General features: G+C 61.8%; 59 protein-coding genes and 1 pseudogene (2 of these 60 cut by a window edge). 38 read left to right on the top strand and 22 right to left on the bottom strand.

Annotation, left to right across the window (positions count from 1 at the left end; all coding sequences use genetic code 11):
• Nucleotides 1-2,866: the 3' portion of a CheR family methyltransferase gene (locus LB552_RS15970; RefSeq protein WP_224608088.1), read on the top strand. The gene continues 305 nt to the left of window position 1, outside the view; the window shows 2,866 of its 3,171 coding nt (coding positions 306-3,171); its start codon lies beyond the left edge, outside the window; the stop codon is at nt 2,864-2,866.
• A 7-nt stretch (nt 2,867-2,873) separates the two neighbouring features.
• Here LB552_RS15970 and LB552_RS15965 read toward each other — a convergent pair whose 3' ends face one another.
• Nucleotides 2,874-3,359, bottom strand: coding sequence for a response regulator (locus LB552_RS15965; RefSeq protein WP_224532377.1), 486 nt, complete (start codon nt 3,357-3,359; stop codon nt 2,874-2,876).
• A gap of 679 nt (nt 3,360-4,038) precedes the next feature.
• Here LB552_RS15965 and LB552_RS15960 point away from each other — a divergent pair.
• Nucleotides 4,039-4,365 (top strand): DUF736 domain-containing protein, encoded by a 327-nt coding sequence (locus LB552_RS15960; RefSeq protein WP_224608085.1) that lies wholly within the window; start codon nt 4,039-4,041, stop codon nt 4,363-4,365.
• A 129-nt stretch (nt 4,366-4,494) separates the two neighbouring features.
• Entirely contained in the window at nt 4,495-4,845 is a 351-nt protein-coding gene (locus tag LB552_RS15955; RefSeq protein WP_224608083.1) for a DUF2285 domain-containing protein, read from the top strand.
• 186 nt (nt 4,846-5,031) lie between these two features.
• On the opposite strand, the gene LB552_RS15950 is transcribed toward LB552_RS15955, so the two are convergent.
• The 4 genes from LB552_RS15950 to LB552_RS15935 form a co-directional block, all read right to left on the bottom strand.
• Complete coding sequence (locus LB552_RS15950) at nt 5,032-5,337, bottom strand: hypothetical protein (protein ID WP_224532376.1); 306 nt, start codon at nt 5,335-5,337, stop codon at nt 5,032-5,034.
• A 359-nt stretch (nt 5,338-5,696) separates the two neighbouring features.
• Complete coding sequence (locus tag LB552_RS15945; RefSeq protein ID WP_224608080.1) at nt 5,697-6,161, bottom strand: hypothetical protein; 465 nt, start codon at nt 6,159-6,161, stop codon at nt 5,697-5,699.
• A gap of 179 nt (nt 6,162-6,340) precedes the next feature.
• Nucleotides 6,341-6,829, bottom strand: a complete 489-nt coding sequence (locus LB552_RS15940) for a hypothetical protein (RefSeq protein ID WP_224532374.1) — start codon at nt 6,827-6,829, stop codon at nt 6,341-6,343.
• Between the two features lie 61 nt (nt 6,830-6,890).
• A complete protein-coding gene (locus LB552_RS15935; RefSeq protein WP_318011914.1) occupies nt 6,891-7,733 on the bottom strand; it encodes a PRC-barrel domain-containing protein in 843 nt (280 codons plus the stop codon).
• 590 nt (nt 7,734-8,323) lie between these two features.
• On the opposite strand from LB552_RS15935, the gene LB552_RS15930 reads away from it, so the two are divergent.
• The 9 genes and pseudogenes from LB552_RS15930 to LB552_RS15890 all read left to right on the top strand — a co-directional run bounded on the left by LB552_RS15930 (nt 8,324) and on the right by LB552_RS15890 (nt 14,614).
• Nucleotides 8,324-8,509 carry a hypothetical protein gene (locus tag LB552_RS15930; RefSeq protein WP_224608077.1) on the top strand — a complete coding sequence of 62 codons (186 nt, stop codon included), beginning with the start codon at nt 8,324-8,326 and terminating at the stop codon, nt 8,507-8,509.
• Nucleotides 8,510-8,511: 2 nt separating this feature from the next.
• Nucleotides 8,512-8,838 carry a DUF736 domain-containing protein gene (locus LB552_RS15925; RefSeq protein WP_224560579.1) on the top strand — a complete coding sequence of 109 codons (327 nt, stop codon included), beginning with the start codon at nt 8,512-8,514 and terminating at the stop codon, nt 8,836-8,838.
• 271 nt (nt 8,839-9,109) lie between these two features.
• Nucleotides 9,110-9,391, top strand: a complete 282-nt coding sequence (locus LB552_RS15920; protein ID WP_041002472.1) for a helix-turn-helix transcriptional regulator — start codon at nt 9,110-9,112, stop codon at nt 9,389-9,391.
• Between the two features lie 17 nt (nt 9,392-9,408).
• A pseudogene (locus tag LB552_RS15915) lies at nt 9,409-10,462 on the top strand (replication initiator protein A).
• Nucleotides 10,459-10,950 (top strand): DUF2840 domain-containing protein, encoded by a 492-nt coding sequence (locus LB552_RS15910; RefSeq protein WP_224608073.1) that lies wholly within the window; start codon nt 10,459-10,461, stop codon nt 10,948-10,950. The pseudogene LB552_RS15915 and the gene LB552_RS15910 overlap by 4 nt, the downstream one beginning before the upstream one ends.
• Nucleotides 10,947-11,492, top strand: coding sequence for a S26 family signal peptidase (locus LB552_RS15905; RefSeq protein WP_224608070.1), 546 nt, complete (start codon nt 10,947-10,949; stop codon nt 11,490-11,492). Before LB552_RS15910 ends, LB552_RS15905 begins: the two co-directional genes overlap by 4 nt.
• 36 nt (nt 11,493-11,528) lie before the next feature.
• Entirely contained in the window at nt 11,529-11,858 is a 330-nt protein-coding gene (locus tag LB552_RS15900; protein ID WP_224608067.1) for a DUF736 domain-containing protein, read from the top strand.
• Complete coding sequence (locus LB552_RS15895; protein ID WP_224608064.1) at nt 11,855-12,631, top strand: lytic transglycosylase domain-containing protein; 777 nt, start codon at nt 11,855-11,857, stop codon at nt 12,629-12,631. Before LB552_RS15900 ends, LB552_RS15895 begins: the two co-directional genes overlap by 4 nt.
• Before the next feature lie 243 nt (nt 12,632-12,874).
• Nucleotides 12,875-14,614 carry a relaxase/mobilization nuclease domain-containing protein gene (locus tag LB552_RS15890; protein ID WP_224608061.1) on the top strand — a complete coding sequence of 580 codons (1,740 nt, stop codon included), beginning with the start codon at nt 12,875-12,877 and terminating at the stop codon, nt 14,612-14,614.
• A 396-nt stretch (nt 14,615-15,010) separates the two neighbouring features.
• Here LB552_RS15890 and LB552_RS15880 read toward each other — a convergent pair whose 3' ends face one another.
• Nucleotides 15,011-16,321, bottom strand: coding sequence for a type II toxin-antitoxin system HipA family toxin (locus LB552_RS15880; RefSeq protein WP_224608058.1), 1,311 nt, complete (start codon nt 16,319-16,321; stop codon nt 15,011-15,013).
• A complete protein-coding gene (locus tag LB552_RS15875) occupies nt 16,321-16,575 on the bottom strand; it encodes a helix-turn-helix domain-containing protein (RefSeq protein ID WP_224608055.1) in 255 nt (84 codons plus the stop codon). Before LB552_RS15875 ends, LB552_RS15880 begins: the two co-directional genes overlap by 1 nt.
• A 296-nt stretch (nt 16,576-16,871) precedes the next feature.
• Here LB552_RS15875 and LB552_RS15870 point away from each other — a divergent pair, with 296 nt between their 5' ends.
• Complete coding sequence (locus tag LB552_RS15870; protein WP_224608052.1) at nt 16,872-18,857, top strand: conjugal transfer protein TraG; 1,986 nt, start codon at nt 16,872-16,874, stop codon at nt 18,855-18,857.
• Between the two features lie 5 nt (nt 18,858-18,862).
• Nucleotides 18,863-19,300, top strand: a complete 438-nt coding sequence (locus LB552_RS15865; RefSeq protein ID WP_224608049.1) for a CopG family transcriptional regulator — start codon at nt 18,863-18,865, stop codon at nt 19,298-19,300.
• A 94-nt stretch (nt 19,301-19,394) separates the two neighbouring features.
• Here LB552_RS15865 and ehuB read toward each other — a convergent pair whose 3' ends face one another.
• Nucleotides 19,395-20,267: an ectoine/hydroxyectoine ABC transporter substrate-binding protein EhuB gene (ehuB, locus tag LB552_RS15860; protein ID WP_224608046.1), complete on the bottom strand. Its 873-nt coding sequence runs from the start codon at nt 20,265-20,267 to the stop codon at nt 19,395-19,397.
• 327 nt (nt 20,268-20,594) lie between these two features.
• Between ehuB and ligD the strand changes: the two genes are divergently transcribed.
• Together ligD and LB552_RS15850 are read left to right on the top strand one after the other, a co-directional pair.
• Nucleotides 20,595-22,370 (top strand): DNA ligase D, encoded by a 1,776-nt coding sequence (ligD, locus tag LB552_RS15855; protein WP_224608043.1) that lies wholly within the window; start codon nt 20,595-20,597, stop codon nt 22,368-22,370.
• A 215-nt stretch (nt 22,371-22,585) separates the two neighbouring features.
• A complete protein-coding gene (locus LB552_RS15850; protein WP_224547917.1) occupies nt 22,586-22,849 on the top strand; it encodes a hypothetical protein in 264 nt (87 codons plus the stop codon).
• 187 nt (nt 22,850-23,036) lie between these two features.
• Here the strand turns inward: LB552_RS15850 and LB552_RS15845 are convergent, their stop codons facing one another.
• From LB552_RS15845 to LB552_RS15835, 3 genes are all read right to left on the bottom strand, one after another.
• Entirely contained in the window at nt 23,037-23,321 is a 285-nt protein-coding gene (locus LB552_RS15845) for a PilZ domain-containing protein (RefSeq protein ID WP_224547915.1), read from the bottom strand.
• A gap of 181 nt (nt 23,322-23,502) precedes the next feature.
• Nucleotides 23,503-24,162, bottom strand: coding sequence for a hypothetical protein (locus LB552_RS15840; RefSeq protein ID WP_224547894.1), 660 nt, complete (start codon nt 24,160-24,162; stop codon nt 23,503-23,505).
• 446 nt (nt 24,163-24,608) lie between these two features.
• On the bottom strand, nt 24,609-25,868 hold the full coding sequence (locus LB552_RS15835; RefSeq protein ID WP_224608040.1) for a GGDEF domain-containing protein: 1,260 nt from the start codon (nt 25,866-25,868) through the stop codon (nt 24,609-24,611).
• 2,406 nt (nt 25,869-28,274) lie between these two features.
• Between LB552_RS15835 and LB552_RS15830 the strand changes: the two genes are divergently transcribed.
• Both LB552_RS15830 and LB552_RS15825 read left to right on the top strand, forming a co-directional pair.
• Complete coding sequence (locus LB552_RS15830; RefSeq protein ID WP_224608037.1) at nt 28,275-29,012, top strand: Crp/Fnr family transcriptional regulator; 738 nt, start codon at nt 28,275-28,277, stop codon at nt 29,010-29,012.
• A 15-nt stretch (nt 29,013-29,027) separates the two neighbouring features.
• Nucleotides 29,028-29,267: a DUF6894 family protein gene (locus LB552_RS15825; protein WP_224608034.1), complete on the top strand. Its 240-nt coding sequence runs from the start codon at nt 29,028-29,030 to the stop codon at nt 29,265-29,267.
• Between the two features lie 637 nt (nt 29,268-29,904).
• On the opposite strand, the gene LB552_RS15820 is transcribed toward LB552_RS15825, so the two are convergent.
• A complete protein-coding gene (locus LB552_RS15820) occupies nt 29,905-30,372 on the bottom strand; it encodes an Lrp/AsnC family transcriptional regulator (RefSeq protein WP_140721070.1) in 468 nt (155 codons plus the stop codon).
• Between the two features lie 126 nt (nt 30,373-30,498).
• Between LB552_RS15820 and LB552_RS15815 the strand changes: the two genes are divergently transcribed.
• The 3 genes from LB552_RS15815 to LB552_RS15805 all read left to right on the top strand — a co-directional run bounded on the left by LB552_RS15815 (nt 30,499) and on the right by LB552_RS15805 (nt 35,010).
• Entirely contained in the window at nt 30,499-32,880 is a 2,382-nt protein-coding gene (locus LB552_RS15815) for a transketolase (protein ID WP_224608031.1), read from the top strand.
• Nucleotides 32,881-33,007: 127 nt separating this feature from the next.
• Nucleotides 33,008-33,943, top strand: coding sequence for a kinase (locus LB552_RS15810; RefSeq protein WP_224608028.1), 936 nt, complete (start codon nt 33,008-33,010; stop codon nt 33,941-33,943).
• Entirely contained in the window at nt 33,937-35,010 is a 1,074-nt protein-coding gene (locus LB552_RS15805; protein ID WP_224608025.1) for a PLP-dependent cysteine synthase family protein, read from the top strand. Before LB552_RS15810 ends, LB552_RS15805 begins: the two co-directional genes overlap by 7 nt.
• Here LB552_RS15805 and LB552_RS15800 read toward each other — a convergent pair.
• Entirely contained in the window at nt 34,985-36,115 is a 1,131-nt protein-coding gene (locus LB552_RS15800; RefSeq protein WP_318012046.1) for a threonine synthase, read from the bottom strand. The two genes, LB552_RS15805 and LB552_RS15800, sit on opposite strands and share 26 nt — an antisense overlap.
• A gap of 118 nt (nt 36,116-36,233) precedes the next feature.
• On the opposite strand from LB552_RS15800, the gene LB552_RS29785 reads away from it, so the two are divergent.
• From LB552_RS29785 to LB552_RS15785, 3 genes are all read left to right on the top strand, one after another.
• Complete coding sequence (locus tag LB552_RS29785; RefSeq protein ID WP_318012045.1) at nt 36,234-36,737, top strand: helix-turn-helix transcriptional regulator; 504 nt, start codon at nt 36,234-36,236, stop codon at nt 36,735-36,737.
• 191 nt (nt 36,738-36,928) lie between these two features.
• Nucleotides 36,929-37,633: a LuxR family transcriptional regulator gene (locus LB552_RS15790; RefSeq protein WP_224608017.1), complete on the top strand. Its 705-nt coding sequence runs from the start codon at nt 36,929-36,931 to the stop codon at nt 37,631-37,633.
• A gap of 67 nt (nt 37,634-37,700) precedes the next feature.
• On the top strand, nt 37,701-38,315 hold the full coding sequence (locus LB552_RS15785; RefSeq protein WP_140721055.1) for an acyl-homoserine-lactone synthase: 615 nt from the start codon (nt 37,701-37,703) through the stop codon (nt 38,313-38,315).
• Between the two features lie 454 nt (nt 38,316-38,769).
• Here LB552_RS15785 and LB552_RS15780 read toward each other — a convergent pair whose 3' ends face one another.
• From LB552_RS15780 to LB552_RS15770, 3 genes are read right to left on the bottom strand one after another with little or no spacing between them, the layout of a single operon-like run.
• Nucleotides 38,770-39,141 (bottom strand): SDR family oxidoreductase, encoded by a 372-nt coding sequence (locus LB552_RS15780; protein WP_224608015.1) that lies wholly within the window; start codon nt 39,139-39,141, stop codon nt 38,770-38,772.
• A 56-nt stretch (nt 39,142-39,197) separates the two neighbouring features.
• Entirely contained in the window at nt 39,198-39,623 is a 426-nt protein-coding gene (locus tag LB552_RS15775) for a type II toxin-antitoxin system VapC family toxin (protein WP_224608012.1), read from the bottom strand.
• Entirely contained in the window at nt 39,623-39,865 is a 243-nt protein-coding gene (locus LB552_RS15770) for a type II toxin-antitoxin system Phd/YefM family antitoxin (RefSeq protein ID WP_224608009.1), read from the bottom strand. Before LB552_RS15770 ends, LB552_RS15775 begins: the two co-directional genes overlap by 1 nt.
• Before the next feature lie 247 nt (nt 39,866-40,112).
• Here LB552_RS15770 and LB552_RS15765 point away from each other — a divergent pair, with 247 nt between their 5' ends.
• Nucleotides 40,113-40,448: a hypothetical protein gene (locus tag LB552_RS15765; protein ID WP_224608007.1), complete on the top strand. Its 336-nt coding sequence runs from the start codon at nt 40,113-40,115 to the stop codon at nt 40,446-40,448.
• Nucleotides 40,449-40,552: 104 nt separating this feature from the next.
• Here the strand turns inward: LB552_RS15765 and LB552_RS15760 are convergent, their stop codons facing one another.
• The 3 genes from LB552_RS15760 to LB552_RS15750 form a co-directional block, all read right to left on the bottom strand.
• Nucleotides 40,553-40,969, bottom strand: coding sequence for a curlin (locus tag LB552_RS15760; RefSeq protein ID WP_224608004.1), 417 nt, complete (start codon nt 40,967-40,969; stop codon nt 40,553-40,555).
• Between the two features lie 236 nt (nt 40,970-41,205).
• Entirely contained in the window at nt 41,206-41,607 is a 402-nt protein-coding gene (csgH, locus tag LB552_RS15755; protein ID WP_224608001.1) for a curli-like amyloid fiber formation chaperone CsgH, read from the bottom strand.
• Nucleotides 41,608-41,642: 35 nt separating this feature from the next.
• Nucleotides 41,643-42,080: a curlin gene (locus LB552_RS15750; protein WP_224607998.1), complete on the bottom strand. Its 438-nt coding sequence runs from the start codon at nt 42,078-42,080 to the stop codon at nt 41,643-41,645.
• Nucleotides 42,081-42,330: 250 nt separating this feature from the next.
• Here LB552_RS15750 and LB552_RS29645 point away from each other — a divergent pair, with 250 nt between their 5' ends.
• The 3 genes from LB552_RS29645 (at nt 42,331) to LB552_RS15740 (ending at nt 44,470) form a co-directional block, all read left to right on the top strand.
• Nucleotides 42,331-42,990 carry a GGDEF domain-containing protein gene (locus LB552_RS29645; protein ID WP_263481645.1) on the top strand — a complete coding sequence of 220 codons (660 nt, stop codon included), beginning with the start codon at nt 42,331-42,333 and terminating at the stop codon, nt 42,988-42,990.
• The gene (locus LB552_RS29875; RefSeq protein WP_411966134.1) at nt 42,900-43,265 is read left to right on the top strand and encodes a GGDEF domain-containing protein; all 366 of its coding nucleotides are present in this window, start codon (nt 42,900-42,902) and stop codon (nt 43,263-43,265) included. The genes LB552_RS29645 and LB552_RS29875 overlap by 91 nt, the downstream gene beginning before the upstream one ends.
• A gap of 506 nt (nt 43,266-43,771) precedes the next feature.
• On the top strand, nt 43,772-44,470 hold the full coding sequence (locus tag LB552_RS15740) for a winged-helix domain-containing protein (RefSeq protein ID WP_224607995.1): 699 nt from the start codon (nt 43,772-43,774) through the stop codon (nt 44,468-44,470).
• Nucleotides 44,471-44,556: 86 nt separating this feature from the next.
• Here LB552_RS15740 and LB552_RS15735 read toward each other — a convergent pair whose 3' ends face one another.
• From LB552_RS15735 to LB552_RS15725, 3 genes are read right to left on the bottom strand one after another with little or no spacing between them, the layout of a single operon-like run.
• On the bottom strand, nt 44,557-45,333 hold the full coding sequence (locus LB552_RS15735; RefSeq protein WP_224607992.1) for an amino acid ABC transporter ATP-binding protein: 777 nt from the start codon (nt 45,331-45,333) through the stop codon (nt 44,557-44,559).
• Nucleotides 45,333-45,992 (bottom strand): ectoine/hydroxyectoine ABC transporter permease subunit EhuD, encoded by a 660-nt coding sequence (gene ehuD, locus LB552_RS15730; RefSeq protein ID WP_224607990.1) that lies wholly within the window; start codon nt 45,990-45,992, stop codon nt 45,333-45,335. The genes LB552_RS15735 and ehuD overlap by 1 nt, the downstream gene beginning before the upstream one ends.
• On the bottom strand, nt 45,982-46,641 hold the full coding sequence (locus LB552_RS15725; RefSeq protein ID WP_224607987.1) for an amino acid ABC transporter permease: 660 nt from the start codon (nt 46,639-46,641) through the stop codon (nt 45,982-45,984). The genes ehuD and LB552_RS15725 overlap by 11 nt, the downstream gene beginning before the upstream one ends.
• A gap of 419 nt (nt 46,642-47,060) precedes the next feature.
• Here LB552_RS15725 and trbB point away from each other — a divergent pair, with 419 nt between their 5' ends.
• The 10 genes in view from trbB to LB552_RS15675 are tightly spaced (at most 56 nt apart) and all read left to right on the top strand, a layout consistent with a single transcriptional unit that may run on beyond the window.
• Complete coding sequence (gene trbB / locus LB552_RS15720) at nt 47,061-48,044, top strand: P-type conjugative transfer ATPase TrbB (protein ID WP_224607984.1); 984 nt, start codon at nt 47,061-47,063, stop codon at nt 48,042-48,044.
• Complete coding sequence (locus LB552_RS15715; RefSeq protein ID WP_224607981.1) at nt 48,041-48,373, top strand: TrbC/VirB2 family protein; 333 nt, start codon at nt 48,041-48,043, stop codon at nt 48,371-48,373. Before trbB ends, LB552_RS15715 begins: the two co-directional genes overlap by 4 nt.
• The gene (locus LB552_RS15710) at nt 48,373-48,654 is read left to right on the top strand and encodes a VirB3 family type IV secretion system protein (protein WP_224607976.1); all 282 of its coding nucleotides are present in this window, start codon (nt 48,373-48,375) and stop codon (nt 48,652-48,654) included. Before LB552_RS15715 ends, LB552_RS15710 begins: the two co-directional genes overlap by 1 nt.
• 10 nt (nt 48,655-48,664) lie before the next feature.
• On the top strand, nt 48,665-51,115 hold the full coding sequence (gene trbE / locus LB552_RS15705; protein ID WP_224607973.1) for a conjugal transfer protein TrbE: 2,451 nt from the start codon (nt 48,665-48,667) through the stop codon (nt 51,113-51,115).
• Nucleotides 51,112-51,870 (top strand): P-type conjugative transfer protein TrbJ, encoded by a 759-nt coding sequence (gene trbJ, locus LB552_RS15700; protein ID WP_224607969.1) that lies wholly within the window; start codon nt 51,112-51,114, stop codon nt 51,868-51,870. Before trbE ends, trbJ begins: the two co-directional genes overlap by 4 nt.
• A gap of 11 nt (nt 51,871-51,881) precedes the next feature.
• Nucleotides 51,882-52,208: a putative entry exclusion protein TrbK-alt gene (gene trbK-alt / locus LB552_RS15695; protein ID WP_224607967.1), complete on the top strand. Its 327-nt coding sequence runs from the start codon at nt 51,882-51,884 to the stop codon at nt 52,206-52,208.
• A gap of 2 nt (nt 52,209-52,210) precedes the next feature.
• A complete protein-coding gene (trbL, locus tag LB552_RS15690; protein WP_224607964.1) occupies nt 52,211-53,581 on the top strand; it encodes a P-type conjugative transfer protein TrbL in 1,371 nt (456 codons plus the stop codon).
• 3 nt (nt 53,582-53,584) lie between these two features.
• The gene (trbF, locus tag LB552_RS15685) at nt 53,585-54,274 is read left to right on the top strand and encodes a conjugal transfer protein TrbF (protein ID WP_224607961.1); all 690 of its coding nucleotides are present in this window, start codon (nt 53,585-53,587) and stop codon (nt 54,272-54,274) included.
• A gap of 56 nt (nt 54,275-54,330) precedes the next feature.
• The gene (gene trbG / locus LB552_RS15680) at nt 54,331-55,332 is read left to right on the top strand and encodes a P-type conjugative transfer protein TrbG (RefSeq protein WP_411966114.1); all 1,002 of its coding nucleotides are present in this window, start codon (nt 54,331-54,333) and stop codon (nt 55,330-55,332) included.
• On the top strand, nt 55,329-55,651 hold the start of the coding sequence (locus LB552_RS15675; protein ID WP_224607955.1) for a TrbI/VirB10 family protein. Its footprint extends 814 nt past the window's final position; 323 of the gene's 1,137 nt are visible here — the first part of the coding sequence; its start codon is at nt 55,329-55,331; its stop codon lies beyond the right edge, outside the window. The genes trbG and LB552_RS15675 overlap by 4 nt, the downstream gene beginning before the upstream one ends.

The following is a 55,651-nucleotide window of genomic DNA, read 5'->3' as shown; positions in this document are numbered from 1 at the left end:
GCAAGTGATGACGATCCGAGAGGGCGTGCTGCGGCCAGCGCAGGACGGCGACCCGCTCGCGCGGCGCACCAGCATCGACGCCTTCCTTGTCTCGCTCGCTGAGGACCAGGGGGAGCATAGCGGCTGCGCGCTTCTGTCAGGGGCGGGCACAGACGGGACTCTCGGCCTCAAGGCGGTGAAGGAGGCGGGCGGGCTGACGCTGACCCAGACACTTCAGACGGCCGAATACGACAGCATGCTGCTGAGCGCCACGCGCACTGGCCTCGTCGATCGCGAGGCCGACGTCGCCGACATGCCCGGGCTCTTCGCCGACTTCCTCGTACGGCGCAAGCCCATCACGCGCGATGTCGAGGTCGAAGATGGCGAAAGGCGCGAGATCTGTGATGTGCTTCGCCGCGCCACCGGTCATGATTTCACCGACTACAAGTCGAGCACGATCGACCGGCGCATCCGCCGGCGAATGCAGATGCAGGGCATCGACACGCTGTCCGCTTACGTCGACCTGATGCGCAACGACCGCCGGGAGCCCGAGCGCCTGTTCCGCGATCTGCTGATCGGGGTCACCCAGTTTTTCCGCGATACCGACTTGTTCGCGGCGCTGGCCGCGAAGGTACTCGGCCCGATCATGGAGAAAAAGACCGAGGACGACGAGGTGCGCGTCTGGGTTGCGGGTTGCGCCACAGGCGAGGAGGCCTACAGCTTGGCGATCCTGTTTCAGGAGGCCCGGGCGCGGATGGAGAGCCCGCCGGAGGTGAAAATCTTCGGCAGCGATATCGACGAGGCCGCCCTGCATTTCGCCCGTATCGGCCGCTATCCGCACAGCATCGCCGCCGATGTCAACGAGGAGCGGCTGGAGCGGTTCTTCGAGAAGGAGGATGGCCACTACACCATCCGTCCGCTATTGCGCGAGATGTGCCTGTTCGCCCAGCACAACCTGCTGCGCGATCCACCGTTCTCGCGCATCGACCTGCTCTCATGCCGGAATGTGCTGATCTACATGAACCCGGGATTGCAGGAGCGGCTGATGCCGGTGTTCCATTACGCGCTCCGGCCCGGTGGCTTCCTGTTCCTCGGCCCTGCCGAGAACGCGGGGCATGACAAGCTCTTCGGTGAATTCGACCGGAAGCACCGTATCTTCCGCCGGATGGGCGAGACCGCGCGGCTGCCCGAATTTCCTATCGCCGGCGGTGACGGCAAGAATCGTCAGGAGATGCAACGGCAGGATGCGGCCACGAAACCTGCCGTAACCGATCCGGCATTCCGCACTGCGCAAAAACTGCTTGAGCGCTATACGCCAGCCTATGTTATCGTCGATGGCGATTTCGAGATCCTCGATGCTTCGACGGGCACCGGCGGTTTCCTCGAGCTGCCGCGCGGCCGGCCGAAGGCGAACCTGGCCGCGATGGCGCGCACCGAACTGGCCGTGGACATCAAGGCGGCCGTCGCGAAGGTGCTGACCTCGGGCGAGCGGTTCGTGCGCGACGATCTAATCGTGGGCCATGACGACGAGCGCCGTTACCTCACGCTGATCGTGGAGCCGCTGACCGGGGCCGACGCGAGCGAACGCCGTTGTCTCGTCGTCTTTCAGGCGGGAGCCGCCGCGATGGCGCAGACCACCGAGCGGGCAAGGCAGCGAGGAGGCGACGAGGAACTCGTGCGTGCACTGGAGCTGGAGCTTCAGACGACGAAGGAACGGCTGCAGAGCACGCTGGAGGAGTTGGAAACCTCGAACGAGGAACTTCGCGCCTCTAACGAAGAACTCTCGTCGGTAAACGAAGAACTGCAGTCCTCGAACGAGGAACTGGAAACCTCAAAGGAGGAACTGCAATCGATCAATGAGGAGCTTCGCACGGTCAACAATGAACTTTCGACGCGGGTCGAGGAGCAGAGCCGCGCCAACAGCGACCTGAAAAACCTTTTCTCCAACACCCGTATAGCGATGCTCTTTCTCGATGCGGAGTTTCGCATCCGCAACTTCACCCCGCCCGCCAAGCCGCTCTTCCGGCTGCGCGACCACGACATGGGGCGGCCGCTGGACGAACTCGCCGGCCGCGTCGAGCTCGGATCCCTGAAGGAGCAGGTGGCGGAAGTCATCCGCAGTGGGGAGCAGATTGAGAAGGAGGTCGAGGCGCAAAACGGCGAGCCCCAGACGCTCATCATGCGCATGCTGCCCTATCGCGACGAGAACGACGTGATTCAGGGTGCTGTTCTCACATTCATCGACATCACCGCGCGCAAGCGGTCTGAAGAGCGGCTCTCGGACATGGTGTCCGAGCTGAACCATCGGGTGAAGAACAATCTGGCCAGTGTGCAGTCCATGATCCGTCAGGCGGCCCAACACACAGAGACGAAGGATGAGATATACAAGGTGCTCACAGGCCAGCTACACGCGATGGCCGCGTCGCACGACATCCTCTCGCGCGGCGACTGGAAGGGCGCCAGGCTGCATGACCTTGTCGGCGCCGTCCTGTCCCCCTTCGTGGGCGAGGGGCTCGACGGGCTGAGCCTCCAAGGACCCGAGGTCCACCTGAAGCCTCAGGTCGTGGTCGGGCTCGGGGTGATCCTGCATGAGCTCGCCACGAACGCGTCGAAGTACGGCGCGTGGTCCACCGGGGCGGGACGCGTTTCGCTGAACTGGACTCGGGTCACGACCGACGGCGACGAGCTGAGGATCGAATGGGCGGAAAGTGGCGGGCCGCCCGTTGCGCCGCCGAAGAGCAATGGTTTCGGCCTCAACTTCGTCTCGCGGTCTACCCAGCACGAACTTCGTGGCACCTGCCAGCATGAGTTTCCCTCCGCTGGCTACCGCTGCGTTATAGTCGCGCCTGCGAAGGCCATGTTGATGGATCGCGATAAAAATCGCTGAGGCCCTCTCATCGCCGCGCGAGACCGAGCGCGTCGAGCGCAGCAAAGAGAGCGGCCTCCGTCAGCGGTTTGTGCAGAACCTGGCACTCTTTGAAGCGCTCGGGCACTTCCACCCTGGAATAACCGGTCGCGAGGATGAAAGGAACGCCATGCTCGTGAAGCAGATCGGCGACCGGCCAGACGCGCTCATCGCCGAGGTTCACGTCGAGGACCGCGCCGTCAAGGTTGTTCTGCCGCACTGCCAACAGCCCTGCCTCGACGTTGGAGACCGGCCCGACAGGCACGCAGCCGCACTCGCCGACCATGTACTCGAGATCCATTGCGATGAAGAGGTCGTCCTCGATCACGAGGATTCGTGGTTTTCGATTTTCAAGTGAACGCACGTCCCATTGCCCCCAAAGAAAACTAACCACTTCGCCCCAAGAAAGTTCCGACATCGTTTGGCCGGCCGTCGCTTCCAGGAACTGCAGTCGAAGGCCAACTTGGGTCTGCACATGGCTTTCGAAGTAAATGATTGAGCATGTTCGGTGGCTTCACCTGGAGAACGTTGGAGCCGTCCGTCTCCTCCGCCGGAGAAGCCGCAAGCCATGAGCCAGGCAATAAGCCGGTCCGCTTTCTCAAGGCCACCAGCAAGGCGAGACCGTCTGGCGTCGGCCCCATATGACATGTCCGCTATACAGGGGCGCTCAATAGCAAAAGCCGGTATTTGGAGCGCGTGTCTGGACCAGCTTCGATAGCATCCAGCAACGGCATTACCGGTCATCACGCGAAGCCGAGGCCGATCCCATCCGCGAGCGCCAGATGGATCCAGGCTCTGATGCTGCACATGTCGGGCCCCGGTAACATCTGCACGGCGAAACGGTCCCACATCATCCTTTCGGCGCAGATGATCCAATCGTCCCCGTCTCTCCATTTCACGGCGGGCACCAACGACCTCTCGAACGGACTGATCTGGCCGAAGGACGGCTGAAGTCTCGACAGCCTATGCCGCAATGGCGCGTCGCGCGTTTCTTCCTCTGGGCGAAGCCATTCCTCGCGCAACCAAGAAACGCGCGCCTGCGCCGTCCTGCGCTTTGCTGCGGTCGCAAGCGATGCGGCAGCGGTCGCCTCCGGCCTCATGATCGCCATCGAGGCCGCATGGTGCGGGCTCGGAAACGAGAACGGAGACTGAAAATGGCTACCATCGGCAGCTTCAAGAAGACCAATGCGAACGAGTTCACCGGCGAGATCGTCACCCTCAGCGTCCAGGCCAAGGGCGTGCGCATCGTCCCCGACACCCGGGCCAGCGGCGAGAACGCTCCAAGCCACCGTGTCGTGGTCGGCAAGGCCGAGATCGGCGCCGCCTGGTCCAAGCGCTCCAACGAGGGCCGCGATTATCTCGGGCTCAAGCTCGACGACCCGAGCTTCACCGCTCCCATCTACGCCAACCTCTTCGCCGACGAGGAAGGCGAGGGCCACAGCCTCATCTGGTCCCGCCCCAACCGCCGCAACGGCGAGTAACAGGTAGCCAGCCCGTTCGGCTTCGGCCGGACGGCTTCGGCGCCTGATACCGGGTTTCAGCGGTGAAGCCGCGATCAACTGCTCTTTCGCAACAGAATTCCATTATCGGGCAGTACTTCAATTCCAGCCTTGTCGAGCGCATTCACAATTGCTCACAGGCAGCACCTTCCCGACGCCCGCTTGACCGCGGCGCAGCGCCGGCGCCTTGGCCACATGCTGCGATGCCTCGATGGCCGGGAAGAGCATGCATCCCATTTTGAAGTCGCGATCGCCTTGTTCGGTCGGCGACTGCTCAGCACCGCCGACTGGCACGACTCGGCTTTTCGGTATCAGACGCTTCGCTTAGTGCGCGACGGCTTGAAGATGGTCGAGCGCGGCTATCGCCAATTGCTTCGTGCGCGACGCCTCATTCGTGAGACCGCTCCGGCGCCGCCTGGTCCACGCGTTGCCTGCAGGCCCAGGCATACGATTCTGAAGTGAACGGGAGCTTTGCGCCTTCATCTCGGCCATTGAGATAAACTTAGCTTCTGCCCAAACGCGGACATCCCGGGTGACATGCTGGAGGTTCGTCATGCGCCTGAAGCACCCGATGCGAAGTGGATCCCCATCCGCATTGCTAGGGTTCGGCGTCCTGTCAGTCCCCACGCCTGGTTCGCCGCCGACCAACTATTGAGCGCCGGGCGTCCATTCGGGCAGCGGCGCCAGGCTGCGGTTGAACTGCTTCCACCACATGGTCTCATCGATCTCACAGCAGGCGCGAAGCATGGCGTGCGCCTTCTCGAAAGCCTGGGTGGCGAGTTCATCGAATGTCATCCGCGCATCATATGGCACCGATACCACCAGTTCCTGGCCGGTCTGTGTGCCGCCTTCATCAACCTGAAGATAAAGCCAGACGACGAAATGCGCGCCCTGGCCGCTTGCGTCCGCATTGCCGATCTTGATGCGGTCGATTCCTGCTGCGGTGACTTTCATGCAAGGGCCCCTTCATTCGAATTCATGATGAAGCCGAGAAGTCCGCTGCGATCATGAAGGTTCCGAAGCCGTTGTCATTATGGTGAAGAGCCGGTTAGGCCCCCTTGAGCTTTCTTATGAACTTCACATAGGTTGGTGAAAATCAGGAATTGCTGAAAAATCAGGCCGACTGATCGCACCTAGTGCCGAACCTCGGTGGACACCGTTGGTCGGTTTACCTTTGAGGAGAGTGATCGCGGCCACCGGATGCAAAAAGAATACGGGCGACACTCGCCCGTATTCTCATAATTAGCGATGTTGGCCCCAAATGCATCTGCTGGACTTTTCGCACGCTGCCTTTTCAGCTTTCCGAGGAGACGTTACTCCCTCGCATGGGTCAAAATGCGAAATACCGGCCAATGAGCAATCGCTTCACGTAGTCTGCTGAAAAGCTTCCCTTCCATGCCGATGGCAGACCGAACTTGAACGGCAGCCCATCCGGCTTTCATGGTCCCGCCGACATGGCAATGGCAGACGATAGCGTGCAACTGCCAATCCGTAAGCTCGAAAAAGCGTTTCGCTTCGCCATAGGTATCGTTCTTCAATCCTTGCGCGCGCAATATCGGATCAGCGAAAGCGACGCTGAGCGCGGAGTCCAGGGACCGCGCCTTGTCACGCACGTCCAAGGTCATGTATTCCGTCCCAGGGAAAGCGGCGAGGCGCCGCTCGGGATTTCGCTCGAGCAGAATGGCCCAATGTTCCAAACGCTGCCCTCGCGTCATAGCCGGAAAGGATACTTCGACTTCCGCGACCTCATGTAGTTCTTCCAGTGTCTGATGTTTCATGGCCGTCTCCTGTTGGCGAGGCGCTCTGCCTGCAGAATGCACAGGTCGGAATGGGCCTCAGTCGTCCCTATGCAGGCGAACCAGCAGTGCGTCGGGAAGTTCCAATGGCGAGAAAATTTGACAGTGTGCCTGCTTCAATCTCCGCTGTCTGTGTGCCTTGGACCATCCCGCGCAACGAGCTACTGCGATGCTTCGACCAGCCGTCGGAGCAATGGGTAATCCTTCAGGTCCTTGTAAGGCGTGAGATCTAACTCCCCTGGCACGCACTGAAGCTGTTCTTCATCGATCGCTTTCTCGTGCCCCTTGATGACGCTTTGGTAGTGCCGCCAGGTCAGGCCAGCCCCTCTCACCGCATCTCTTTCGATGCGCGAGGCAATTTGGTGGGCGTGCAGATAATGAAGCCGCAACTCGTCCAAGAGAGCTTTTTCAACAATTTCGTGGCACACCAGAAATGGTTCGAGCCGCACGTCCTTGCCTCTCCACCTGATGGTGCGCGGCAGATGTCGGTCGATGTAAATCGTCCTTGCATCCGTGCTGTACCCAGCAATGTAGGGAATATCGAACTCGTGGCTGACCTTAACTCGTCGATGAAGTGCAGACACGACATCGGACAGGACCAGGTCGCTGATATCTTCAGAGCTATGACGGACCTCGTCGGCTAGTTTCAAGTCCGCTCCTGCGTTTTCCAGTCGAAGCGCCCGCCACGGGCGAGCGCTGCGCGATGATTTTTTACTTGTTGACGATGATGCGCTGCTTGTCCCGGTTTTGGGCGTAAGTGGCCTTGTCGTAGGCAGTCTGCGCCTCCAACTGGTCCTTGGTGAAGTTCGTGTAGAGGTAACGGTTGCCGTTCTTGTCGGTCATGAACTTGAGGTTCTCCATAGCGACCGCGACCTTCTTTTCGCCAATGCCCAGAAAGCCGCCTACATCAACGATTATTGCGTCGACCTTCTTGTCACCAGTCAGGATGACGTCGCCGATCTCGCCGACCTTCGCATCATCTGCGCCATAGACGTTGGTTCCGATCAGATTTGCCGCACTGATTTTGTCTGACGGCATTTCGGTCAGGGACGACTTGTCGATCGAGGCTGTCGAAGTCGTATCGGTTTTGCCGTTAGCCGCTTGGCCGTTAGTCGTCTGCGCCGTGGGTGCTGCCGCGGTATCATAAGCCTTCGTATCAAAATTGGGTTGAGCTTTGAGCTCATCCTTCGTCGTCTTTGCGACTAACCAGCGATCGCCCTTCTTGTTGACCCATTGAAGCTTGCTGAAATCATAGGCTACGTTCTTTTCCCCCACGCCAAGGAATCCGCCGACGCCAATGACGACGAGCTTGGCGTTCCCGTCCTTGTCCAGGACGATGTCATTGACATCGCCTATCTTCGTCGCGTCGTCGGCGGTACTGTCATAGACCGCGGCTCCCATGATCTTGGAGACGAGCTTGCCATCGGTGACCGCGGCAACAACCTCCGTCTGGGTAGCGGGGTTGCTGGGATTTGCGGCGTGAGCACCCGCCGTGCAGAGCGCCGTCGACATGAGAGCTGCCGTCGCGGCCGCAGCTAGTATCTTGCGGATCATTGTGAAATTCCTCCTGTTGCCTGGTCGATTGACGTCGGCAGCTGCCAACGCCAATTCATCCAACGGAAGGAACTGCCTTGCGTTCCGGGAGGAGGCCAATGGTCGCAACGGGCGCCGGACTGAAGGCTCATGCAGAACCTGCACGGGTTTACCGCCCCCCGCCACCAACGAGTCAAATGACCCGACCTGCAAACAGGATTACAACTGCCGTCGATGCCGGGGACCTAGCCTAATTGTCCGAAGAGGACGTTCCGTTATCGGCCGCAACGAGACGTCCGCAATATACGGCCGCTCAATAGCAAAAGCCGGTACTTGGAGCGCGTGTCTGGACCAGCTTCGATAGCATCCAGCAACGGCATTACCAGTCATCACGCGAAGCCGAGGCCGATCCCATGCGCGATCGCCAGATGGATCAGGCTCTGATGCAGCACATGTCAGGCCCTGGTGACATCAGCACCGGCGAAATGGTCCACATCAGGTCATTTACCCGCAGATGATCGCATCGTCCCGTCTTCCATTTCACGGCGGGCACCAAACGACCTCTCGGACGGGCTGATCTGGCCGAAGGACGGCGGAAGCCTTGATCGCCTATGCCGCAATGGCGCGACGCGCGTTTCTTCCCCTGGGCGAAGCCCATTCCTCGCAACCAAGAAACGCGCGCCTGCGCCATCCTGCGCTTTGCTGCGGTCGCAAGCGATGCGGCAGCGGTCGCCTCCGGCCTCACGATCGCCATCGAGGCCGCATGGTGCGGGCTCGGAAACAAGAACGGAGACTGAAAATGGCTACCATCGGCAGCTTCAAGAAGACCAATGCGAACGAGTTCACCGGCGAGATCGTCACCCTCAGCGTCCAGGCCAAGGGCGTGCGCATCGTCCCCGACACCCGGGCCAGCGGCGAGAACGCTCCAAGCCACCGCGTGGTGGTCGGCAAGGCCGAGATCGGCGCCGCCTGGTCCAAGCGCTCCAACGAGGGCCGCGATTATCTCGGGCTCAAGCTAGACGATCCGAGCTTCACCGCTCCCATCTACGCCAACCTCTTCGCCGACGAGGAAGGCGAGGGCCACAGCCTCATCTGGTCCCGACCCAACCGCCGCAATAGCGAGTGACCTGGAAGACGCCCCGCCCGGCACCGGGCGGGGCGTCTCCTGATGGCGCGGAAACGTTCCGCGGCGCCGGTATCTGACCGAGGTTCCGGTTACCGGGTGCGCGGCTTGATGCGCGATACCTCCGATCGACGCACGCGCCCGAGCCACCGCCTAAGGTCTCTCAGCGGTGCGAAATAGCGCCCCTCAATTGCGCACCTGATCATCGTGCCCTTGCTCCTCCATCCTGGCCATCGATCGCCGTTCAACCGCAACGGCCGGAAGGAGAAACCTCATGAACGCCGACGCCGCGCCACTGCCGCCGCGCTACCTGCGCACTTCTGAAGCCGCGCATTTCCTCAGTCTCTCGGCGCGCACGCTTGAGAAACATCGCACCTACGGCACCGGGCCTGCCTATCGCAAACTCGGCGGCCGCGTCGTCTACGCAGTCGACGACCTCCAGCTCTGGGTTCAGCGCGGCGCGATGACATCGACATCCGATCCGCATGGCTCGGTGCTGCCCGCCAAGCCTCAGGCCGCCCGCCTGATCCCCTATGCCGGGCGCGAAAGGCGCTGAGCCCGCTGATTTCCCCCTTGTCGGCACGACCACGTCAACCGTTGGAGCGCGAACAGCTCGACCTGTTCCAGGCGCTGCCGGGCGTGGTCGCGCCACGCGATGCGCAGGACCTCATGGCCTATCCCTTCTTCTCTCTCGCCAAGACCAGGCGCATCGCGCCGATCGACTTTCGCGCCGGCGAGGTGGCGATCCGTGTCGAAGCGATGCCCGATCACGGCATGGCGACGATCTGGGATGCCGATATCCTGATCTGGGCCGCGAGCCAGATCGTCAGCGCGCGGGACGCCGGGTTGCGCACATCGCGCCTGATGGCTGCGACGCCATACGAGATGCTTACCTTCATCGGCCGCGGCGTCTCCAAGCGAGACTATCTGCGCCTCAAGGCAGCGCTCGATCGCCTGCAGTCGACAAGCGTCGTCACCTCCATCCGCCAACCCCGAGGGCCGGCGCCATCGCTTCTCGTGGATCAATGAATGGCAGGAGCGCTCCGGCCGAGACGGCCGCCCGCTTGGCGTCGAAATGATCCTGCCCGATTGGTTCTATCGCGCTGTCATGGACGACGCGCTGATCCTGACGATAGACCGGGCCTATTTCGGGCTGACCGGCGGCCTGGAGCGTTGGCTCTATCGCCTGGTGCGAAAGCATGGCGGGCGCCAGCGCGCCGGCTGGCGTTTCGACATCAGCCACCTGCATCGGAAATCCGGCAGTCTCTCGCCGCTCAAGCGCTTCGCCTTCGAGCTGCGTGACATCGTGCGTCGCCAGCCTTTGCCGGGATATCTGCTGTTCACGGAGGTCGAAGCCAGCGGCCGTGTGTTGTTGGCTTTCGAACCGGCGCCGACGCCTGTTGACAGGATCGTGCCATCGGGAACCCGAGCTATCGTGCCATCGGGAACCGCTTCCTCGTGCTTTCGGGAACCGCGATCGGCCTTAAGGAACGGACCCGAAACGAAAAATCGCGCTCTTAACTTGGAGTCTAACTCTCAATCTAACTTTCTTGCGGAGCAGCCGCGCATCGATGGCGGGGAGCAGAAGCCGCGATTTGTCGGCCGCCGCGGTGGAGGCGACGCATGACGCGGTCTCCTCAATCGACGCCGCGCGCCGGCCTCACGACTGTGGAGCTGATCTGGATCGAGAAACGGATCGAGCACCGGATCCGCTTCGGACGCCCTGCCGATCAGACGATCATCGACAAGCGGCGCCGCGTCGTGGAATTCGCGCCGGGCAGTGTCTTTGCGTTCGTCCGCTGGGCGGCGAACGACTTTGGCACCGTCGTTTCGCGCATCGACATCGTGCGCGCCGTCTTGCCCGCTGAACCCTATCAGACGCTGCCTTACATCCGGCCAGGCGCCGAGATCCTGCTCAAGATCGCAGGCTGGGACAAGGTTGAGCGGGTTCTTCAACTGATCGATGCGATCGAGGCGATCGGCCTTGATCCGGTCGATGCCGCCCCTGACTATTGGCGTCAGACCCACAACCGGCTGGTTGCCGGCGGAACGCCGCGCGCCTATTCGCTCGAGCAGCACCGGGCCTTTCTGTTGCGCAAGCGAGCGACATCATGAGCCGCGCCGCTTGCATGGCCGTGACGCTTGCGGCCGTTGCCGCGATCGTCGCTCCAGCTGCTGTGGAAATGCCGCCGCTGCTGGTATGGAACGCATCGGCCAGCGCACCCCTCGGGCTCTATGCGATCCGGAGAATGGCCGTTCCAACGGCCGGCGCGCTCGCCGTCATCGAACCGCCGGAGACCGTTGCTCGGTTCGCCGCCGAACGCGGTTACCTTCCGCTCGGCGTGCCAATGCTGAAGCACATCGAAGCGCTTCCTGGACAGGAAGTTTGTTGCGTTGCTGGCGTTATCACGGTGAACGGGCTTGCCGTTGGCGTCGCGCTGGAACGCGACAGCAAGGGGCGCGCGCTGCCCGACTGGCAGGGCTGCCGCACCATTGTCGCCGCCGAAATCTTCGTCATGAACCGGAATGTCCAGGACAGTCTCGACGGCCGCTATTTCGGCCCGTTCCCGATGGACTCGATCGTTGGACGCGCGATGCCCCTTTGGACCGACGAGAGGGGCGATGGCCACTTCACCTGGCTTGCTCCCGCGAGCTGAAATTCAGCACCGCCAACAAAACGAAGGAGATAGTCCATGGCCGAGATCGGCGTCTTCCATGAAACGGAATCCGGTTACTCCGGACGCATTCGAACACTGCTCGTGGACGTCGCGCTGGTGCTTGTCCCGATCAGGACGTCCAACGGCAATGCGCCGGATTTTCGCATCCATATCGGCGATGGCAGCGGCCCCGAGGTCGGCGCGGCCTGGAAGGAAACCGGGCAGACGGCTGGCGACTATCTGTCCTGCCGATTGGAAGATCCGCTGTTTGGCCGACGCTTTCGCGCCGGTCTCTTCCGCTCCGATGACGGTTCCTGGTCGCTGCGCTGGATCCGGCCGAAATCGCGGCCGGAGCGTGCTCGATGAGTGCGCCATCGGCGCCGAAATATGCGAACGAAAGCCGCCCCGTCAGCTGGTTGCCTGATCGGAGGCAAGCACGTTGGCTTATCGCTGGCATGCTGATTTTCTGTCACGCGATGACGGAGGCCGTCGCACAGAGCGCCCCGGGGCCACGTATGCCCGCGGACGATCCATATGCCGCGCATATCGCCGAGGCGTCGCATCGCTTCCGTATTCCTCAGCTCTGGATACGGGCAGTCATGCACATCGAGAGCGCCCGCGACCCACGCGCCGTATCGCGAAAGGGTGCAGTGGGTCTGATGCAGATCATGCCTGAAACCTGGGCCGAGCTGCGTCTTCGTCACCAACTCGGCCGCGATCCCTACGATCCGCACGACAACATCCTTGCCGGCACCGCCTATCTTCGCGAGCTGTATGATCGATACGGTTCACCGGGGTTTCTCGCTGCCTACAATGCGGGGCCGGCGCGCTACGAAGCTTCCTTAAAGGGCCGCCCGCTGCCGGCCGAAACCCGCGCCTATGTCGCGAAGCTTCGCCCTTTGTCGGGCGGCGGTGATGCGACCGGCGCGCTCACCGCCAGCAATAGCAAGGCCGCTAGATGGAAAGCCGCGCCGCTGTTCACAGGACGGTCCGGTCAGCTAGCCGAGTCCGGTCTTTCGTCCGGAGAACACGCTGCCGTCGAGGTCTCGTCGTCACCGTTGGCGCGCGAACTTTTCGCGGCCGGTTCGCTGCCGCGGCAACTGTTCACCGGGTCCGACCTGCGGACATCGCAGCGATGACGAAGTGTCCGTCAGCTCGTGCGCCGGCGCCTCTTTGGACGTCGCAGGCTTTGAGGCGCATAGGCTACGGGGCAACAACCGAAGGATGGCAAGATAAAAGGGCGCACATTGTGCTGCGGTCGGTTGGTTGTATTTGCTGGGTATTTTGCCGTTTCCCGCACACTGCGGCGCCTCAGCGCAATGTGCTGGGAACAGGCAAATCATTGTATTTGCTGTACTTATGGCAAGGTGAGGGTAGGTGCCGTGCCCGATGAGCACGAGTTCCGTATCCGTCCGGGCCGCATTCGCTCGACGCGAACCCAATCGTCGCGCCCCTTCATCGCACAGGCGCTCGCGGCGGCGCAAAAGGCCGGCGGCGGCGTGTCGCGCTCAGGCCGGATCGGGACAGGCAACAGTTCGCGGTTCGGACGCGGCAGGGCAGCGAGCCTTCAGGCCAATCGCTTCCTCACCGGCCGCTCCCGCCTAGCCACGATCAAGACCCGCGTGGTTCGCCATTCGAAACGCGGCGCGCCGCTGGCAACCCACCTCAACTATCTGCGCCGCGAAGGGGTCACACGCGACGACGCGAGAGCCCGCATGTTCGGACCGGAGGGCGACGATGCGTCGACCACGGACTTCGTCGATCGCTGCAAGGACGATCGACATCATTTCCGCTTCATCGTCTCGCCCGAGGATGCCGTCGAAATGGCCGACCTGAAATCCTTCACCCGTGATCTCATGGGTCGCGTGCAGAAGGATCTCGGCACGACGCTCGACTGGATCGCCGTCGATCATTGGAACACCGACAATCCCCATGTCCACGTCATCCTGCGCGGCCGGGCCGACGACGGCCAGGACCTGGTCATCTCGCGCGACTACATCAGCCGTGGCATGCGCGATCGCGCCAGTGACCTCGTCACGCAGGAGCTCGGCCCCCGGTCGGATCTTGAGATCCGCCGGCACGTCGAGCGGCAGGTCGAGGCCGAGCGGTGGACCGGGCTCGACCGCCAGTTGCTCCGCGACACAGGCGAAAGCGGTGTCATCGATCTCGCGCCACATGCTGATCGCCAGCCTGATGAATTCATTGCGCCGAAGATCGGGCGGCTGCGCAGGCTGGAAATGCTCGGCCTCGCCGAACAGCTCGGTCCTGGCCAATGGATCGTCAGCAAGAGAGCCGAGGCGACGCTACGCCAGATGGGTGAGCGCGCCGATATCATCAAACGCCTGCATCGCGCATTCTCGGCCCGCGACATCGAACGCGCGAGGGCCAGCTACGTGCTGGCCGCAGAGAACATCGGCGAGACGATTAGCGGCCGTCTGATCGAGCGCGGACTGGATGACGAACTGAGCGGCAGTGCCTATGCAATCATCGATGGCATCGACGGGCGTTGCCATCACGTGCGGCTCGCCGATCTCGAGGCGGCGGGCGATGCTGCGCCGGGCGCGATCGTCGAACTGCGCAAATTCGAGGACGCTCAGGGTCGGCGGCGGCTGGCGCTTGCCGTGCGCTCCGACCTCGATATCGACAGACAGGTGGTTGCTGAGGGGGCGACCTGGCTCGACCGGCAGGCGCTTGCCCGTCCCGCGGCGGCTCTTTCCGACGGCGGCTTCGGCGCCGAGGTGCGCCAGGCGCTTGACCGGCGCGCCGAGCACCTGGTCGGACTGGGGCTGGCGGAGCGGCGGCCGGGCGGGACCGTCTTTGCCCGCAACTTGATCGACACCCTGCGCCGAAGGGAGCTCGAGGCGCTGGGCGGCAGGATCGCGGCCCAGACCGGCCGTTCGTTCAACCGTGCCGCACCTGGCGAGTCCGTGTCCGGTACCTACAGCCAGCGCTTTGCGCTTGCGTCCGGCCGCTTCGCGATGATCGATGATGGCCTCGGGTTCCAGCTCGTGCCCTGGACGCCTTCGTTGGAACGCCATCTCGGCAATCACGTCTCCGGTGTTGTTCGCGGCGACGGCGGTGTCGATTGGAGCTTTGCCCGCAAGCGCGGGCTAGGCCTCTAGCAGCTGAAAGGATGGCTCCTGCCATGTCCGTCGCGAAAATCCTTTGGGAGCAGATACTCACGGTTTTCCTGAGCGTGGTGCTGACGACTTGGACGGCGACACAATCGCGGCATGGAGACTTGGCGTTCGGCGGCACCTCGGGCCGCACTGTCGGTCGCGCCGGCTTGCCCGTCAACTTGTGCGCCTGCGCGCGTGCAGGAGGCGGGCGAACGCTATGAGGCCTTCGTCACGGCGCGAGACGGTCTGGCGAAAGGGGCGAAGCTGCGCCAAGAGATTTGGGAAGATACGATCCGGTGTACCGAGAACAGGCAGTCTTAGCTGCGCCGCAGGGTATGTCGCTATCGAATGTCCGGTTGGGTGGCCCTGAGTTCTTGTCGGGCCGCCCTCTCGGCTTGATCAGCGTGTCTCGACGAGGATTGCCCCGCGCCTGACTATCGCCGACCTGACCGACTCGACGAGCTGCGCGGGAAAGTGACGTGGCAACGACGAAATCACGGCCTCGATCCGCCTCTCGGCATTTGCGGCGATGTCTTCGAAAATCTTGCGCATCAGGGGCGCCCCCACGCCGGAAATGTCTGCGGTCTGCATGAAATGGCGGGGCACAATTTCATGCATGGAATAATGCCGGCTGTTGCCCGCAGACATCGCCAGCTTGAATTTCTTGCGGGGGATCTGTCCAGCATCAAGGCTGGGCTGCGCGGTCAGCACGTCGTAGAGCGGCGTCATCCGAAACCGCCCGCCGGGCCCGAGAAAAATGCTGAAGTTCTTCGCGTGACCGTCGGTCGCGCCAATGAGCCAGAATATTATGCAAGCACGCAAAAACAGCGAGATGTCGTCTTCGGGCCTGTCACTGCCCTTAAGAAGCTCGATAATCGACGGCATGCCGGGACCGCCCTCTGACTGGTACTTGCGTGTTGGCGGGACCGACAGTGCTTGACACATATCCTCCTGTGGTAGGCGCATGAGACGGCCATCCCTGGCCCACAACCGGTCGAACCGCTCGACGATCAGCGTACGGCGCTCCCCGAAGTCGGCGATCTCAGTTCTGGCGGCGGGAACGCCGAACGCGTCGATCAGCTTAAGGCACAGATATTCGTTCTCAACGCTGTTGGAGAGATCGATGCCATTCGGCAACCTGCCGATCTGCGGTTTCAGGATGTGGGTGGTCGCCGCCGTGCCGACCGGCTTGTACCAGCGTCCGTCCTTGCGTAGCAGCGCCGTCTTTTCCTGGGCGCCGGCGATCGAGATGCGGAAATCCTCATCCTCGCCGAGGCCAAGCGGGGCGACAGCGAGGTTTGCGATTATCCCGGCAATCTCCTTTTTGCTGACCGGCTTGCCTTCGCTGCTACCAGGGCTGCCGGGATCGACGCCATCAGGCAGGAATTGCAATGCGCCGACGCAGTCATGGCCGAGGGCGGCAAGCATGCTGTAGGCGTCGGTGCCATCTGCGCCGACACGTTCGGCAATCCGCTTGCGGATGGCGTCATTGTCGGGAAGCAGGTTGTCGAAGACGTTGACTACAGGCGCGCCGATATAGCGGTCCTCCCGCAAGGGAAGCGAAAGCGAGACAGGGAAGGTACCGTGCCAGTCCAGCCATTCGCGGGCATATTGAAAGTCCACGGCGCCGGTGGATTGCCTGCGCAGCACGCCCACCAGCCGACCGTTCACGAAGACATTTAGCGGCGTGTGAGCCGGCCGCCGCGCCATCAGAACAGGTCCGCGATCTCGGTCGCGCTGCTTTTGCTGCGCGGGCGAACGACGAGTTCAAGGTCGAGGGCGGAGAGCGCAGCCATCAACGTACTGAGCTGCACTGCCGGCTCGCCGGCTTCAAGGCGAGACACGGTGGCCTGACGCAGATGGATTTGGCTGCCAAGCATCTCTTGCGTGAGATCGGCTTGCCTGCGGGCGCGACGCAGAATGGCGCCGAGTTGCTTTTCGTTGCGAGCGATCTGGTCGGTCATGACGGTCTCCTGGAGCTTATATATACGCGATCGCGTATGGTTATGCAATATACCTGATCGCGTATAGATGTGCCGTATACGCAAATGCGTATATAAATCATATATACGCGTTCGCGTATGGCGTCTGCTAATCAAATGCGCAGTCCAAGAGGACGGCGCCCTCGCTCGCGCCCCGGGCTCTTGGGCTTCCCGATTCCCTGTCTTCCTTGCCGACAGTACGACACGACGCGATCGGCGTGAGCCCGCTGTTGAATCTCGCGCCAACCTTGCTGACCTCTCGGCACAAGGAGAAGCGAATGTCGGGAACGAAAGTCCTTTGGGGACCGATTGTCGTGGTCTTCCTGATCGTGCTCCTCACGATCTGGGCCTCGACGCAATGGTCGGCCTGGCAGCTGGGCTACCAGGAACGGTTGGGAACGCCTTGGTTCGTCATTGACGGCATGCCAGTCTATTATCCGCCCGCCATCTTCTGGTGGTGGTATTTCTACGACGCCTACGCACCGGCCATCTTCGCGCGCGGCGGTCTGATTGCCGCCTCGGGCGGCTTCATCGCGATCGCCGTAGCGATCGGCATGTCGCTGGGGCGTGCTCGCGAGGCGACGAAGGTCGCGACCTATGGCTCCGCGCGCTGGGCCGAAAGGAGCGAGGTGCAGGCGGCAGGCCTGCTTGCCCCCGACGGCGTGGTGCTGGGGCGCTATGGAACTCACTATCTGCGCCACGACGGGCCTGAGCATGTGCTTTGCTTTGCGCCGACGCGTTCGGGAAAGGGTGTCGGGCTTGTTGTGCCTTCGCTGCTGACCTGGCCTGGCTCGGCGATCGTCCATGACATCAAGGGCGAGAATTGGGGTCTGACCGCCGGCTTCCGTGCCCGCCACGGCCGGGTGCTGCTGTTTGATCCGACCAATGCAAGGTCGGATGCATACAACCCTTTGCTCGAGGTTCGCCGCGGTGAATGGGAAGTCCGTGACGTGCAAAACATCGCCGACATCCTTGTCGATCCGGAAGGCTCGCTTGAACGGCGCAACCATTGGGAAAAGACGAGCCACGCGCTCCTGGTCGGCGCGATCCTGCATGTGCTCTATGCCGGACCGGACAAGACGCTTGCCGGCGTAGCCGCCTTCCTGTCCGATCCCAAGCGGCCGATCGAATCGACCTTGGCCGCGATGATGACGACGCCGCATCTGGGGGAGGGCGGTCCGCACCCGGTCATCGCCAGCGCTGCCCGTGAGTTGTTGAACAAGTCCGACAACGAACGCTCCGGCGTGCTCTCGACCGCGATGTCCTTCCTTGGGCTCTATCGCGATCCGGTGGTGGCGGAGGTGACGCGCGCATGCGGCTGGCGCATCGCCGACCTGGTCGCCGATCCTCGTCCGGCGACGCTCTATCTCGTTGTTCCACCCTCCGACATCAGCCGTACCAAGCCGCTGATCCGTCTCATTCTCAACCAGATCGGCCGCCGTCTGACCGAGGATCTGCAGGCCAGGACGGATCGCCATCGATTGCTTCTGATGCTGGACGAGTTCCCGGCGCTCGGGCGGCTCGACTTCTTCGAATCCGCGCTCGCTTTCATGGCCGGCTATGGGTTGAAAAGCTTCCTGATCGCGCAGTCCCTCAACCAGATCGAGAAGGCCTACGGGCCGAACAATTCAATTCTGGACAACTGTCATGCGCGCGTCAGCTTTGCGACCAACGACGAGCGGACCGCCAAGCGTGTTTCCGATGCCTTGGGCACGGCAACCGAGCTGAAGGCGATGAAGAACTATGCCGGTCACCGGCTCTCGCCCTGGCTCGGTCATCTCATGGTGTCGCGCTCGGAGACGGCGCGACCTTTGCTGACGCCCGGCGAGATCATGCAATTGCCGGCAGGCGACGAGATCGTCATGTTGGCCGGCACGCCGCCGATCCGGGCGAAGAAGGCGCGCTATTTCGAAGACCCGCGGTTGCGGGAGCGCATTCTGCCGCCACCGGCTGTCACACCTCGAGCCGAGCCGGAGCCTGACGATTGGACGGCGCTTCCGTTGCCGCTCCCGCCATCTGGTACGGCAGCCGCAACTGCCGTGGCGAAAGTTCAGGAGGAATCGACCGAGTCCGAATTGCGACGTCAGCCCGAGCTCGATCGACTTCTCCCGGCTGCGGCGGAGCTGCCGCCCGTCAACGAATTCGAGATCGAAGCGCCTGACGAGACGGATGATCTCGCATCGAGCAGCAGCCGGATGGCTCGCCTTGCTCGGGGCGTGGCGCGTCAGATCGCGCTCGATCCGGACGACGGCATGGAGCTGTGAAGGTCGTGACAGCAAGAAAGAAGAAGGTCCAAATTTCCGTCTATCTCGACCCTGCCGTGATGGCCTCGCTGGTCGACTATGCCGCCCGGCGCGATCGCTCGCAGTCGCTCATCGCTGAAGCGGCGATCGCCTCGTTCCTCTCTCCGGATGCCGACGCGCAACGGGAGGCGGCGATCTCCAAACGTCTCGACCGGATCGATCGCCGGATCGCGCGGCTAGAGCGCGACGTCGGCATTTCGGTTGAGACTCACGCGGTCTTCATCCGCTTCTGGCTTGCCACCACTCCGGCCTTGCCTGAACCGCTGGCCCAGGCGGCGCGCGCCAAGGCAAGCGAGCGTTATGACGCCTTCGTCTCCGCGCTTGGCAGGCGGCTGGCCAAGGGACCGAGCTTGCGGCAAGAAATCCCCGAAGACATCGAACCATCCAGCGATCCTGGGCGATAGTGATGTGGGGGCCTGCGGGCGGAGGCGCCGCCCGGGCTGGCGCAGCGCCGTTAGGTCCTGTTGATTGCTAGACGGCTTCCCGTTGCTGACCCGATCAGTTGGCGGCTCCGCACAACTGCGATGTTGTCAATCCTGGCGGCACGTTTTCCGTGGGGCCGAATCCGTACTTCGCCATGATGGTGGCAATCGTGCCGTTCGACATGACCTTGGCCAGCCCCTGATTGTAAAGGTCGCGCAGGTCACCATCATCCTTCCTGAACGCGATCGCGACGTAGCTGATCGACTTCTCGTCGGTCGTGAATGGGTTGGCGCGCTCCAGATCGGGGTTCTTTTTGCCGGCCAGCAGCCCGATGACCGTCGGGGAAGAAAACACCGCGGCGTCGATGCGGCCGGCGCGCAGTGCCGCGATGTTGGTCTCGATGTCGGGAAACTGCAGGATGCGATCGGCAGGGACGCCCTCGGCGATGGCGTTCTGGATGACGTTGCTGCCGCGGCCGCCGCCCATGATGGTATCGGATTTTTTGGCAAGATCCGCATAGCTATGGATCGCCTTGGGATTGCCGGCGAGTACGATCGCCGCGTCGTTCTGCCTCAGGTCGGGAGCGCCGAAGGCGACCTGCTGGCACCGCGGCGGCGTTATCGACAAGCCGGACGCCACGGCATCGAAACGCCCGGCCATCAAGCCAGGAATCAACGCGCCGAACTCGGTGACCTGGAAGTCGATCTGCTTGACGCCGAGGTCGGCGAACGCTGCTCTGAGCAGCTCCGGATGCCAGCCGAGCAACTCGCCGGTTTCTTCCTTCTTGTAGCCCCATGGCGCGCGGTTGTGGATGCCGATCACGATCCTGCCCCCTCTCAAGACGCGTTCCTTTGTCGTTTCCGCCGTGGCCGGCAGCACAGATCCAACAATCGCGGCATAGGCGATGCAGGCCAGGCCAATGGCGGCCGATCTGGCTCGAAATTTCATCGTGCAGTCCTCCCGTGAGATTGAGTTGCGCGCAGGGGGTTCGGCCCCAGCCCTTCAACGCTACGTTGAGGGTCGCCAATGCGTCAATATAGATATACAAGATATGTACAAAATATTGCCGACGCGAGGCAGCGAGAGGCGGCTCACCGCTGGATTGGCCGTTGAGCGGATAAGGCTCGGCGCACGATCATCGCCTACAAGGTTTCTAAGAACTTCCAGAGGTAGCAGCGAACCGCGCCGGCGGCGGGGATCATATTCAATTTTGCTAAAATCTTCGGAACCGATTGCTCCGGCCCGGTTTGAATCCCGGTTCAGGAGTTCGAGTGCATGCGTAAATTGACCGGTCACCTCGCCTTCATCGAGTTCCAATCACCGACGCTGGTCGAGAGCGCTCCTGCCGATACGGACTGGCTGCACGAAATCAAATACGATGGCTACCGGACCGAGCTTATCGTTGAAGGTGGCGCGGCACGTGCCTTCACCCGTCGGGGCTATGACTGGTCGCATCGGTACAAACGGATCGTCCAGGCGGCGGCGAACCTATCGGTCAAATCCGCAATCCTCGACGGCGAAGCGGTCGTCCTCGGCAAGACTGGCTTGCCGGATTTCCAGGCTCTCGAGCGGGAGCTGGCAAACCCGAGCTCGCCGAAGCTCATGTTCTTTGCGTTCGATCTTTTGTACCTCAACGGCCGAGACATTCGACAGCAGCCGCTGATTGAGCGCAAAGCTGCTCTGCACAGGCTCCTGCAGGAAACGGCTCCAACGCTGACCTTTGTCGAACACCTGGACATTAGCGGCAAGGACGTGTTCGACCATGCCTGCCGCATGGGCCTGGAGGGGGTGGTCTCAAAGCGGGCTGACTCTCCCTACCGTTCCGGTGTCCAAACGAGCTGGCTCAAGGTGAAGTGCGTCAAGAGCGACACGTTCCCGATTGTGGCTTTCGTCGAAAAGCTTGGCGCGCAGCCGCGCCGCGTTGCTTCCCTGTATATCGGCAGATGGGAGGGCGAGCGGCTGCTTTATGCTGGAAAAGCGCAAAGCGGCTATACGCTGGAGGCAGCCCGGCGAGTTCGCGAGCGGCTCGATCCGCTCATCATCAGCAAATCGCCTCTTTCGGAACCCATCAAAAAGCCTAAAGCAACTTGGGTGCGGCCGGAGGTGCCGGCTGAGGTGCAATTCAGTGGCGTGACCGACCGGGGTATCTTGCGCGAGGCGGTGTTCAAGGGATTGCGCGAGGATCTCGCTGTGATCCCAGCGAAGCCGCCGTCGCTCTCCAAGCGCAGGTTGGAGAGCCAACATGGCGTTCCTGGCGAGAACATTCTCCAGCTGCTACCCGATGCGGTTGCACCTTCCAGGGAAGAGCTTTTGGGCTACTGGCGGCGGGTGGCCGACCGAGCGTTGATTCATCTGGGCCGAAGACCATTGAAGCTGGTTCGCCATGCGTACGGGGCCACCTTCTATCACAAGGGGCCGCTGCCGCCGATCCCTGCGTCGGTGCACCAGCTGCGGGTGCAAAAACGCGAAGGTGGCGAAGGTGTCCGGGTTTGGGTGGATGACCTTGACGGACTGCTCGGCTTGATCGAAATGGATGTCATCGAGCTTCATCCTTGGAATGCCACGATTGACGACATTGAACATGCCGACCGGCTTGTCCTGGACCTCGACCCTGGCGAGGGCGTCTCCTGGGATGCGGTGATCGAAGCCGCGCTGTCGCTACGCGCGATCTTGGAAGCAACTGGCTTGGACAGCTGGCCGAAGCTCACCGGCGGCAAAGGTATTCACTTAATGGCACCGCTCGCCGCGAAGATGACTCATGACAGGGCGCGGCAACTGGCCAAATCGCTGGCCCAATGTCTCGTTGATGCCGATCCTGACCGGTACCTGTTGTCAGCCGACCCGGCAGCACGGAGAGGCCACATTTTTCTAGATTACCTTCGCAACGGCCGAGGCAATACCGCAGTTGGTGCGTTCTCACCTCGATCGCGGCCCGGCTTTCCGATTGCGCATCCAGTTACATGGAAGCAGGTTGAAGTCGGCATTAGGCCGGACGTTTTCACCATGAGCCATCCGTTTAGAGCCGCTGCTCAAACGGCGGCTCGACTGTAAGAAAGAGCACGGCAGGGTCCTGTCGATGACGTCCGCGTCGCATTCGAGGCTGCGGCGCGCTAGGAAGGGATGGTTTCGATCGAAAGAAAAGCCCGTCGCAGCTAATGAGCGTAAGCGACGGGCTTTCCGGGACGAAAGAGCAGCTACACCTCGGCGGATCGACTGCTTCGCTTAAATCATCAAATCGTGAATGCGTTCTATGATGGGACACTTTTTTGTTCGATGCCTTGGGAACCAAATCCGAGTTTGAAAGTTGCGGCCGCTGGGGGAAAAGAGATTCCCAGCCAATGTCAGACAAAAACCAGACGATACCGATCGTCCAAAAGCTCGTTCAAGAAACCGGTATTGCTGAGGCGCAGGCCTACGAGCTTGCCCTCCTAATTGGTATGAATTGGAACTCGCTCGTGCGAGAGGCGAAGCTCATTCGCGCTGCGGCAAGGGCCGAGGTCGCCCAGGACGGGCCGCCTGTCGAGAATTGACGCGCTAGGAACCGAAATATTTTTCCTGACCACCAGTCCGCCGGTCACGTAGAGGCTTAGAATCTGATCAGCCCATTGTGCTGGAGGACATACGGAAGGATCAGGACCATTCCGATCCCACATACCCATAGGATGGCTTTGTTCATTCCGATATCCGTTGAAGGCCACGCCGAACATTATCGATCCGTCAGCCATAGTGAAGCTTCGGCTTGCTTTCGGTGCCGGTAAATTGAACGCCGATCCTGTCGTTCTTCCGCCAGCGTATCACGCACCGGTAAGCGATCCCATCGACCGGGACATAGAGTAGAAATTCTGCCGGGACCCTAGTGTCGGCCGGCACTTTCAATTCTGCTCCAGCCGCGTGTTGATTGCGGATCGTGCACGTGGTTTCCGAGTTAGTAATGCTGGTGATGATCGTCGCGCCCTTGAGAACACGCTTCCGATGTTCGCGACGGTGGTCCTTTTCCGACAACGTGGATTCCTCCGGGCATAATCAGCGCCGATCGACCCCGAAGCCGCCCCTTCTTATCACGAACGAACCGCGGACGGCGAAAAGCCCGCCGCGTTGTCGCAGCGGACTTCCAACCGGCTGGAGGCCGGAGAGTGTCACAACGGGCCTCCTGCCTGTTCACACTTCCGTCCTGCAGGCCAGACTATCGGCGCGAAATCATCAGGCACAGTTGGCGCAGGTCCCGATCGTAGCTGTCCTGACTGCCCAGCACATCGACACAACGATTTTTCATCCGAGCCAATTGAGTGCCAGACAAGCCAGAGACAGCGCTGGCCACCTTGGGACTCGTCGGGTTAACCGGGCTTGTCAGGCCGCTCGGATTGGTTCCTACCCCGACCCCGGCAGTAACGCCGTTGCCGACCCCAACACCAACTCCGATGCCCGTCCCACTGGTGCCGCCTACCGTAGCGCCTAAGCCAGCCGTGACGCCGCTCGCACCGCCCACTGTCACCCCAGCGCCTGCGTTCACCCCGTTAGAGCCGCCTAGGGAAGCACCAGCTCCGGCATTGGCACCACTTGATCCGCCAATGGAGGCACCGAGCCCGGCGTTCACCCCATTGGAGCCGCCCAAAGAAGCTCCAGCCCCGGCGTTGACGCCATTTGATCCGCCAATGGAGGCACCGAACCCGGCGTTCACCCCGTTGGAGCCGCCCAAGGAGGCCCCAGCCCCGGCATTAACACCTCCACTGCCGCCGACTGATGCGCTGACGCCAATTCCGGCTGCATTTGCGGACACGCACATAATCGCGATGACAGCACCACCCGCGAAAGTTTTAGCAAGTTTTCCGAAGACGCTGGCCATAACATTCTCCTGTCGTTGCTTTGAGCACCTGCAACAAGCCATTTGCCGTTACTCAAATTAGTACGCCCCGAGGTACGGAGGGTTTCCGCGCAGAAGCATGAGCCGCAAGATATGGTTTCTCAGCGGTTAACAATATACTCGGAGTTTTAATGTCCTCGTCGTACTACCGCTGCCAAGCCGTTGTCCTCCGATGTTGGCTTGGCGGCATGGCGGGGAGGGTTGGTGAGATTGCGGGCCTGACGAACCCAAACTGCGGCGGCCGACGGCGTGGAGATCAGGGGAATCGCTAACCTTCGAATGGCGAGTCATGTTCGCCAATGCTGCGAGCCGCGCGTTGCAGGTCGAGCGGCGCTTGGCTTAGCCATGATGAATACGCACATTCAACTCACGTAGATTGAAATGCCAACATATTCCGGAACGGCCCACCGCGGACCCGCTCGAGAGCATCACCGTGTCGAGCGAATATGTTTACGTCCCGCTGGGTCGGGTGTGTGGAGCAGCACTCGGTTTCGGCCGGTTTGCTTGGCCAAATAGAGTGCGGCGTCCGCTTTACCCTGTAGCTGCTCCGGTGAAATGGCTTCGTCAGCGGTCTGAACTGCAACTCCAATGCTGAGAGTGACGCTGCGCGAGACGCGCGATCCTGGGTTGGGCAAAGCGGCGGCCTCAACGCTCTTACGAACCCGTTCAGCCACCGAGACAGCCTCTTCCTCTGTCACCCCGGGCAGCAGCACGAGGAACTCTTCCCCACCGTAGCGGGCAACATGATCTCGATCGCGCCTGACGTTTTCCTGGATAATGTTGGCGACCTCCACCAGACAGCGATCGCCCTCGGCATGGCCGAGGTGATCGTTCAGCTTCTTGAAGTGATCAATGTCGCACATCAGCATCGCGGCCCCGTCGAGGCAGCGTTGGTCGGTTCCCCACAGATGGTCGAGCGTTTCCGTCATCCAGCGCCGGTTGGCGATGCCCGTGAGCGGATCAGTCTTCGCCAGCAGTTCCAGCCGATCGTTCGCCTTAGCCAATTCGGCGACCCTGCGCCGGTCGCGCAACTCAAACAGGAAAGTCTTTTGAGCGAGAATTGTCATGATGCGACGGGCTGCAACCGTCGCGAACAAACCGCTGGCGAAGAACAGCGTTCCATCGATCGCGCTGCCATGCTCAATGGCCGGATTCTCCACCTGAAACACGAGATACAGTCCGAGCGCCAGCGCCGCGATCGCGACCGTCCAGGCCAGCGGGATGCCGAAGATGATGATGGCTGTAATGGCTACGAACAGCATGACGTTCAATTGCCGTTCATAGAACTCGCCGCCAGCGGCTACGCCGACCAAGGCTACCGACAGCAAAATCAGGAACATACCTGTAATCAGCGAACCCCCTTCGAGCCAGGAAGGGCGCGGCTTCCGCCATACGAGCACCACTGCGATGACGGCAGGGGGGATAATGGCTCCGGGCAGGAGCATAGATTGCGCGGTTGCGGTTGGGAGCACCAGCATGTTGAGCGCTAGCGTTAGCACATCCAGCACGGCCACCCAGATCATCCAGGCACGGATGATCTTCGCCGTTTGCGGCCAGACCCGTGCCCGAAACAGACGCCTGACCTCACCTTTGAGGCGGATGTCGCGCGTTCGGCGCGCCAGAAGCCGGTCGACTTCAGCAATTAAGGCAGGATCATCCTGCACGTCGATGTGCGTAAGATCTGACACAGTCGAGAGGCCTTACGCTTTCTCCTGATCACCCATTCGGACCCCACCCGGAGTTCCGTACAGCCCAAGCGTGTCAAACTATCCTGAAGATTTCATTTCCAGGCGTGGTGTGTTCCAAGAACCTGGGCTGCAGCCAAGGACGTGGGCATCCGGCTGGAAGCCTGACCGGCGCACCGTGCTCTGCGCGAGATCAACTCTTGGATCTTGGTGTCTCGCGTTCGAGAGTCCCTCGGTCGTTCGTGTTCTGAGATGGCGCGTAGCCGCGCCTTAGGTTTCCGCAGCGGTTTTTTGCTTTGCGTCAAAACATCAAATGAGATTAGTTTCTCATGTATTCCGCTCAGGGAGCTCTGCATACCGATTCCTCAAGGAGCTAACCAAGCTGGCGTGTTCAGTTCGGCCGAGATCGCCTTGTTGGCACGCGTGCTCGAAGATTGAAACCGATGGTCAATCGCTTCAGCGACGTGAAGCGCTCGCGTCTCGCGTTATAGCAAGCTATCAGGCAGGCATTAGAGACGAGGAAGAACTGGCGTCGGAAGCTACCGCTCGGACGCTAATGGCCATACCTAGGAGGCCAAATATTGGCAGGTGCCTGGACTAGGCCTTCTTGGCAATTCGGAGCTTTGAAAGCAATTTCCACAATTCCGTCTCGTCAGTGATTCCCTTATCGAAGGCTGCGATAACTTCGCACGCAAGGCATTCCCTCTGCTCCTCGTCTTTGAGGGCCAGACGTCGCTCTCTGCACAGTTGGTCGAATACCCTCTGAAGGATGTCGAGATCGCAAGGCGCGTATACGCCGCTGTATTTCTTGAAGGCCACTGCGCTTCTGTCCCCCCGGACCCGAGCAAACTGAACTGTATGATCGCGCTCCCTGCCAAACTTGGGCGCTAGTAATCGCATGCCGCGTAATCCGAACGAGTGGCGATATTTGGCCCTTCTGCCGCCTATCGGAACCGCTCCAAATCTGGACCCGAGAGCATGCTTTTGTTGCGCTCAGCCGCTCTAGCGATTGCGGCATCGATCTCGTGGCGTATTGGGCCTGATTCCAGCGTTGCGCCAAAATTTCATATCTTCAGCGAGTTGAATGATCCACGTCGAATTCACGCGGCCTCCCTCGTCCACGCGTGACCGCCAGAAAGCCGCTGGAGCAACTGGCCATACCGTCGAGCCAGGTTCCTCTCGGCGTCAAGCAACTCGTGCTCCCCAGTCAAGCCGTTCATAAAAAGCTTGAGCAAATGGGACGCTAAGCGTTCCCCTTGTTCCGAAGCGGATAAAATGCCGCGCTCAGCGCAGATCGCCCGAAGAACCCGAGCTAGCATCTCGATTTCGCTCGCGTCCAAAAACCGACCTGGATACAGCATGACGTCCGCTCCCGAAAAGCCCGTTGATCCAGCGTTTACGCGACGTCAGGTACGGCTCGCGATTACCTATGATAGTCTCATTCTTTTTTTCCGATCTAATGCCGCCAAGACTCCTGTTCCGGGCGAGAGGCCGTTGGAGCAGGATCAATTCTGTCCATGCACGCAAACCGCGATGCAAAGGTTCCGGGTGCACAAACTATCGGTGACGAGACGATGATGCCTTCTAGAGCTCACGAAAACTCCCTTGAGCAGGGAGGTGACGCAGCTCTCGCCAAGACTCGACTTCAGCAATTTCAGTGGTGCGCAAGCTTAGAACGGTTTCTTCATGCCCCGATAACATGTGTTATTCCGCGGGAACAGGTCACGGCCTAGCTTGAAGGTTCAGGAAAGGCACAGTGGCATGCGGGGAGGCACCATGAATTTCGTGAGAAATGGCGTCGGTCCGTTTGAGGCCGCCATGGTCGCGGTCATGACCTTAGCGGCGATCGGAATCATACTCGTCATTGTCCTAGGGATTTACTGAATTTCCCTCCGTCCGTTCATCGTCAGATCACGAATGCCCGCCAGTCACGCCAACGCAACAGCCCGATCCCACCCGCACAATCAAAGAAGATCAGGACGTCAAGGATCGCGTCTGTGCGCTCCGGCACCCGCCTACATGGATTGGCAACCGCCGGGGGGCGGTGCAAGCGCGAACGCCGCTTAGAAATCAACGGATGAGCGGAACGACATCGAACGGCGTCGTTACCGGGCGTTGCGAATCATACCTCTTTGGAACCACGCTTATGCCGATTACCTCGGGCCGCGACCTCGTGCAGAGGCTTCTGGAAGAAATCATTACCGAGGCACAAGCGCGAGAGTTGGTCTCTCTACTCGGCACGAATTGGTCTTCGCTCGTCCGAGAGGCCAAAGCCATCACCAAAAAACCGAGGCCGGGACTGCGCTCGTAAGACATTTCCAAGCTCGCGCTTGGCAGCAAAGCCGCCCGCCAAATGGAACATTACCGCCTAATCCAGGTTCGGTACGCAACTCAACCCGGTCACCCAACTTGGCACATGTCCTTTCCCCGAACGTTTTGATCCGTAAGCTTCAGAACATCTCCGATCTGACCCAGTCAGATATAGCTATTTTAGAAGGCATTCCGCTTTCAAAGAGGGACTATCATGCAAACGAGGATATTGTACGCGAGGGCGATCGACCTACTCATTCATTTGTGGTCTTGGAGGGCTTGGTGGGATCCACCAAGCTTACCGGCGACGGCAAACGGCAGATCACGTCCTTCTTTGTTCCGGGAGATATTCCCGATCTGCACGGTATGCATCTCTCGGTTCTGGACTGCACCTTCTCATCGCTCGCGCGCGCCAGTCTGGGCTTCATGCGGCATGATGCTATGCGAGCCATCTGCGACCGACATGCCTCCATAGCCGCTATATTTTGGCGCTCGACGCTGATCGACGCAGCGATATACCGAGAATGGGTTACCAACGTTGGAAGGCGCGACGCCTATACCCGTATGGCTCACATATTGTGCGAACTGATCGTCCGCCTTCACTCGATGGGGGTTATCAAAGATCATGTAGCCAATCTCCCGGTCACGCAGGCAGCCCTTGCCGACGCGTTGGGCCTGTCAACTGTCCACGTGAACCGAGTGCTTCAGGAGCTGCGACGCAACGGGCTTATATTTACCGAGGGCACCCGATTTCATGCTGTTGATTGGGCCGGGCTCGTCCGAGCCGGAGATTTTGACGCCACCTACTTGCATCAAAGGACCGCAACAACATTCTGATGGCGAGCTGGTGCGATGGCGAGATACTTCTTTGATAGCGGTGATCGCGACGTTGTCCTCAAGGATGAGGTAGGCATCGAATGCGATGGGATCGGGAGCGCGCGTCGTCAGGCCATAGAAGGTCTGGTAGACCTGACGAGAGAATTCCTTAAGGACCTCAATGGCCAGGAGTTGTTCATCGAAATCCGCAACGAGCATGGAGAAAAGCTGGCAAGGTTGAGCCTATCTCTGCATGCGCAACCGAGCGCTCAATGAAGGTTAGGGGTTTCCGTGACTGGCGGCGGTCTTTGCCGCTTGGACGCAGACCACCCTTGATGATCGCTGACCGCCTATGTCGCCCGTAATGAGCATATCGCGACGCCAGAAATTGACAGTCGGCATCCCCGCAAGCAAAGCAATTCGACCGCTTGTCAATTTGGAAAGCGCTTGGATTGCTTTGCATTCCTGTACAACCCGCGGTGGCGGAGAACAAAGCGGCGTGGACATGATCCCAGTCCCTGTGGGACAACACTTGCACCGGCTTCTCCGATGAATCAGATCGGAAGAGTTTCGGAAACGTGAGTCGATTGGAAGCCTACGTCCAAGTGAAGAAGCGCTTTCCCGTTCTTATCGAGCAGCGAAATAAAGCCTGCTTGGCCGACGTCCCTTACAGCCACGGCAGCCGGAATCTTGATGGTGCCCAGCGTAGCTGAACGTCGGATAACGGAGTACCTGTCGGCACTTGGCAAATTTGTTTGACATGTGTCGGCAAGGCCGAAATAGGGATTGCCGCAGCTCTCGCGTGTGGCACGAGGGGAATGCATCTGTGGGTGAAATACTATCGGGGTAGGTGACGGGTGCCCAGCCTCGCTTCAGTTGCCGCCGCCAGGGCCGTCGCAGAATACTTGCTCGTTCAAATGGGCAGCACTTCCGAGCGCTTGACCTGGCCCAGGGCAAAGCTGCTTTCGATCGAAGCGATGTTGTCCAGCCGCGTCAGCTTGTCCTTGATGAACCGCTCATAGGCCTCGAGGTCGCGCACCACGATGCGCATCAGGTAATCGCGCTGGCCGGTCATCAGATAGCAGTCGACGACCTCCGGCCAGCGCAGCACGGCCTGCGAGAAACGGTCGAGATCGTCCTCGCGTTGCCGTTCAAGCTTAATCGACGCGAAAGCGCTGATCGGCAGGCCGAGCTTCTTCTGGTCGACGACCACGGTGTAGCCCTTGATGACGCCGGCGCTCTCCAGGAGTCTGACGCGCCGCGCGCAAGGCGAGGGCGACAGACCGACGGCTTCGGCGAGGTCGTTCGAAGTCGCCTTGGCGTTCTTCTGCAGCGCGGCGATGATCTTCAGGTCGATTGCGTCAAGCGCTGGATTTGGCATCGTTCCCTCGTTTGGGCGTCGTTATTGGCTGGAGCAGCCAATATGATCGATCGGTTTGAGCAAGAATAGTCACATTTGGAAGAGCGACGCAGGTATCGTTGAGCCGCGATTTCACAGGAGCCGACGATGACGATCCTTTCCGAGCTTGAGCGCAAGGTCCTCTGGCTGGCCGTCTGGATGATCCATCACGCCAATCATCTTCGGGCGTCGACGGACGGCCTCAAGGTCGGCGGCCACCAGGCGTCGTCGGCGTCCGCGTCGACCTTGATGACGGCGCTCTATTTCCAGATCCTGAGGCCGCAGGACCGCGTCGCCGTCAAGCCGCATGCCAGCCCGGTATTCCATGCCATCCAATATCTGTTCGGCAAGCAGACGGTTGAGCAGCTGCAGAATTTTCGTGGCTATCGCGGCGCGCAGTCTTATCCGTCCCGAACCAAGGATATCGACGACGTCGATTTCTCGACCGGGTCGGTTGGACTGGGCGTGGCGCAGACCCTGTTCTCGTCCCTGGTCCAGGATTATGTCACGGCAAAAGGCTGGAAGACCGATCGGCCGGAAGGCCGGATGGTGGCCCTGCTCGGCGACGCCGAAATGGATGAAGGCAATATCTTCGAGGCGCTTCTCGAGGGCTGGAAGCACGGCCTGCGCAACACGTGGTGGGTCGTCGATTACAACAGGCAGAGCCTCGACGCGGTAGTGCGCGAAGGCCTGTGGCAGCGTTTCGAATCCATCTTTCGCAACTTCGGCTGGGATGTGGTGATCCTGAAACATGGGACGTTGCAACAGGCCGCCTTCGAGGAAGAGGGCGGCGAAAAGCTGCGGACCTGGATCGATGCATGCCCCAATCAGCTCTATTCCGCGCTGACCTTCCAGGGCGGCGCTGCCTGGCGCAGGCGCCTGCTGGACGATCTGGGCGATCAAGGACCGGTCAGCCGTCTGATCGAGAAGCGCAGCGACGATGAGCTTGCGGCCCTGATGGCAAATCTCGGCGGCCACGATCTGGCGAGCATCATCGATGCCTTCGAGCAAGCGCGCGGACATGATCGTCCGACCTGCTTCATCGCCTATACGATCAAGGGCTTCGGCCTGCCGCTCGCCGGCCACAAAGACAATCACGCCGGACTGATGACACCGACGCAGGTCGACGTGCTGCGGCAAGGCATGGGAGTCCGCGAGGGCCGCGAATGGGACATTTTCGAGGGCCTTGCCTATGACGAGGCTGCGATACGATCCTTCCTCGCGTCGTCGCCTTTTGCGCAGCCAGCCCCGCGTCGTCACAAAGCCCCAGCTGTTCCGGTGCCAGCGCGCATCGGCTTCGGCGCTCAGCCGGCCATGTCGACACAACAAGGTTTCGGGCTTTTGATGCACGAGATCGCAAAATCGGACAGCGAGTTTGCAAGCCGTGTCGTCACGACATCCCCCGATGTCACCGTCTCGACCAATCTCGGCGCCTGGGTAAACAAGCGGGGTCTGTTCGCGCGCGGCGACCAGGCGGACATTTTCCGCCAGGAGCGCATTCCCTCCACCTTCAACTGGACGTTTGCGCCGTCGGGACAGCATATCGAACTGGGCATTTCGGAGATGAACCTTTTCACGATGCTTTCGGCGCTCGGGCTATCGCACTCGCTTCACGGCGAGCGCCTGCTTCCCGTCGGCACGCTCTACGATCCCTTCATCGAGCGCGGTCTCGATGCGCTCAACTATGCCTGTTACCAGGACGCCCGCTTTATCCTGGCGGCGACGCCCTCCGGCGTGACGCTGGCTCCAGAAGGCGGAGCGCATCAGTCGATCGCCACGCCGCTGATCGGCATGGCGCAGGACGGTCTGGCGACGTTCGAGCCCGCCTATGTCGACGAACTGGCAATCATCCTGCGTTGGGCATTCGACTACATGCAGCGTACCGGCGAAGCCGAGCCTGACGACCATACCTGGCTGCGAGATCAGACCGGAGGTTCGGTCTACTTGAGGCTCTCGACGCGCTTGATCGAGCAGCCGACACGCCCGATGGAAAGTAAGCTGGCGCGCGACATCGTCGATGGCGCCTACTGGCTGCGCCCGCCCGGGCCAAACGCCGACCTGGTGATAGCTTATTCCGGCGCAGTCGGGCCGGAAGCGGTACAGGCGCTGGGATTGATGGCCGGCGATCGGCGCGATGTCGGGCTTCTGGCCGTGACCTCGGCCGATCGGCTGAACGCCGGCTGGTCAGCCGCAGCCCGGGCGCGCCAGTACGGCCATCCGCGCGCTTCAAGTCATGTCGAGCGCCTTTTTGCCGGTCTTCCGGCGTCCTGCGCCATCGTGACGGTGTTGGACGGGCACCCCGCGACGCTCGCCTGGCTGGGGTCGGTCCATGGCCACCGTACACGTGCTTTGGGCGTCGAGCATTTCGGCCAGACTGGTACGATCGCCGATCTCTACCGGCATTACGGGATCGATGCGCAAGGTATCATGGCTGCAGCGCAAGTGGTTTCGGTTGGCCGGCCGCTGAGGCACCTCGGCTCCGCCGCCTGACCATCGATCACCCGCCTCCCGGCCGGCTCGTTCGATAGCAAGCCGTCAATACCGGAATTCATTGAGAGCGGGCCTGACCCGTCAGCGCCATCTTCCTCCGCTGCGAGAAAGCGCGGGGGAGATGAAAATGGCTGGCGGCGATCTTATGAGCCGTGAAACGCTGCGCTCTGCGATCGGGACGGGAGCGGCGATCGCGCATCACGGCGAGCTCATCCAGGGCGTCTTCAAGGATGATGGCGGGCGCCTTCATCGCGGGCTGGTCACGCTGCCGATCGCCGCTTTGAGGTCCGAGGCGACCTTTGCCAGAACCGACGGCGATGCGGTCATTGTCCACCCCGATCATAAGATCAAGGCTTCGGCAGCCGCGCGGCTCACGCTCGATTTCTTGAATGTGACCGGTGGTGGCGTGCTGACACTTCAAAGCTCGATTCCCGTGGGGCACGGCTACGGCTCATCGACCGCGGACGTCGTCGCTTCCATTCGCGCTGTGGCCGCAGCCCTCAAGATCCAGTTGCGGCCCTCGAGCATCGGGCGTCTCGCCGTTGCCGCCGAGCGCGCCAGCGACGCGATCGCATTCGATGAGCATGCGGTCCTGTTCGCGCAACGCGAGGGCACGGTGATCGAGAATTTCGGCGGCTCGCTGCCGCCGCTGCTACTGGTCGGGTTCAAGGCGAATGGCGGCGTCCCGGTCGACACGTTGCAGCTGCCGCCGGCGCGCTACGACAGTGCCGAAATCCAGGAATTCGGCGTGCTTCGGGCGCTGGTGGCGCGCGCGGTTTACCGTCAGGACCCAAATCTACTCGGACGCGCCGCCTCGGCCAGCGCCGTGATCAGTCAACGGCACTTGCCGAAACAACGGTTCGACGAGATCGCCGAAATCGCCAGGCGAGCCGGGGCCTGCGGGGTGCAAGTCGCCCATAGCGGCTCGCTGTTTGGTCTGATTTTCGATCTTTTCGCATCGAACCTGAAGCGACGGGCAGCTTTGAGCGCACAACAGATAAGACGCGCCGGCTTCCAGGACGTCGAGGTCCATCTGGTCAATGCGGAGGGCTGGACATGGTGACACTCGCAGTCGACTATTTCAGGGACCTCGAGACCCCACGCCTTGCTCGCCTGGCGCCAAATCTGGTGGCGGCGGCTTTTCCGTTGATGAAGCTGATGCCGGCCCGCTACATTCTGGATCGGGCAGCGTCGAATGGCGAATTGAAGGCAGGCTCCCACATCGTCGAGACGACGTCCGGCACGTTCGGCATGGCGGTGGCGCTGCTCGCGGCGGCGCGTGGCTATCGCCTTACCCTCGTCACCGCTTCGACCCTAATCGACGCCAAATACAAAGCCCGGCTGGAGCGCATCGGCGCCACGGTCATGGCACTTGACGATCCCCGCGGTGACGGCAATCAGCCTGGCCGGCTTGAGCGCCTGCAGGAAATTCTGGCCAAGGAGCCGGACGGCTTCTGGACCCGCCAGTACGACAGTCCGGGAAACTGGCTCGCCTATGCGCGGCTGGCTGAACTTTTCATCCGGGCAATGGGAAAGGTTGATTGTCTGGTCGGCTGCGTCGGGACTGGCGGCTCGCTATGCGGCACCGCGTCCTTTCTGCGAACGGTCTTTCCCCATCTGACGGTGTTTGCCGTCGATACCCATTGCAGCATTCTGTTCGGGCAGCCCGTCGGCAAACGCATGCTGCGGGGCCTGGGCAACAGCGTTCTGCCGAAAAACGTCAGGCATGAGCTTGTCGACGAGATTCATTGGGTCGGCGCCTATCCGGCGTATCTGAGCGCGCACCGTTTGCTGCGCGAGCATGGCATCTTCATGGGGCCGACCAGCGGCGCCGCCGCGTTGGTGGCGCGATGGGTTGCAACGACCCTTCCGGACGCACAGGTCGCGGTCATCATGCCTGACGAAGGCCATCGCCATGCCGAGACCGTCTACAATGACGACTGGCTTGCGACCCTGCCTGGCTGGCCCTGCAAGGAACCGTCTGAGCCGAGGACGCTGACGACAATCGCACCGGCGGCAGAGACGCAATGGACGCGCTTTCTTTGGCTGCGGCGCAGTCTCGACGATGTGCTCAAAACCCAGGCAGCAAGTGCGGTGCCGTCGGCTATCGGTGCGGTGGAGAATCTATGAGGGCGAGATCCAGCCCGCTTTTGTCGAGCCAGCGCCAGGCATCTTGCGTCGTCTGGAAGATCTGGCCGTGTTCATTCGATCCGGCGGACCGATCGAGGTCCTTGAGTCCGCTGGCGGTCACGACGGCCACGACGCGGTCTGTGGCCGCGACGACCCCTCGATCCCTCAACGTCGATATGGCGATCAGCGGCGTAACCGATGCCAGTTCCGCAAAGATCCCTTCGTCGCGCGCAAGGCGTTCCTGCATCGCGATCAGGCCATGATTGTCGACGGGGACCGCGTGCCCGCCCGATTCGCGCAGAGCCTTCAGAGCCTGAAAGGTGCTGCGCGGCGTGCCGATCGATACGGCAAGGCTGTCGAAGAGCATCTTGCGTTCACTCAAGGCATCGGCGCCGCTGGCAAGGGCGTCCGCCAACGACCCGTGCACCTCCGCCGCGACGAGACGGGGCAGCTGCGTGATGGTCCCCTGCGTGTACAACTCGCAGAAACCCGCCCACACGCCGGACAACGCATCGCCATAGCAGACCGGCAGGACGCACCAGTCCGGCGCCGCGCCATCCGATTGCTCGATGATCTCGTAGGCGATCGTCTTGTAGCCCTCAATGCCGAGCGGATGGCTGCCGACGACCGGACCGTGATAGGGCGAGGCGATGAACCAGTCATAGCGCGCAGCCGCCTGTTCCAGCAGCGACCATCGGTCCATTTTGTTGACCAAAGGCAGTACCGTCGCGCCATATTTTCGGATCTGCGCCAGCATCGCGCCGGCCGACCCGGCGAAAGTAGTGACAACGCACTTCAGCCCGGCTCTGGAAGCGTAGGCCGCCAGCGAGGCGCCGGCGTTGCCAGAAGACGCGGTCGCGACGGTCTTCGCGCCACGTGCGCGCGCCACGCTGACCGCGACGGTCGAGAAGCGGTCCTTATGCGACCAGGTCGGGTTCCGGCCTTCGTCCTTGATTGCGAGGTTGGGCACGCCGAGAAGCGCGCCGATGCGCGGAGCCGCGAGCAGGGGCGTCAAACCCTCGCCAAGGCTCACTGCATCCGCGGCTGTGCAAGGCAGCATGTGCGCAAAACGCCATAGCGAGCGCGAGGGGGTGGCGCCCTCCACGGGATGAGCGGGAGGATCCGCATACACGGGCCGAAGATTTGCGGGTGCGGTCGCCTGGCACCGCGCGCACCCTTTGGAGTCGATGGTGATATCGGCGGGGTAGGAGGCACCGCATCGGATGCAGACGAATTCCAGAACCCGGCTTTCTTCCCTTCCGGGTCGGCTAATGTCGCCTGAGGAATGCACGGAACTGTTGTGTGCGAGGTCGCGAAACGGCCGGCTCGGCATGGCTATTCCTGTGTCAGGAAACGATGAATTCGCTGGTAGTTTCAAACAGTCCGCGGCACCGCTGTCAATGCGGAATGTGCACTATAGTGTGTCGCACCATAGTGCGCGTCGTAGCATCCGTTGTTTGATGAAACTTCGCGGCGTTTTTGGTTTGAACGTGCAGCGGCTACGGAGAGAAAGAAAACTGTCTCAGGAGCAGTTGTCTTTCGTTTCGGGCCGCACGCGAGCCTATATCAGCAGCGTCGAGGCCGGTCGGCGAAACGCCACGCTGGATACAGTCGAGATCCTGGCGAAGGCTTTGGATGTGGAGCCGCAAGAGTTGATCGCGGTCGTTCCATCGAATCGGCGAGCAGTCCGCGGGACAAAGCAGACGACCCCAAAGTCAGCGGAATGAAGCGCGGTCTGTTCAGCCAGCATTGATACGGCTTTCAGGCTCTGTATCTTTGTGCCAGCTAATTGACTCCTGAAGTGTACATTCGGCGCAAGTCCCATTGAATATATCGCATCTGTGACCGTAAGTTTCTGGCCGGGACGGGGCCTGACTCTTGTCGAGGTCTGCCGATGGAGATCGATAGTCTTGTCGGGTTGTTTGCAGCGATCTCAAGGATCGATGCCGCGTGCTCGGTGGATGGTATCCTCCAAGAGTTCCGCTCTGCCATCGAGCGTTATGGCCTGCGTTATTTTCTGATCACCGGCCTGCCGGTGCCGCACGACACCGACTGGAAGCGAGAGATCCTGGTCGATGGTTGGCCGCCCGAATGGTATCTTCGCTACATGTCAGAGGATTACTTTTCGCATGATCCCTGCGTCGCGCAGTGCCGGCATTCGCCGAAGCCGTTCCTGTGGGAGGAACTGCCGCCGGCAAAGCTTGTTGCGCGCGCAAAGCTGGTGATGGACGAAGCGGCGGATTTCGGAATGGGCCAAGGCCTCTGTGTTCCCGTCCACGTGCCGCTGGCGGGCCCAGGCGTCGTCACGGCAGCGGGCGATCGGATTGAAATAGCGCCGAGCGTCGTGCCGTTCATCGAGACGCTTTGCGTGCATACGTTCCGACGCCTGTCAGGGCTGGAAGAATCCGGCCAGTCCGTTGAGGCCGCGCCCTTGACGCCGCGCGAGCGCGAACTCCTGGAGTGGAGCGCCGAAGGCAAGTCGAACGAAGACATCGCCTGCATCCTGGGCGTCACAAGGAACACGGTTGAGAGCCATCAGCGCAACATTCGAGGCAAGCTCGATGCAGCCAATGTCTCGCATGCCATCGTCAAAGCTCTGCGACGACAGGAAATCCAGATTTAGCAATACCTGAATACCATCATACGGGCACGAAGCATGTTTTCCTACGACCTCCACTTTTGGAGGCGTCATGGTCCGTATTCATCTGGTCACCTGGGAAAACAGGAAGCAGTATAGAAAAGTGCTGGAGCGCTATTTTCGTATCCGGTACGACATTTACGTCAAGCATAGACGATGGCGCGCCGTCGCCCGGCCCATCAACATCGAGATCGACGCATTCGACAACGAGCATGCGCTTTATGTTCTGGCGCTCGACACCAACGGCAAGATCGTCGGCGGCTCCCGTCTTGTACCGACGCTGGAGCCGCATCTGATGAGCGAGGTCTTCCCAGTTCTCGCCGGCGGCACGCCTCCGAGAGCGGCTGAAATTTTCGAATGGACGCGTTTTTTTGTCGTCCCATCGCTTCGCACGCACGGAGCGTCGTCGCCGATCGCCGGCTTTGTTCTGTGCGGCCTTCTTGAGACGGCGCAAAGTCTGGGGATTCGACAGATCAGCGTGGTGTGCGAAACATTCTGGCCGAAACGCCTGCGTGCGCTTGGCTGGACGCTTTTCGAACTCGGCAACGCTCTCGAGCATCCGGATGGCGACATTATCGCGCTGCTGATCGATGTCACGCCTGAGGCTATTGAGCAGACGCGCCGCGCTTATGGCATCAGCGGCGTCATACTTGCGGATAAAATCTAGGCTGATTGCCACCGGCAGCTGAAGGTTCGCTCGCCAGAGGATATTGTCATCGCGCCCATTTGCGCGGTAGTCAGCGCTACGATGCACAGGAACCATAGACACATATCTCAGCGCTCCTAGACTGCACTAGGAAGCTCGGTTCTTGACCTGCTCCTGCGTCGAGGCTTGAGCTTTCGAGTTGGGCGGATCTCACAATGTGAGCAATGCACTCGCTGCAGCATTGAACATCGGGCTGCCATCTCAGATGAAGCGCAGGGCATCAGAAAACCCTGCCTGTTCGGGCCTTTTCCTTGTAGCATCGAACGAGAGTCCAGCGTCGTTGCAAGTCGCCATGTTGAACCTGTCTCGGCCTGCAGCGACAGCCTTGAGCAACGGAAGCAAAAACTCCGCTGAGGGCCTCCGCAGGTGATCATTAATTAGAGCGATGGTGAAGATCTGAGCCGCGGCATCTATTTCACCGGCAAGTGCATCCGCCGTCGATGGGCAGGTGGACCCCGGTGATCATCGAGGCTGCGTCGCTGAGCAGGAACACGATCGGGCCGGCGACCTCATCCTCGGTCGCCCAGCGCCCGAGCGGCATCTGCTTCAAGAATGGCTCAGCGACATGCGGCTGGCTCCAGTGGCCGGACGAGATCGGCGTCATCACCACGGTCGGGTTCACGCTGTTGACGAGGATGTTGTATTTGCCCAACTCCAGCGCCGAGCAGCGGGTGATGTTTTCGAGCGCTGCCCTGGACGAGCCGCAGGAAATGTGCCCCTCGAGCGCAACCAGCGCCGCCTGGCTGGAGACGTTGACGATCGCGCCGCCCTTGCGGATCGCCACCATCTGGCGCACCGCCCATCGGCGCCCCAGGCAAGGTCAATGGGCCAGGAGGGGCATGATTATGCCAGCAGTTGTGTCGGCACACCGAGCACTGGCCCGGCTGTGGCAAGCCGTTGGTCAAGGGTGTACACCGTCGTTCCATGCTCCGACGCCGTCGCGAGATGCAATGCATCACCGGCACGAAGCCCCAGCGTATGCTGATCGACGAACTTCGCCGCCGCTCGAAACTGCCCGCTTGTGACCGAAAGCACGGTGAAGCTCTCGGCGACCAGCTTGTTGAACATTGCCAGCGCTGCGGCACGCTGCTCCAGGTTGATCTGCCCGGTCCGTAGCTTGACCGCCATGGCAGAGGACATCTCGGTGATCGTCCAGTCGCTGATCAGAAGCTGAGCAGGATCCTGCTGAGCGAGCCATATTTGGGCGCGTGGGGTCATCGCTTCGTTGGAGAGCGCCGCCACGATCAGCGACGTGTCGAGATAGAGCATCAGTAGCGATCGCCATCGCGCATCGACCGCACCAGATCGGCGGCACTTTGAGCCTCCGGCGGCATGCTTGCCGTCAAGGATCGGAGCAGGGCGGCATCAATCCGCATGCGTGGCCTGGCCGCCGCTGTGAGGCGGGCGACTGGCTTGCCGCGTCGAGTAATGTCGATCGAATCACCAGCCTCAACTCGGTCAACGAGTTCGCTCAGATGTGCCTTGGCGTCCGCCAGATTGATAGCGTGCATGTCATGCTCCTGACCATGTAGATGGTCATATAGCGTACTGGATCAAAGAAATCCAGTGGGAGAGAAATCGGGTAGTGCAATCCGGACCTGTGGGCTCGGTCTGTCCAATGGACAACCCCTGAAAGCTCACAGCTGGGTCAACTTTAACGCTCATATGTTCAGCCGAAAATCAAAGTGATCACTGCCGCCCCAAATTGCCCCAATCAGCGGGTTTTCCGGCCTTAACTCTGAGACGATGGAGAGGTCGATGAAATTGCCTGTTCTTGCTCTTGCCGGCGGCATGCTGCCAATGATGCCTTCGGTCCAGGCGGCGCAGATGATGGCGGCGCCAGATATAAATAGGCTGGTGCAAGAGGCGCATGTGACACGCGCCTATCTCACGGAAGACGGCTACTGCGTGCGGCCGCACAGGAAGCAGAAGTATTGGAAGCCTAAGCATCATTACCGGCAAGTCTACCGCACCTATGAGTCGCAGCCTTCAGACGAGTATCAGTGGCGTTATGAACATCCGCGGCCAATTATCCGCGTCGTACCCAACTACCCGCCGCAGGATGAAGATGACTGGGACGACTCGGACGATTGAGGCAGTCTGATGCCGGTGGTCCGTTTGCGCCTGCGGCCCCAGATCGACGGCGGCGGATGCGTGGCGGACAGTTGTCACGCATCCGCAACCGCGCAGTTTCGTTCCTACCACCCGAACAGGAGAGCCGCGCCGCTCTGCCTGTCGCCGGCCTGCACGACGTTTGCTTCGGTGTTTCGGCCAAACTGGAAGATACCGTAGGAACTGTCGTTGCCGTCCTGCCGCAGGGTGGCCGAGTGTCCGCTGCCCTCCTGTCGAACTATGCCAAGATTGCGGGCCCCGTCCTGATCTATGCCGGCACGGTTGTTCCAGCCGCGCTGCCGTATGTGGGCGCCGCTGCGCAGCCCTTTGTAGGCCGAATAGGCGCGCAGACCGAAATCCAGCGCCCGCGCATCGCGGGCCGTCGGAGGCGAGTAATAGAACCCGATCGCGCCGCCCGCCCTCGCCGGAGCGGAGACAAGGGGCAGACCGACGGCTGTCGCGAGCGCGATGGCTGCTATAAGTTTTGTGACCTGGCGGTTCATGATGCCTCTCTTTGTGGTTTCATCATCTGATGAGCCACAGTCGCACAGCGAAGCTGAACCGTGACGGAAGGTTTCGTTCAGCCGCGGTTCAAGACATGGAGCGGCGTGAGCTTCGGCGCACCGTCAAAGCCCAAATTGTTTTGTTGCATCACTCCGAAAGGAAAAAACCCATCGTGTAAGAAGAAGGGCTCCGGTCGCCCGGAGCCCTTCTTTCGATTATCGAAGACAGACGGCGCTCAGTTCGCGCCGGACACCTGTTTGAGGCAGTTGACGCTGGCCCCGCCTGCAGTCACCTTCAGCTTAACGTCGTAGGCAGCGCCATTGGCTCCCACGCTCATCCGGCCCACTGACGCCGGATTGCCGGGACCGGCCTCGAAGGCGCCGCCCTGGCTGATTTTGGCGGAGCCGGACGTTCCGCCTCCGGAGACGCTGACCGTGTAAGTGCCGGTGATTTTCCTGTCGGCATAAACCACGGGCTCCAGCAGGATAGCGTCGCCTTGCACGGTGTCCCGGATCTCGCATCGCAGCGGCTCGTGACTCGAGCCGTCCTTGTCGGCCGTCGCGGCGGTCGCGGCGGCGACCATGACAGCCACGAGCGCGGCCGACACCGCTGCTGCTCGCTTTTCCAGTCTGGTCATGAATGATCTCCTAGCGATTGCGGGCCGTCCATGGTTCAGGGGCAGTCCTGGACGAAGGCGGCGACATTGCCGCTGCCGCCCTGGCTGACATCGGCATTGCACCCGTGGCCGACCTGGACACCGGCTGCGATGTTGCCGTTGCCGTCCTGCGTCATAATTGCGGTGTGGTTCGAACCGAACTGGGCAATCCCCGCGGCATTGCGGTTGCCATACTGGTACGTCGCGCCGTAATTGTTGACGCCTTGCTGTCCGATCACCGACCGGTTGCGATGACCATATTGCTGGCCGATCGCGGTGTTGAAGCGGCCATCCTGGTAGACATGGATGCGGTTACGGGAGCCGTGCTGGCCGCCGCCGGCGGAATTGCGCCAGCCGTATTGTTCGATATTCAAATCGTTGGCCTTGGCGGGCGCGATGGTTGTGAGGCCGACCAAGGCGGCAAAGGCTGCAGCGACGACTGATGTGCGGGTCATGGGTGCTTCTCCTTGGGTGCGGTAGGGTACCGCGGGTTGAACCGTCTCTTTGTAAGAGGATGGCCCGGAACGGTGGCTGAAGGCTCCATTCAGTGAAAATTCATGATCGCTACGTTTCTGCTTCGGAGTTGGCAGCGCGCCTCCCTTCGAAAGAGGCCATGGCTGCGAGAGGAACATGTCGCAAAACCGGAAGGCACGGAGTATCAGAGGCTCACTTCTGCAGGGCGCCACCTTAGGGCCCGCGCATCGAATGTCCCCGATCGGCAATTGCAGGACGAAACTGAAATTCCCGTTGCCCGTGCCGGATCTGCGCTCGCGAGGTCCGAATAATCTTAGTCGAACCGATAACGTCGCGTTCAGCGCCAGCGGTTATAAAGACGGTATGACGCCGCGCACCAAGCGTATTCTGGGCAAATCGATCGTCGTGACGATAATTGCAGTCGTCGCGACTTTCGGTCTGTCGTTCACAGCCAGAATTGCCTTGCAGATGCCGATCGATTGGTTGAGTTGGGTGGAATGCACCGTCATCCCCATTCTGATCGGAATGCCTGTCGGTGCCTATATCTTCGCCCAGTCCGAAACGATCCAGGACACATGTGACAAGCTGGAGAAGTCGTACGCAGACCTGAAAGAGGCGCACGACAGGTTCACCTTCGTGACAAGCCATGATCCCATGACGGGACTCCTTAGCCGCGGTGAATTCATCGCAAGGATGAACAGAAAGCGTGATGAAGGGGAATGCGACACGCTTCTTCTGATCGATCCGGATCATTTCTCCTTGATCAATGACAAGCACGGACATTCCAAAGGTGACGAGACATTGGTGCGGATCGCCAAGGCGCTTGTCATACGACGCGCCCAGGGGACTCGATTGGCCGGCTTGGCGGGGAAGAGTTCGGGGTCCTGCTAAGTGATGTGCGCAAAGAGCAAGCGATCACCATAGCGGAGAACATCCGCCGGCATGTCGAGGGAGGTCCCTGGGTCAAAGGGCGACAGGATGGCGTAAGGGTGACTGTCAGTATCGGCGGAGCGGAAATACCTCGCGCTGCTGATGCCGAGGATATCCTTCGTGTTGCCGGTCGCTGCCTTTTTGAGGCGAAACAACGTGGACGGAACTGTGTTTCCTTCACCCATGAGGTGGCCAGGTTGCGGGACATCGCGCTCCCCAAAATGCGACTCGAATAATCGGCGGTCGCCATCAGCGTTTGCGTAGCTCCGCCACTTGATCTCGCTGACACGAAAGACCGGTCCTTCTTCAGAGAGGGCCGCGGCCTTGGAGCGGCGAGGGGACTTGCCTACGTCGCATATGTCGTCGATATGGACGTCGATAGTTCGCCGGAAGTTTTCAGGCGCGCTATACGTGACTTGGTCTGCGTCTCTCCACGATCCACTTGGCGCTCGGTTCCGGTCGCCCAGCGGCGTGCGTAGTCACGGCGCAGGAAAGTCTCGCTGGCGTGGAGCGACCTTCGCGACGGATTTGCACGCGCCAGGAACCGGACGAGAGCTTTGTATAGGTTGCCATTTTCGTGTGCGCTCCGTGTGCACTGAGATCGAAACGTGACGAAAAGGGTCGTATTCTGGCGTGAATTCGGGTTGGCTAAACAATTTGATGTCAAAGAAAAAATGCTGGAAAACCAAGGGCACAGAGTCGGCATGGCGCCCATGATGCATCGCATTCGGTTGATGGACTCATGACGCCGCTGGTCCTCATCTCTTCGAAGGACCCGGATTTCTTTCTGGTTTTCGGGCACATCCTTTCAGCAGCCGGCTTCGAAACCCGGCTAATCACGGCAGACACGGAGATTGCGCGCGCCACCAAGGCCGCTGCGCCGCTTGCCATCGTCCTGGACTGTCATCCGGGTGACCGCGCAATCGTCAAGCAATGCCTGGCGCTGAAGTCGGCCGAAGCGACAAAAGCGACGCCTCTTGCAGGCTTGGTCGCGCCTCGTTCCGGCAAGCTGCACCTGGACCTTATCAAGGCTGGCGTCGATGAGATATTTTCGCGGCCGTTTGCGCCCGAACAGCTTCTGAGTTGGCTGCATGGCAAAGCGCGTGTTGCGAAGCGTTCGCGCGAAACCAAGGCAGGCGATCTGGTGCAGGGCGATTTCCGGTTGGAGCGACAGACCCACCGGACATTCTTCAAGCAAAAAGAAATCGTGATGCCACCGATCGAGTTCAAGCTTTTGCGCAGCCTTCTGGCGCAACCTGGCAAGGTGTTCAGCCGGGAAGAACTGGTCGCGACTGCATGGCCTGAACACGCCGCCGCAACCGATATACGCGGTGTTGACGTTCATATTGCCAGGTTGCGCAAAAGGCTTCGGGCATCTGTGGGAAGCGATGTGATCCGGACCGTTCGCTCTGCTGGTTACGCCTTCGCGCCGGACTGGTAGTCCGCGCGGCGGTTCCGGCACCGATGCGATCGTCATGTTGCTGATCGCGCCGCGGTTGCGTGCGCCACGTTCGTACGCATCGGCTCTCAATCGCTCAGGATGGTATCCAGGAACAGCTTGGCGCGCGGATGAGCGGCGCTAGAGAAGAAATCACTGGAAGACGCGTGCTCGACGATGCGGCCTTCGTCCATGAAAACGATCTCATCCGCGACTTCGCGGGCAAATCCCATTTCGTGCGTCACGCAGACCATGGTCACGCCGGTTTTCGCGAGCGCGATCATGACGTCGAGCACTTCCTTGATCATTTCCGGGTCGAGCGCGGAGGTGGGTTCATCGAACAGCATGATACGGGGATCTAGGCACAGAGCGCGCGCGATCGCCGCTCGCTGCTGTTGGCCGCCCGACAGCTGGGCCGGATAGGCGCGCGCCTTTTCGGGGATGTGCACCGCCGTCAGATGCCGCATGGCGATCTCTTCGGCCTCATGCGCCGACTTCAAGAGGACCCGGCGCAGCGCCAGCGTGCAGTTGGCAAGCACGGTGAGGTGAGGGAAGAGATTGAAGCTTTGGAACACCATGCCTGTCAGGCGGCGCACCATCGCGGCATCGCGATCGCTTTTTCCCAGACTTCTGCCTTCAAACTCTATCGTCCCCTTTTGGAAACGCTCAAGACCGTTGATGCAACGTATCAATGTCGACTTGCCGGACCCGGAGGGTCCGCAGACGACGACGCGCGCACCCGGCCGTAAGGTCAGGTCGATGTCTTTCAAAACGTGCAGGGCACCGAACCACTTGTTGAGACCGTCGATCCGCACGAGCGGGGAGGATTGAAGCGTCGAGGTCGCAGGCGCGCGTCGGTCGAGCATCAGCGGAGCCCGCTCGCAAGCAGGAGCTTCTCCATGCGCTTCACCCCATAAGAAACGATCAGCGCCAGGGCGAGAAACAGAACGCCGGCGACGGTCAGCGGCTCCGCGTAGCGATAGGTCTCGGAAGCGATATCGAAGGCGCGCCCGAGCATTTCCGGCACCGCCAGGATCGCGAGATAAGGCGTCGCCTTAAGGATCGAAACCAGGTAGTTGCCCAGGGGCGCGGCGATGTTGCGCAGCATCTGGGGTGCGATGACGAAGATGACCGTGTCGCGGCGGGTGAGCGACAGGGCTCTGGCTGCTTCCTGCTGGCCCCTCGGAATAGCGTCGATGCCCGCCTTGAACACCTCCGCCAGATAACCGCTGTAGTACAGGCTTAGCCCCAATATGCCCACCGTCATGGCGCCAAGCCTGATCCCGTAGAAGGGCAGGACGAAATACAGGAAATAGAGCCAGGCTAAGACCGGCGTCGAGCGGATGAAGTCGATCAGGAAGCGCACGGCGAGGCCCGGCGCACCGCCCCCGCGGCGGATCATTTCGAAAGTGAAGCCAAGCGCCGACGCACCGAGGCAACTCAAGACCGTGGCGAGCAGGGTAGTCCCGATCGCACCGATTATGATCGGGACGGTCGAGAGCGCGAAATCGAGGTTAAATCCCACGAGGCGCTCCTCCTTCGGGATTGACCCGCGCCTCGAGCCAGCGGCCGGCAAGCGCGATCGGATAACAGACGACGAAGAAGGCCAGCAGCAACGCCGAATATATCGCGACCGGGTCGTATTCGGTCTGCGAGATTTCCTTGGCGCGGAAGGTCATGTCCGTCAACGTGACCAACGAGACAAGGGAAGTCGCCTTGACGAGCTGAATAAGGTTGTTGACGAATGTGGGACTCATGGCGACCAATGCCTGGGGCAGCTCGATCAGAAGCAGGATCGCCGGGCGCGAGAGGCCGAGCGCCATTCCAGCCTCGCGTTGGCCGGCAGGAAGAGATTGGAGCCCGGCCCGCACCGCTTGGCTGGCATAACCGCCGCTATTGAGGCCAAGCACCAACGCACTGACGGTCATCGCCGACAGAGTGACCCCGATGACCGGCAGAACGTAGTAAAAGACGAAGAGCAGGACGACGACCGCCGAACTGCGCCAGAATTCGATAACTGCCGTGATCAGAAAACGCGTCAAGCCGGTCGTCAGAAACTGCGCGACGCCGAAAACAAGCGCGAAGGGCACCGCGAAGACCAAGCCATAGGCGGTGACCGCTGCCGTTATGCGCAGCCCTTGCAGGATCCCAAGCCAGATGTCGAGCATGCTCATGAAGCTTCGCCGCCCCTTGCCGTGAAGGGGCGCGGCGAAGCGAGCGTCGGAGCGTTTCGAGCATGTTTTGAAACGCCTGATTGGCGCCGCGAAACCGAGCCCTCGGGACCGAACCGCATGACAATCCTCCGCGCCTTGCAAGGGGCGACCGCCGCCAGCGCCAGGTCGTTTCATAAACCCGGCGAGAGTCATGTGTCAATAAACATGTACAGAATATTGCGACAGTCTACACTCTGCCGGTGCTGAAGCACCGCGATCCGCCGCGATGGAGCTTCCCGAGCTCGGCGCCGCCGTTCGCCGGTTTTTACTCGCTGCGCTACGACGGCGGTCGAAAGCTGTTGAATCGGGCTGCTCCAGGCCTCTTTTGCTCATCCCGACCGGGAACTGCTCGATGAGTTCCCGCACCAAACGGGGACAGCATGGCTATCTTGCACAACGATACCGAAGCACGTTCGCGCAGCTCGCGTATGCTGCGCACCGCGCTCGGGCCCGCCATCGCCCGGTTCCTGGACGATCCCGCGATCGTCGAGGTCATGCTGAATCCGGATGGCCGCATCTGGGTGGATCGGCTCACGGAGGGCCTGGCCGACACGGGGCAAACGCTCGCGCCTGCCGCTGGCGAGCGGATCGTGCGCCTGGTCGCCCATCATGTCGGCGCCGAGGTCCATTCCCGTTCCCCGCGCGTCTCGGCCGAGTTGCCGCAAACCGGCGAGCGTTTCGAGGGCCTGCTGCCGCCCGTGGTCGCCGCCCCGGCCTTCGCGATCCGCAAGCCCGCGGTCGCCGTGTTCACGCTCGATGACTATGTCGCGGCGGGCATCATGACTTGTGGCCACGCTGCTATGTTGCGCGCCGCCGTTGCTGGTCGCGCGAACATCCTTGTTGCCGGCGGCACGTCGACCGGCAAGACGACTTTGACCAACGCGCTGCTTGCCGAAGTGGCGAAAGGGACGGACCGGGTCGTCATCATCGAGGACACCCGCGAACTGCAATGTGCCGCCCCCAACCTCGTCGCGATGCGCACCAAGGATGGCGTAGCCACGCTTTCCGACCTGGTTCGTTCCTCGCTGCGCCTGCGGCCCGATCGCATTCCGATCGGCGAGGTGCGCGGCGCCGAAGCGCTGGACCTCTTGAAGGCATGGGGTACCGGGCATCCCGGTGGCATCGGCACCCTTCATGCCGGCTCCGGCATCGGCGCTCTGCGCCGACTTGAGCAGCTGATCCAGGAGGCCGTCTTCACTGTGCCGCGTGCGCTGATCGCCGACACCATCGGCCTTGTCGCCGTGCTCGCCGGACGCGGCGCCGCGCGACGGCTTGTCGAACTGGTCAGGGTCGAGGGTCTGGGCCCCGATGGCGACTATCGCATCGCTGAAGCCACACCGATCAACACAGGAGACATTTCATGATCCGCCTGCTTTCGCGCTGCCAGGCCAGCCTGGCCGCGGTCGGCGCCGCCATTGCCCTCAACCTCATGGTTGCGCCGGTCGCCCTTGCGTCGGGCTCCTCGATGCCGTGGGAACAGCCGCTCGAGAAGATCCTGCAGTCGGTCGAAGGACCGGTATCCAAGATCATCGCCGTCATCATCATCATCGTCACCGGCCTGACGCTGGCCTTCGGCGACAGTTCGGGTGGCTTCAGGCGGCTGATCCAGATCGTTTTCGGCCTTTCGATCGCCTTCGCGGCGTCAAGCTTTTTCCTTTCGTTCTTCTCGTTTGGCGGCGGAGCGTTGATCTGATGACAACCTCTTTTGAACAGCTCGACGCAGTGCCGGGGTGGACGGTGCCCGTGCACCGGGCGTTGACCGAGCAGATCCTGCTCGGGGGCGCGCCGCGTGCAATCGCGATCCTGAATGGCACGCTGGCGGGCGCTGTCGGTCTTGGGCTGCGGCTCTGGCTGGTCGGTCTTCTCATATGGGCAATCGGACATTTTACGGCGGTATGGGCTGCCAGGCGCGATCCGCTTTTTTTCGAAGTCGGACGCCGGCACCTGCGGCTGCCTGGACATCTTTCGGTTTGAGGGCGCCGCCATGATGAGCTTTGCCGAATACCGCCGGACTGCTGCTCGCCTTGCCGACTTTCTACCTTGGGCGGCACTCGTCGCCCCCGGGGTCGTGCTTAACAAGGACGGCAGCCTTCAGCGCACCGCGAGATTTCGCGGACCCGATCTCGACTCCGCCGTAGCGGCGGAACTTGTTGCGGTGGCGTCGCGCGTCAACAATGCCTTTCGCCGCCTCGGCTCGGGCTGGAGCATCTTCGTCGAAGCGCAGCGGCACGAAGCGGCTTCTTACCCCGAAAGCCAGTTTCCCAATGCGGCCTCCGGCCTGCTCGATGCCGAGCGCAAAGCCGACTTTGACGAGGAGGGGGTTCATTTCGTATCGAGCTACTTTCTCACATTCCTGTTCCTGCCGCCGCCCGAAGACGCCAGGCGCGCCGAGGGCTGGCTTTATGAGGGTCGCGACCAGGGCGGCGCGGATACGGGCGAGATCGTCCGCGCCTTTGTCGACCGGACTGAGCGTGTGCTGTCCCTGCTCGACGGCTTCATGCCTGAATGCCACTGGCTCGATGACGGCCAAACGCTGACCTATCTGCATTCGACTATTTCGACCAAGCGCCATCCGGTGCGCGTCCCCGAGACGCCAATTTATCTCGATGCGCTGCTGGCCGACGAGCCGCTCGCCGGCGGGCTCGAACCGCGGCTTGGCGACAAGTATCTTCGCGTGCTCACCATCGTCGGCTTCCCGACCGCCACGACACCCGGCCTGCTTGATGACCTCAACAGGCTGGCCTTCCCGTACCGTTGGTCGACCCGCGCGATCCTGCTCGACAAGGTCGATGCTGTCCGCCTTCTGACCCGGATACGGCGGCAATGGTTCGCCAAGCGCAAGAGCATCGCCTCGATCCTGAAGGAGGTGATGACCAACGAGGCATCAGCACTCCTCGACACCGACGCCGCCAACAAGGCGGCCGACGCCGATACGGCGCTGCAGGAGCTCGGCGCCGACATGGCGGGCATGGCCTATGTCACCGCAACAGTCGCCATATGGGATTGCGACCCGCGCGTGGCCGACGAGAAACTGCGGCTCGTCGAGAAGGTCATCCAGGGCCACGACTTCACGGCGATTGTCGAGACTGCCAACGCCGTCGACGCCTGGCTCGGCTCATTGCCCGGGCACGCCTATGCCAATGTCCGCCAGCCGCCTATCTCGACGCTCAATCTCGCCCACATGATCCCCCTTTCTGCCGTGTGGGCGGGGCCGGAACGGGACGAGCATCTGGTCAGTCCTCCCTTGCTTTACGGCAAGACCGAAGGCTCGACCCCGTTCCGGTTGGTTCTTCATGTCGGCGACGTCGGTCACACGCTGGTCGTCGGCCCGACCGGTGCCGGCAAGTCGGTGCTGCTGGCGTTGATGGCGCTGCAATTCTGCCGCTACCGCAAGGCTCAGATCTTCGCCTTCGACTTCGGCGGCTCGATCCGCGCGGCGACGCTCGCCATGGGCGGCGACTGGCACGATCTCGGGGGTCATCTCACCGAAGGCCTGGACGCTGCCGTTGCGCTGCAGCCGCTCGCCCGCGTTCATGACACGTACGAGCGCGCCTGGGCGGCCGACTGGATCGTCGCGATCCTGACGCGAGAAGGCATCCAGATCACGCCGGACGCAAAGGAGCATATCTGGGCGGCGCTGACCTCGCTCGCCTCGGCCCCGGTCGAGGAGCGCACCATCACCGGGCTCAGCGTGCTTCTGCAGGCCAATGACCTGAAACAGGCGCTTCGCCCTTACTGTGTTGGTGGCCCGAACGGTCGGCTCCTCGACGCAGAGGCCGAACAGCTCGGCCAGGCATCCGTGCAGGCGTTCGAAATCGAAGGCCTGGTGGGCACGCCGGCCGCGCCGGCCGTCCTGTCCTATCTGTTTCATCGCATCGGCGACCGCCTGGACGGTCGTCCGACCCTGCTCATCATCGACGAAGGCTGGCTTGCCCTCGACGATGACGCGTTCGCCGGGCAGTTGCGCGAATGGCTGAAGACGCTCCGGAAGAAGAATGCCAGCGTCGTCTTCGCCACCCAGTCGCTCTCCGACATCGACAATTCGGCTATCGCGCCGGCGATCATCGAAAGCTGTCCAACCCGGCTGCTGTTGCCCAATGAACGCGCGATCGAGCCGCAAATTACCGCCATCTATCGCCGCTTCGGCCTGAACGACCGCCAGATCGAGATCCTGGCCAGAGCCACACCCAAGCGCGATTATTACTGCCAATCCCGTCGCGGCAACCGTCTCTTCGAGCTCGGCCTGTCCGAGGTCGGGCTTGCGCTTTGCGCCGCGTCCTCCAAGAGCGATCAGGCCCTGATCGGCAGCATCATCGCCGAGCATGGCCGCGACGGTTTCCTGTCGGCCTGGCTGCGTGCCCGCGACGTCGGCTGGGCCGCCGACCTCATTCCCAACCTCACCGTTTCCGAACCTGAAAAGGATCCCCAATCATGACTATTCGTCAAAGCCGCCGGCGCGTCCTTCTTCTGATCGCGGCGACGCTCGCCACGCCGGTTGCGATCTCGCCGATGATGACTGCGCCAGCGCATGCCTTCATCGTGTTTGATCCATCGAACTATTCGCAGAATGTCCTGACGGCCGCGCGTTCGCTGCAGCAGATCACGAACCAGATCACCTCGCTGCAGAACCAGGCCCAGATGCTGATCAATCAGGCGCGCAACCTGGCGAGCCTGCCTTTGTCCTCACTGCAGCAACTGCAACAGTCGGTGCAGCGCACGCAACAGCTTCTCGGCGAAGCACAGAACATCGCCTTCGACGTCCAGCAGGTCGACAAGGCATTTCAGCAGCAATACAGCAGCATCTCGCTCACTGCTTCCGACCAGCAACTCGTCGCGGATGCGCGCTCGCGCTGGCAAAACACAGTGGGCGGCCTCCAGGACGCAATGCGCGTCCAGGCGGGTGTCGTCTCAAACATCGACACCGGCCGCGCGCAGATGTCGGCGTTGGTCGGCGCCAGCCAATCGGCGACCGGTGCGCTGCAGGCGACGCAAGCCGGCAACCAGTTGCTTGCGCTTCAGGGTCAGCAGCTTGCGGACCTGACAGCCTTGGTCGCCGCCAATGGTCGCGCCCAGGCGCTGACCGAAGCCGAACGTGCCGCGGCGGTCGATCAGGGTCGCGAGCAACGCCGACGCTTCCTGGCGGCTGGATCCGGCTACCAGGCCGGCTCGGTCCAGATGTTCAACCGCTGAGGTCGATCGCCATGGACGGCAAAACCTTCGCTCGCGTCGTGGCGGTCGTCTTCGTCGCCGTCGCCATGGCGGCGACGGCGCTCGAGATGAGCCGTAAGGAAGACAAGTCGGTGGGGGAGGGGCCGCACATACCGGCGGCCCCGGTGCCGCATTCGCTTCGCGATGGCCTGCGCCGCTGCCAGGTGCTCGGCGAGGCTGCCCTGCGTGACGAAGGATGTGCGCGGCTGTGGGCCGAACAGCGTGATCGCTTCCTCGGTCTCGAAAATGCGTCGGGCAGTTCGACAAGCGAGCCGGACGCGGCGCCGTCGCCGGATGCTGGCCTGCACGAGGCCCGGTAGACATGGGCAATACCGGCGTTATCGACCAATTCCTGGCCACCTTCACCCGCTACATCGACAGCGGCTTCGGCCTGCTCGGCGGCGAGGTCGCTTTCGTCGCCACCACGCTGATTGCTATCGACGTGACGCTTGCCGCGCTCTTCTGGAGCTGGGGCGCCGATGACGACATTCTTGCGCGGGTCGTCAAGAAGACGCTCTTCGTCGGTGTCTTCGCCTATCTGATTTCGAATTGGAACGGCGTCGCCCAAATCGTCTTCGAGAGTTTCTCGGGTCTTGGTCTCAAGGCGAGTGGAACCGGCTTCTCGGCACAGGACCTGCTGCACCCGGGCAAGGTGGCGCAAACCGGCCTCGACGCCGGACGACCATTGCTTGAAGCGATCTCCGGTTTGATGGGCTACATCTCCTTTTTTGAAAACTTCATCCAGATCGCTTGCCTGCTCTTTGCCTGGGCGCTCGTCCTGCTCGCCTTCTTCATCCTGGCGGTGCAGCTCTTTGTGACGCTGATCGAGTTCAAGCTGGCGACGCTGGCCGGCTTCGTGCTGATCCCCTTCGGCCTCTTCGGCAAGACGGCCTTCATGGCCGAACGCGTGCTCGGCAACGTCATCTCGTCCGGCATCAAGGTTCTGGTGCTTGCCGTGGTCATCGGCATCGGATCCACGCTCTTCGGCGAATTCACCCAAGGCTTCGGCGGCGAGAACCCCACCATTGACCAGGCCATGGCGATCGTGCTGGCTGCGCTGTCGCTGCTTGGCCTCGGCATCTTCGGTCCCGGCATTGCCAACGGCCTCGTCGCGGGTGGACCGCAGCTCGGCGCCGGTGCGGCTGTCGGGACTGGCCTTGCCGCCGGCGGCATCGCAGTTGCAGGCTACGGAGCAGCCAGCCTCGCGGCGCGAGGCGCGACAGCCGCATTCGCGGGAGCAGCCTCAACCGTGCGTGGCGGGACGTCACTCGCTGGGGGCGGTTCGGCCGCCTATATGCTGGGGGCCGCCGGCCAGTCGGGCGTGGCAGGCGTCGCCTCCGGCTTGGGCGGCATTGCGCGCGCTGGTGCTTCGGCGGCAGCCTCTCCGCTCAAGCGCGCCGCCGCAAACACCGGTCAATCGCTCAAGTCAAACTTTGCCTCTGGCGCCGGTTCGGCCGCTGAAATCACCGGCGGTTCGTCGACCATGGGAACGATCGGCGGCGCTGCTGCGTCAACGGCGGCGGCTGCTTCCGGCGCGGGCAAGCCATCCAGCGCCCAAGGAGAGCCCGAATGGGCCAGACGCTTGCATCGTTCCCAGCGGCTCGCCCACGGCGCCCAGACCGCCGCCCACGCGGTGCGCGCCGGCGACAGCCATGGCGGCGGAGCCTCGATTTCTCTTTCAGAAGGCGAATGACCCATGAACATCTTTAGGCGCCCCGCCGTCCACTACGGCAAGAGCCCTCGACCGGAAACTCCCTATCAAAAGGCGGAGCAGATATGGGATGAACGAATCGGCTCCGCACGCGTGCAGGCACGCAACTGGCGCGCCATGGCGTTCGGGTCGCTCATCCTGTCGGCGGGGCTCGCCACTTCGCTGGTCTGGCAGTCGGGCCGCGGCACTGTCGTGCCCTGGGTCGTGCAGGTCGATAAGCTCGGCCAGGCTCAAGCGATCGCGCCAGCAACCGCCGACTATAATCCGAGCGATCCGCAGATCGCGTGGCATCTCGCCCGCTTTATCGAGCAGGTACGCTCCATCCCCGCTGACCCAATCATCCTCCGCCAGGACTGGCTGCGGGCCTATGAGTGGACCACCAATCAGGGCGCGGCGGCGCTCAACGACTATGCTCGCGCTGCGGATCCTTTCTCCAAGGTCGGCAAGCAGCAGGTCGCGGTGGACATTTCTTCGGTCATCAGAGCCTCGCCGGGCTCCTTTCGTGTCGCCTGGATGGAGCATCACTACGAAAACGGTCAGCGTTTGGGCACCGAGCGCTGGACCGCGATCGTGACGATCGTGACGCAGATGCCAAGCGACGCCGAACGGCTTCGCGCCAATCCCCTCGGCATTTACATCAACGCCATCAACTGGTCGCGGGAGATGAGCCAATGAGCCGGACATCGCGTCTTGTCGCCGGCACGACTTTCTCAAGATATCTGCTATCGGCCATGCTGGTCTCGGGGACGACGCTGCTTGCGGGTTGCGCCACGCCTGCGAAGAAGCCGCCGAAGATCAGCTACGATACCCATGTTCCGCCCTTGCCGCCGGCTCCGGCCGCCGCGACCGACCAAAGGCCGAAACCCCTTCGCGTGCCACCAGGCTGGGCGCCCGCGCGGGGCGGAGCCATCGGGCAAACGCCGGCAGCCCGTGTCGAGAACGCAAACGCCGCGGCGCGCGTGGAACCGCGCCGTGAGGGCTACTACAACGCGATTCAGATCTACCCATGGAGCGAGGGAGCGCTCTATCAGGTCTACGCCTCACCTGGCCAGATAACGGACATCGCGCTTGAGCCTGGCGAGAGCCTGACCGGAGACGGTCCGATCGCGGCCGGTGACACCGCGCGCTGGATCATAGGCGACACCGAAAGCGGGTCCGGCATTGCCCGACGCGTCCACGTCCTGGTGAAACCCTCGCGGGCGGACATCACAACGAACCTTATCATCGCCACGGACCGGCGCAGCTATATGCTTGAGCTGCGGGCAGGCGCGAAGCCCTACATGCCCGCCGTTGCGTGGTCCTATCCGGCTCTGAAAGCGAGCCTGCTGCAGACGGTCGCCACAACGCCGGTCATCCCGGAGGTCACGGCGCGCAACTATCGCTATGGCCTCACCGGCGACAGCCCGCCTTGGAAGCCGGTAAACGCCTACGACGACGGCCGCAGGGTATACATCGAGTTTCCGCGCGGCATCGTGCAAGGCGAGATGCCGCCGATTTTCGTCATCGGCGCGGACGGCGAGGCTGAAATCACCAACAGCCGCGTCTATCAAAACATCCTCATCGTCGACCGCCTTTTTGGTGCGGCCGAACTGCGTCTTGGCGCCGGCAAACGGCAGCAGGCGGTCAGGATCGTGCGTGTCGATAGAAGAACCGATGGGCTGCGGCGGGGCCCAAGCGACAGCGCCGCGTCGAAGCTGCCGAACGTAACGCACAGGGGAGCGCTGCAGCCATGAACGAGAAGAACATGGCCGTCGAACCCATGCGGCTTCGCGCCGACCCGCCGCGTGTGACGCGTCTGTCGCGCAAGATGCTCGCAGGCATCGGCTTCGTCGCCTCGCTCGGTGTCGGCGGTGCGCTGATTTACGCTCTGCAGGATGCCAACACGCTCAAGCAGGGCGAGGAGCTCTACCCAACCTCCAATCGGCCGCCCGCCGACGGACTGGCAAGACTGCCGCGCGACTATGCCGGCCCGATCCTTGGGCCGCCGCTGCCTGGCGATCTCGGCAGGCCGATCCTCGATGCTCAGAACAAGGGGCAGGCGGTCGTGCCGCC

Source organism: Mesorhizobium sp. CA7 (assembly GCF_020165015.1).
Taxonomy (GTDB): domain Bacteria; phylum Pseudomonadota; class Alphaproteobacteria; order Rhizobiales; family Rhizobiaceae; genus Mesorhizobium.
The sequence above is the reverse complement of the archived record's forward strand: the minus strand, read 5'-3'. Positions and strand labels throughout refer to the sequence as shown.

Bases quoted from the DNA above. Each gene is read 5' to 3' on its own strand.
- ehuB (WP_224608046.1), bottom strand. From the start codon at position 20,267: ATGAAATTTCGAGCCAGATCGGCCGCCATTGGCCTGGCCTGCATCGCC.
- ligD (WP_224608043.1), top strand. From the start codon at position 20,595: ATGCGTAAATTGACCGGTCACCTCGCCTTCATCGAGTTCCAATCACCG.
- LB552_RS15740 (WP_224607995.1), top strand. From the start codon at position 43,772: ATGACGCCGCTGGTCCTCATCTCTTCGAAGGACCCGGATTTCTTTCTG.
- LB552_RS15895 (WP_224608064.1), top strand. From the start codon at position 11,855: ATGAGTGCGCCATCGGCGCCGAAATATGCGAACGAAAGCCGCCCCGTC.
- LB552_RS15960 (WP_224608085.1), top strand. From the start codon at position 4,039: ATGGCTACCATCGGCAGCTTCAAGAAGACCAATGCGAACGAGTTCACC.
- LB552_RS15930 (WP_224608077.1), top strand. From the start codon at position 8,324: ATGCCGCAATGGCGCGACGCGCGTTTCTTCCCCTGGGCGAAGCCCATT.
- LB552_RS15880 (WP_224608058.1), bottom strand. From the start codon at position 16,321: ATGGCGCGGCGGCCGGCTCACACGCCGCTAAATGTCTTCGTGAACGGT.
- LB552_RS15820 (WP_140721070.1), bottom strand. From the start codon at position 30,372: ATGCCAAATCCAGCGCTTGACGCAATCGACCTGAAGATCATCGCCGCG.
- trbG (WP_411966114.1), top strand. From the start codon at position 54,331: ATGCTGGTCTCGGGGACGACGCTGCTTGCGGGTTGCGCCACGCCTGCG.
- trbF (WP_224607961.1), top strand. From the start codon at position 53,585: ATGAACATCTTTAGGCGCCCCGCCGTCCACTACGGCAAGAGCCCTCGA.
- LB552_RS15920 (WP_041002472.1), top strand. From the start codon at position 9,110: ATGAACGCCGACGCCGCGCCACTGCCGCCGCGCTACCTGCGCACTTCT.
- LB552_RS15805 (WP_224608025.1), top strand. From the start codon at position 33,937: ATGGTGACACTCGCAGTCGACTATTTCAGGGACCTCGAGACCCCACGC.
- LB552_RS15775 (WP_224608012.1), bottom strand. From the start codon at position 39,623: ATGCTCTATCTCGACACGTCGCTGATCGTGGCGGCGCTCTCCAACGAA.
- LB552_RS15710 (WP_224607976.1), top strand. From the start codon at position 48,373: ATGACAACCTCTTTTGAACAGCTCGACGCAGTGCCGGGGTGGACGGTG.
- LB552_RS29785 (WP_318012045.1), top strand. From the start codon at position 36,234: ATGCAGACGAATTCCAGAACCCGGCTTTCTTCCCTTCCGGGTCGGCTA.
- csgH (WP_224608001.1), bottom strand. From the start codon at position 41,607: ATGACCAGACTGGAAAAGCGAGCAGCAGCGGTGTCGGCCGCGCTCGTG.
- trbE (WP_224607973.1), top strand. From the start codon at position 48,665: ATGATGAGCTTTGCCGAATACCGCCGGACTGCTGCTCGCCTTGCCGAC.
- LB552_RS15910 (WP_224608073.1), top strand. From the start codon at position 10,459: ATGACGCGGTCTCCTCAATCGACGCCGCGCGCCGGCCTCACGACTGTG.
- trbL (WP_224607964.1), top strand. From the start codon at position 52,211: ATGGGCAATACCGGCGTTATCGACCAATTCCTGGCCACCTTCACCCGC.
- LB552_RS15825 (WP_224608034.1), top strand. From the start codon at position 29,028: ATGGCGAGATACTTCTTTGATAGCGGTGATCGCGACGTTGTCCTCAAG.
- LB552_RS15870 (WP_224608052.1), top strand. From the start codon at position 16,872: ATGTCGGGAACGAAAGTCCTTTGGGGACCGATTGTCGTGGTCTTCCTG.
- LB552_RS15925 (WP_224560579.1), top strand. From the start codon at position 8,512: ATGGCTACCATCGGCAGCTTCAAGAAGACCAATGCGAACGAGTTCACC.
- trbB (WP_224607984.1), top strand. From the start codon at position 47,061: ATGGCTATCTTGCACAACGATACCGAAGCACGTTCGCGCAGCTCGCGT.
- LB552_RS15905 (WP_224608070.1), top strand. From the start codon at position 10,947: ATGAGCCGCGCCGCTTGCATGGCCGTGACGCTTGCGGCCGTTGCCGCG.
- LB552_RS15725 (WP_224607987.1), bottom strand. From the start codon at position 46,641: ATGAGCATGCTCGACATCTGGCTTGGGATCCTGCAAGGGCTGCGCATA.
- trbK-alt (WP_224607967.1), top strand. From the start codon at position 51,882: ATGGACGGCAAAACCTTCGCTCGCGTCGTGGCGGTCGTCTTCGTCGCC.
- LB552_RS15750 (WP_224607998.1), bottom strand. From the start codon at position 42,080: ATGACCCGCACATCAGTCGTCGCTGCAGCCTTTGCCGCCTTGGTCGGC.
- LB552_RS15770 (WP_224608009.1), bottom strand. From the start codon at position 39,865: ATGCACGCTATCAATCTGGCGGACGCCAAGGCACATCTGAGCGAACTC.
- LB552_RS15815 (WP_224608031.1), top strand. From the start codon at position 30,499: ATGACGATCCTTTCCGAGCTTGAGCGCAAGGTCCTCTGGCTGGCCGTC.
- LB552_RS15760 (WP_224608004.1), bottom strand. From the start codon at position 40,969: ATGAACCGCCAGGTCACAAAACTTATAGCAGCCATCGCGCTCGCGACA.
- LB552_RS15810 (WP_224608028.1), top strand. From the start codon at position 33,008: ATGGCTGGCGGCGATCTTATGAGCCGTGAAACGCTGCGCTCTGCGATC.
- LB552_RS15900 (WP_224608067.1), top strand. From the start codon at position 11,529: ATGGCCGAGATCGGCGTCTTCCATGAAACGGAATCCGGTTACTCCGGA.
- LB552_RS15765 (WP_224608007.1), top strand. From the start codon at position 40,113: ATGAAATTGCCTGTTCTTGCTCTTGCCGGCGGCATGCTGCCAATGATG.
- LB552_RS15875 (WP_224608055.1), bottom strand. From the start codon at position 16,575: ATGACCGACCAGATCGCTCGCAACGAAAAGCAACTCGGCGCCATTCTG.
- LB552_RS29645 (WP_263481645.1), top strand. From the start codon at position 42,331: ATGTCCCCGATCGGCAATTGCAGGACGAAACTGAAATTCCCGTTGCCC.
- LB552_RS15945 (WP_224608080.1), bottom strand. From the start codon at position 6,161: ATGAAACATCAGACACTGGAAGAACTACATGAGGTCGCGGAAGTCGAA.
- LB552_RS15785 (WP_140721055.1), top strand. From the start codon at position 37,701: ATGGTCCGTATTCATCTGGTCACCTGGGAAAACAGGAAGCAGTATAGA.
- LB552_RS15935 (WP_318011914.1), bottom strand. From the start codon at position 7,733: ATGATCCGCAAGATACTAGCTGCGGCCGCGACGGCAGCTCTCATGTCG.
- LB552_RS15950 (WP_224532376.1), bottom strand. From the start codon at position 5,337: ATGAAAGTCACCGCAGCAGGAATCGACCGCATCAAGATCGGCAATGCG.
- LB552_RS15840 (WP_224547894.1), bottom strand. From the start codon at position 24,162: ATGGCCAGCGTCTTCGGAAAACTTGCTAAAACTTTCGCGGGTGGTGCT.
- LB552_RS15780 (WP_224608015.1), bottom strand. From the start codon at position 39,141: ATGGTGGCGATCCGCAAGGGCGGCGCGATCGTCAACGTCTCCAGCCAG.
- trbJ (WP_224607969.1), top strand. From the start codon at position 51,112: ATGACTATTCGTCAAAGCCGCCGGCGCGTCCTTCTTCTGATCGCGGCG.
- LB552_RS15715 (WP_224607981.1), top strand. From the start codon at position 48,041: ATGATCCGCCTGCTTTCGCGCTGCCAGGCCAGCCTGGCCGCGGTCGGC.
- LB552_RS15735 (WP_224607992.1), bottom strand. From the start codon at position 45,333: ATGCTCGACCGACGCGCGCCTGCGACCTCGACGCTTCAATCCTCCCCG.